This window comes from Richelia intracellularis HH01, from assembly GCF_000350105.1.
In the GTDB taxonomy this organism is placed as follows: Bacteria; Cyanobacteriota; Cyanobacteriia; order Cyanobacteriales; family Nostocaceae; genus Richelia; species Richelia intracellularis.
In genome coordinates this window covers 1-57,671 of record NZ_CAIY01000031.1, presented here as the reverse complement: position 1 = coordinate 57,671, position 57,671 = coordinate 1, and the positions used below count along the sequence as shown (strand labels likewise).

At 34.0% G+C, this 57,671-nt stretch carries 42 protein-coding genes, 2 tRNA genes and 1 pseudogene (1 of these 45 running past the window's edge); 22 read left to right on the top strand and 23 right to left on the bottom strand.

Annotated features, from left to right (window positions below; translation table 11 throughout):
* A protein-coding gene (locus RINTHH_RS03855; RefSeq protein ID WP_044304571.1) for a 5-formyltetrahydrofolate cyclo-ligase crosses the window boundary here: on the bottom strand, positions 1–105 show its 5' end (the start). 447 nt of this gene lie to the left of the window's left edge; the window shows 105 of its 552 coding nt (coding positions 1–105); its start codon is at positions 103–105; its stop codon lies beyond the left edge, outside the window.
* A 1,113-nt stretch (positions 106–1,218) separates the two neighbouring features.
* Between RINTHH_RS03855 and RINTHH_RS03850 the strand changes: the two genes are divergently transcribed.
* Positions 1,219–2,163, top strand: a complete 945-nt coding sequence (locus tag RINTHH_RS03850; protein ID WP_044304567.1) for an NAD-dependent epimerase/dehydratase family protein — start codon at positions 1,219–1,221, stop codon at positions 2,161–2,163.
* Positions 2,164–3,540: 1,377 nt separating this feature from the next.
* On the opposite strand, the gene miaE is transcribed toward RINTHH_RS03850, so the two are convergent.
* On the bottom strand, positions 3,541–4,143 hold the full coding sequence (gene miaE / locus RINTHH_RS03845) for a tRNA-(ms[2]io[6]A)-hydroxylase (RefSeq protein ID WP_008233122.1): 603 nt from the start codon (positions 4,141–4,143) through the stop codon (positions 3,541–3,543).
* A 280-nt stretch (positions 4,144–4,423) separates the two neighbouring features.
* On the opposite strand from miaE, the gene RINTHH_RS10975 reads away from it, so the two are divergent.
* The 7 genes from RINTHH_RS10975 to RINTHH_RS03810 all read left to right on the top strand — a co-directional run bounded on the left by RINTHH_RS10975 (position 4,424) and on the right by RINTHH_RS03810 (position 11,450).
* On the top strand, positions 4,424–4,561 hold the full coding sequence (locus RINTHH_RS10975; RefSeq protein WP_008229410.1) for a hypothetical protein: 138 nt from the start codon (positions 4,424–4,426) through the stop codon (positions 4,559–4,561).
* A 9-nt stretch (positions 4,562–4,570) separates the two neighbouring features.
* Positions 4,571–5,038, top strand: coding sequence for a type II 3-dehydroquinate dehydratase (aroQ, locus tag RINTHH_RS03835; protein WP_044304565.1), 468 nt, complete (start codon positions 4,571–4,573; stop codon positions 5,036–5,038).
* 166 nt (positions 5,039–5,204) lie between these two features.
* A complete protein-coding gene (locus tag RINTHH_RS03830) occupies positions 5,205–6,128 on the top strand; it encodes a hypothetical protein (RefSeq protein WP_008233120.1) in 924 nt (307 codons plus the stop codon).
* A 333-nt stretch (positions 6,129–6,461) separates the two neighbouring features.
* On the top strand, positions 6,462–8,831 hold the full coding sequence (locus tag RINTHH_RS03825) for an HD family phosphohydrolase (RefSeq protein WP_008233119.1): 2,370 nt from the start codon (positions 6,462–6,464) through the stop codon (positions 8,829–8,831).
* An 886-nt stretch (positions 8,832–9,717) separates the two neighbouring features.
* On the top strand, positions 9,718–10,620 hold the full coding sequence (locus RINTHH_RS03820; RefSeq protein ID WP_008233118.1) for a class I SAM-dependent methyltransferase: 903 nt from the start codon (positions 9,718–9,720) through the stop codon (positions 10,618–10,620).
* 5 nt (positions 10,621–10,625) lie between these two features.
* Entirely contained in the window at positions 10,626–11,318 is a 693-nt protein-coding gene (locus RINTHH_RS03815; RefSeq protein WP_008233117.1) for an HAD family hydrolase, read from the top strand.
* Between the two features lie 59 nt (positions 11,319–11,377).
* A tRNA-Ala gene (locus RINTHH_RS03810) sits at positions 11,378–11,450 on the top strand.
* 545 nt (positions 11,451–11,995) lie between these two features.
* Here RINTHH_RS03810 and RINTHH_RS03805 read toward each other — a convergent pair.
* Positions 11,996–12,856: a 3'(2'),5'-bisphosphate nucleotidase CysQ family protein gene (locus RINTHH_RS03805; protein ID WP_044304564.1), complete on the bottom strand. Its 861-nt coding sequence runs from the start codon at positions 12,854–12,856 to the stop codon at positions 11,996–11,998.
* A gap of 39 nt (positions 12,857–12,895) precedes the next feature.
* Between RINTHH_RS03805 and dusA the strand changes: the two genes are divergently transcribed.
* The 3 genes and pseudogenes from dusA (at position 12,896) to RINTHH_RS11175 (ending at position 15,549) form a co-directional block, all read left to right on the top strand.
* Positions 12,896–13,924: a tRNA dihydrouridine(20/20a) synthase DusA gene (gene dusA / locus RINTHH_RS03800; protein ID WP_044304563.1), complete on the top strand. Its 1,029-nt coding sequence runs from the start codon at positions 12,896–12,898 to the stop codon at positions 13,922–13,924.
* A gap of 406 nt (positions 13,925–14,330) precedes the next feature.
* On the top strand, positions 14,331–14,495 hold the full coding sequence (locus RINTHH_RS10365; protein ID WP_081606222.1) for a DUF2256 domain-containing protein: 165 nt from the start codon (positions 14,331–14,333) through the stop codon (positions 14,493–14,495).
* 101 nt (positions 14,496–14,596) lie between these two features.
* Positions 14,597–15,549 (top strand): annotated as a pseudogene (locus tag RINTHH_RS11175) (isoaspartyl peptidase/L-asparaginase).
* 85 nt (positions 15,550–15,634) lie between these two features.
* Here RINTHH_RS11175 and glmU read toward each other — a convergent pair.
* On the bottom strand, positions 15,635–16,987 hold the full coding sequence (glmU, locus tag RINTHH_RS03785) for a bifunctional UDP-N-acetylglucosamine diphosphorylase/glucosamine-1-phosphate N-acetyltransferase GlmU (protein ID WP_008233112.1): 1,353 nt from the start codon (positions 16,985–16,987) through the stop codon (positions 15,635–15,637).
* A gap of 1,384 nt (positions 16,988–18,371) precedes the next feature.
* Entirely contained in the window at positions 18,372–19,253 is an 882-nt protein-coding gene (locus RINTHH_RS03780; RefSeq protein WP_008233111.1) for a tRNA (5-methylaminomethyl-2-thiouridine)(34)-methyltransferase MnmD, read from the bottom strand.
* A gap of 70 nt (positions 19,254–19,323) precedes the next feature.
* On the opposite strand from RINTHH_RS03780, the gene RINTHH_RS03775 reads away from it, so the two are divergent.
* Complete coding sequence (locus tag RINTHH_RS03775) at positions 19,324–20,139, top strand: sulfurtransferase (protein WP_044304570.1); 816 nt, start codon at positions 19,324–19,326, stop codon at positions 20,137–20,139.
* Between the two features lie 968 nt (positions 20,140–21,107).
* Here the strand turns inward: RINTHH_RS03775 and RINTHH_RS03770 are convergent.
* From RINTHH_RS03770 to RINTHH_RS03750, 5 genes are all read right to left on the bottom strand, one after another.
* A complete protein-coding gene (locus RINTHH_RS03770) occupies positions 21,108–21,281 on the bottom strand; it encodes a hypothetical protein (protein ID WP_008233108.1) in 174 nt (57 codons plus the stop codon).
* A 396-nt stretch (positions 21,282–21,677) separates the two neighbouring features.
* Positions 21,678–22,349: a pentapeptide repeat-containing protein gene (locus RINTHH_RS03765; RefSeq protein ID WP_008233107.1), complete on the bottom strand. Its 672-nt coding sequence runs from the start codon at positions 22,347–22,349 to the stop codon at positions 21,678–21,680.
* Between the two features lie 5 nt (positions 22,350–22,354).
* The gene (locus tag RINTHH_RS03760; protein WP_008233106.1) at positions 22,355–22,996 is read right to left on the bottom strand and encodes a hypothetical protein; all 642 of its coding nucleotides are present in this window, start codon (positions 22,994–22,996) and stop codon (positions 22,355–22,357) included.
* A 355-nt stretch (positions 22,997–23,351) separates the two neighbouring features.
* On the bottom strand, positions 23,352–24,755 hold the full coding sequence (locus RINTHH_RS03755; protein WP_008233104.1) for a glycosyltransferase: 1,404 nt from the start codon (positions 24,753–24,755) through the stop codon (positions 23,352–23,354).
* The gene (locus RINTHH_RS03750) at positions 24,709–25,683 is read right to left on the bottom strand and encodes a radical SAM protein (protein ID WP_044304568.1); all 975 of its coding nucleotides are present in this window, start codon (positions 25,681–25,683) and stop codon (positions 24,709–24,711) included. Before RINTHH_RS03750 ends, RINTHH_RS03755 begins: the two co-directional genes overlap by 47 nt.
* Before the next feature lie 1,218 nt (positions 25,684–26,901).
* On the opposite strand from RINTHH_RS03750, the gene RINTHH_RS03745 reads away from it, so the two are divergent.
* From RINTHH_RS03745 to RINTHH_RS03735, 3 genes are all read left to right on the top strand, one after another.
* The gene (locus RINTHH_RS03745) at positions 26,902–27,408 is read left to right on the top strand and encodes a DNA-processing protein DprA (RefSeq protein ID WP_008227388.1); all 507 of its coding nucleotides are present in this window, start codon (positions 26,902–26,904) and stop codon (positions 27,406–27,408) included.
* Positions 27,409–27,552: 144 nt separating this feature from the next.
* Positions 27,553–27,963 carry an MAPEG family protein gene (locus RINTHH_RS03740; RefSeq protein ID WP_008233099.1) on the top strand — a complete coding sequence of 137 codons (411 nt, stop codon included), beginning with the start codon at positions 27,553–27,555 and terminating at the stop codon, positions 27,961–27,963.
* 169 nt (positions 27,964–28,132) lie between these two features.
* Positions 28,133–28,624: a YajQ family cyclic di-GMP-binding protein gene (locus RINTHH_RS03735; protein ID WP_008233098.1), complete on the top strand. Its 492-nt coding sequence runs from the start codon at positions 28,133–28,135 to the stop codon at positions 28,622–28,624.
* A 393-nt stretch (positions 28,625–29,017) separates the two neighbouring features.
* Here RINTHH_RS03735 and RINTHH_RS03730 read toward each other — a convergent pair whose 3' ends face one another.
* Positions 29,018–29,482: a hypothetical protein gene (locus tag RINTHH_RS03730; RefSeq protein ID WP_008233097.1), complete on the bottom strand. Its 465-nt coding sequence runs from the start codon at positions 29,480–29,482 to the stop codon at positions 29,018–29,020.
* 1,468 nt (positions 29,483–30,950) lie between these two features.
* Here RINTHH_RS03730 and RINTHH_RS03725 point away from each other — a divergent pair.
* Together RINTHH_RS03725 and recJ are read left to right on the top strand one after the other, a co-directional pair.
* On the top strand, positions 30,951–31,658 hold the full coding sequence (locus RINTHH_RS03725; protein WP_008233096.1) for a tetratricopeptide repeat protein: 708 nt from the start codon (positions 30,951–30,953) through the stop codon (positions 31,656–31,658).
* 3,349 nt (positions 31,659–35,007) lie between these two features.
* Entirely contained in the window at positions 35,008–37,098 is a 2,091-nt protein-coding gene (gene recJ, locus RINTHH_RS03715; RefSeq protein WP_081606221.1) for a single-stranded-DNA-specific exonuclease RecJ, read from the top strand.
* A gap of 32 nt (positions 37,099–37,130) precedes the next feature.
* Here recJ and psb30 read toward each other — a convergent pair whose 3' ends face one another.
* Complete coding sequence (gene psb30 / locus RINTHH_RS10360) at positions 37,131–37,253, bottom strand: photosystem II reaction center protein Ycf12/Psb30 (RefSeq protein WP_008233088.1); 123 nt, start codon at positions 37,251–37,253, stop codon at positions 37,131–37,133.
* A 158-nt stretch (positions 37,254–37,411) separates the two neighbouring features.
* Between psb30 and RINTHH_RS03710 the strand changes: the two genes are divergently transcribed.
* Positions 37,412–37,783, top strand: a complete 372-nt coding sequence (locus RINTHH_RS03710) for a YkgJ family cysteine cluster protein (protein ID WP_044304557.1) — start codon at positions 37,412–37,414, stop codon at positions 37,781–37,783.
* Positions 37,784–38,857: 1,074 nt separating this feature from the next.
* Here the strand turns inward: RINTHH_RS03710 and RINTHH_RS03705 are convergent.
* The gene (locus tag RINTHH_RS03705) at positions 38,858–39,796 is read right to left on the bottom strand and encodes a Ycf66 family protein (protein WP_008233086.1); all 939 of its coding nucleotides are present in this window, start codon (positions 39,794–39,796) and stop codon (positions 38,858–38,860) included.
* A 255-nt stretch (positions 39,797–40,051) separates the two neighbouring features.
* Positions 40,052–40,171, bottom strand: coding sequence for a photosystem II reaction center X protein (psbX, locus tag RINTHH_RS03700; protein WP_008227405.1), 120 nt, complete (start codon positions 40,169–40,171; stop codon positions 40,052–40,054).
* Between the two features lie 256 nt (positions 40,172–40,427).
* Between psbX and RINTHH_RS03695 the strand changes: the two genes are divergently transcribed.
* Entirely contained in the window at positions 40,428–40,721 is a 294-nt protein-coding gene (locus tag RINTHH_RS03695; RefSeq protein WP_008233085.1) for a YggT family protein, read from the top strand.
* A gap of 150 nt (positions 40,722–40,871) precedes the next feature.
* Here the strand turns inward: RINTHH_RS03695 and accC are convergent, their stop codons facing one another.
* Positions 40,872–42,215, bottom strand: coding sequence for an acetyl-CoA carboxylase biotin carboxylase subunit (gene accC / locus RINTHH_RS03690; protein ID WP_008233084.1), 1,344 nt, complete (start codon positions 42,213–42,215; stop codon positions 40,872–40,874).
* 429 nt (positions 42,216–42,644) lie between these two features.
* On the opposite strand from accC, the gene RINTHH_RS03685 reads away from it, so the two are divergent.
* Together RINTHH_RS03685 and RINTHH_RS03680 are read left to right on the top strand one after the other, a co-directional pair.
* Positions 42,645–42,725: transfer RNA gene (locus RINTHH_RS03685), tRNA-Leu, on the top strand.
* 169 nt (positions 42,726–42,894) lie between these two features.
* Positions 42,895–43,476: a chorismate lyase gene (locus RINTHH_RS03680; RefSeq protein WP_008233083.1), complete on the top strand. Its 582-nt coding sequence runs from the start codon at positions 42,895–42,897 to the stop codon at positions 43,474–43,476.
* Between the two features lie 177 nt (positions 43,477–43,653).
* Here the strand turns inward: RINTHH_RS03680 and RINTHH_RS03675 are convergent, their stop codons facing one another.
* Both RINTHH_RS03675 and lepA read right to left on the bottom strand, forming a co-directional pair.
* On the bottom strand, positions 43,654–44,265 hold the full coding sequence (locus RINTHH_RS03675) for a GerMN domain-containing protein (protein WP_008233082.1): 612 nt from the start codon (positions 44,263–44,265) through the stop codon (positions 43,654–43,656).
* Between the two features lie 1,199 nt (positions 44,266–45,464).
* A complete protein-coding gene (gene lepA, locus RINTHH_RS03670; RefSeq protein WP_008233081.1) occupies positions 45,465–47,276 on the bottom strand; it encodes a translation elongation factor 4 in 1,812 nt (603 codons plus the stop codon).
* A 400-nt stretch (positions 47,277–47,676) separates the two neighbouring features.
* Here lepA and RINTHH_RS03665 point away from each other — a divergent pair, with 400 nt between their 5' ends.
* Positions 47,677–47,931 (top strand): type II toxin-antitoxin system CcdA family antitoxin, encoded by a 255-nt coding sequence (locus RINTHH_RS03665; RefSeq protein WP_008233080.1) that lies wholly within the window; start codon positions 47,677–47,679, stop codon positions 47,929–47,931.
* Positions 47,932–49,715: 1,784 nt separating this feature from the next.
* Here RINTHH_RS03665 and RINTHH_RS11335 read toward each other — a convergent pair.
* From RINTHH_RS11335 to RINTHH_RS03635, 6 genes are all read right to left on the bottom strand, one after another.
* Complete coding sequence (locus tag RINTHH_RS11335; protein WP_008233078.1) at positions 49,716–49,850, bottom strand: hypothetical protein; 135 nt, start codon at positions 49,848–49,850, stop codon at positions 49,716–49,718.
* A gap of 981 nt (positions 49,851–50,831) precedes the next feature.
* The gene (gene lexA / locus RINTHH_RS03660) at positions 50,832–51,437 is read right to left on the bottom strand and encodes a transcriptional repressor LexA (RefSeq protein ID WP_008233077.1); all 606 of its coding nucleotides are present in this window, start codon (positions 51,435–51,437) and stop codon (positions 50,832–50,834) included.
* An 82-nt stretch (positions 51,438–51,519) separates the two neighbouring features.
* The gene (argF, locus tag RINTHH_RS03655) at positions 51,520–52,446 is read right to left on the bottom strand and encodes an ornithine carbamoyltransferase (RefSeq protein ID WP_008233076.1); all 927 of its coding nucleotides are present in this window, start codon (positions 52,444–52,446) and stop codon (positions 51,520–51,522) included.
* A gap of 209 nt (positions 52,447–52,655) precedes the next feature.
* Positions 52,656–54,188, bottom strand: a complete 1,533-nt coding sequence (locus RINTHH_RS03650; RefSeq protein WP_008233074.1) for a SagB/ThcOx family dehydrogenase — start codon at positions 54,186–54,188, stop codon at positions 52,656–52,658.
* Between the two features lie 1,683 nt (positions 54,189–55,871).
* Positions 55,872–56,159, bottom strand: a complete 288-nt coding sequence (locus RINTHH_RS11170; RefSeq protein WP_231291153.1) for a peroxiredoxin — start codon at positions 56,157–56,159, stop codon at positions 55,872–55,874.
* A 133-nt stretch (positions 56,160–56,292) separates the two neighbouring features.
* Entirely contained in the window at positions 56,293–57,132 is an 840-nt protein-coding gene (locus RINTHH_RS03635) for a tetratricopeptide repeat protein (RefSeq protein ID WP_044304549.1), read from the bottom strand.
* Positions 57,133–57,671 lie beyond the last annotated feature (539 nt).

Genomic DNA, 57,671 nt, shown 5'->3' with positions numbered 1-57,671 from the left:
AGACTGTATATGTTTAATAATACAATTATTATTTTGTTGCCACTGTGAAAATAACATTGATTCACGGTGCATTATTAATTTTCGACGTAGTTTGTACTTGTCCACAAGAGCAAAAAAAGTATATTCATAAATTCTAGGATGGTGCAATTATATGCTTATATTCAATAACTAATGGTAAAATCCCACCTTTTAAATTAAATAAAGTATTAAACAAAGTGTTAATAATAAATACTTAGCAATTATATTGGTAAATCCTCCAAGGTACTTTTTTATTTGGTTTGTTCGTTTCTTAAGAACTTTACCCCTAATTTTCCAAAATTTATTCGCAAAGTTAAATTAATCAAGCCATAAATTGATACTTTCCTATATTCTGGTACATCAAGTAAAAACTATACATGAGAACATCAGATTAAGCAAAAGTATTAGAAATTTTGGTTGTTTGAACTTCTTATTAAGATAGAATGCAGGGTTATTTTATCCCTTCTCATGGGTAATTTCATAATTAGATGATCGAATCTAGTCTATATTTAGGTATAACAATGTCACAAGATAATGTGAAGAAATAAACCTATGAGCCTTATAACCTTACTCTCATAAAACTTCACTGTAGATAACCAAACTACCTTCGCTTATTACTTTTGTTGATTCATACGCAAAATCTCTCATAATCCCTAATAATACATTCTAAAATGTGCTCAATCTGGGTACTTCCCAACAAGATAACAATGAACCCTCCCAACCAAATGTCAGCTTTCTGAATTGGCAGTGTACATATAGAAGAAATAAGTAAATCGATTAGAAAAGCTTAAATCATTATTTGGGATATACTCTTTTTACATAATTTATATTAAAAAATTTTAATATGGTGACAATTCCTTAACTAAATATATAAGCTTAACCAAAGTCTTAAGTATTAACTGCGATAAATTATTGACCTCTTTAAATAATAAATAATACCGCTGATTATAAATTTCCTGTAATATGACTTTTCATGTTTTGAAGACTATATATTTAGAAAACAGATTCTATTTGTATTCCCTAAATGATAAACTCGAAAATTGACTGTTGTAATTAAATTATCAACAAAAGTAGTAAATGATAATATGATAATTTAACCCAATTCTTATCCATGGATTTATTAGCATTATTTATTTAAGTGCATTTTTAATTTCTATTTTTGAACAGAATTGTAGTCATAAGTAAAAAAGTGGGAGATTTATGCAGATTCTAATTATGGGTGGTAATCGTTTTATAGGCGTACACTTAACACAAATGTTGCTAGAAAAAGGACATAATGTAGTGCTGTTTAACCGGGGCAATCGATCTGCTCCATTGAAACATGTAAAAACTATCATAGGTGATCGTACTAATATAGCTCAACTAAGGGAAAAATTATCTACGGAGAATTTTGATGTTATTTTCGACAACAGTGGTCGTAAACTTACTGATACCAAACCATTAACAATGATTTTTAAAAATCGCTTACGGCAATTTATTTATATGAGTTCAGCAGGAGTGTACCTAAATTCAGACCAAATGCCCTATATGGAAGGAGATGCTATTGATCCCAAAAGTCGTCATTTTGGCAAGTATGAAACGGAAATTTACCTGATGGATAAGAAATTTCCTTATACATCTATCCGTCCCACTTATATCTATGGTCCTGGAAACTATAATGATTTAGAGGCTTGGTTTTTTGATCGTATTATCCGTGATAGACCTATTCTAATACCTGGTGATGGACTACAATTTACCCAACTAGTTCATGTTAAAGATTTGGCTGGTGCCATGTGTCAAGTTTTAGACAATCCACAAGCTGTGGGCCAAATTTATAATGTTTCAGGTGATCGCTTTATCACTTTTGATGGTTTAGCACGTTCTTGTGCTGTAGCCGCGGGTAAATCTCCTGACAGTATTAGGATTATTCACTATGACCCAAAACAATTTAATTCCATAAAGGGAAAAGCATTTCCCCTGCGTGTACAACACTTTTTTGCCGGAGTAAACAAAGCCATGAAGGACTTAAAATGGAAACCTTTGTATGATTTGATTACTGGACTTGAAGATTCCTTTGAGAATGATTATCTCGCTTTTGGCAGAGACAAGGCTGATATTGATTTCTCTATAGATGAGGAAATTCTTCAGAGTTTACATCTAGCTTAATACCTAAAGTATAATCTCAAGTTTCAGAGACTTGGATTTACTTGTCCCCCTACTACCATTATTAATGGTGGTATTGTTTAATGGATAATATTAGCTGTAAGCATTTATTTTTACCTACACTGATACAAGCCTTTCAACGACCGCTGTGGTTGATACACTTATTTTAATTAAAACATAGTGAAGAAAGTTCTCATAATTAAACCCTTGGTATAGAAAAACAGCACTTGTAATTGGAATAAATAGTAGAAAAAGTAATGCTCAATATAGTTTTTATATGAGCAGATTCTGAATATTATTTGCTTAATTGGCACTATATCCTTAGGTTTTAACTGCAAACTGATTACTTTGTGGAGAATGTGTGCAGTTATTACTGTCCCCAGAGTGTTAACATTTTCTATGAAATAATTATTATGGCCACCCCATATTAAGTACTAGTAAGAGTTAAATTTAAACCAACAAAGTTGTCGAGCCGTATAAGCTAGTTTATTAAACAGTATAATTTTTTAATTATTGAAGTTGAATCACCAACAAATCAGTTTCCATCCTCCATAATGCCTTAAACTTGCTGCTAATAATTATATGTGGAAGTGTATAGCCTAATCACAAGATGTGTTAAGGCCCTAGCCTCTGCCTGAAAACTATTGTTTGAATGTATTCTAATAATTCCAGCTAGTAAAAAGCAGTCTCAACCTAGATTTGCTCAAACCCACAATTTGCAATTAAAACCTTCAAATACTGTAACAAATATTTTCCTAATATTCAGGTTTCTAAACTGGGCTATACTTACCTAAAACAAAGCTAAGAGTTTCAGTAAGAGAATTATAATTATTCTTTTGCTCGTTAAAAATAAAAAAACTTTGATAATGAATTCGATAATAAATTGGTATGGGTATATTTAATTTAAGATTGAATATAGAATATTTTCAATCTTAAACTTACTGGGAAATAAAGCATAATCAGTTTATTACCATGACTGTAACAATAATAAATGCTAAGAATACACTAAAGTTAAGAGTAAGTAATATTGGGTATAATCTAATCCAAGATTAAAACCCTTGATATTCTATACACCAACCCTAATAGGGCTTATGAATAAAAAACTAAGTGTATTATTATTTATATAATCGTGTCTTAGGAGAATGAAAAGCTTAATTATAAAATCCTCAAGTTTATGCAATTTGTGAAAATTTTCTTGTAAAATTTCTATGTTTAGAGTAAGGATTTTGTTTGACTATCATTTTTATGAAAATTTCTTTTTGATTTCGTTTTAAAATAAGCCTTATACACATTTGAGTCTAGGGAGTAATTTAATTTATACATCTGAATTATTCCCTAGTAAATTCATAATATATTCTTTTATCTATCTTATCCTTTCATCTAACTATGTACTCTTGGTTGAGGATATAAATTAGTTAATAACTCACTTTCCAGTAATGCTAATTCTTGCAACCGTGACATAAATATATCTCGCGCGAAATATGTATCAGCCAATCTCCAGTAAACCCCATAATGCCTAGCTTCGGAAGACATCAAACTACTATAAAAGGCTGCTAAATCTACTTCCAGACAATAAGTTGATAACAAACCCAACCGTTCATGACTTCGAGCCTCAATTAACCCACTGACCAACAAAGAATCCAGAAATCTTAGTGGTTCCTGATGTCGAATTTGGGCTTTTAAAGCTGCACCATAGGGGGGGGCGTTTAATGGGGCCATTGGTATGTTCCGTTTCTCCAACCAATTATTGACTTGGTCGAAATGCTCCAATTCTTCTTTGGCAATTTTTGTTAATTCCTGAACCATTTTAGTCTTGGAAGGATAACGAAACATCAAGTGAATAGCTGAACTTGCAGCCTTAAGCTCGCAATGGGCATGATCGAGCAAAATAGTATCTAAATTGGTGATTGCCTGTTCTACCCAAGCATAGCTCGTTGGTTGCTGGAGAACATTGATAGTTGCTGGATTCCCAATTACCTTCATTAAGGATAATTAATAATTTATTTACTACGATAATGATACAAGATGCAACTGCGATAAGGTCATTAGTATCTTAATGTATGACGGATGTGATATTGTAATAGGGTGAGGGAGAAAACAATACAAAAGTTAGTACGTATGCACCATATCATCTTCTGTATTTAAGTTATGATTGACCTTCAGTCATAATTAACAATGATGCAAAAATTAAGTTAACGTGCTACTTTCTCTAAAATGTGTGAAAACTATGAATTGAGGTAGTCTCTTAGGAGCGTTCAGTTTAATGGACTATATTGAAAAGGTACTAGAAAAATTAAGAGAATTAGCTGGAAAGCTAATTGAGTCCCTTTTAGGACCAGCAACTGAGCCGGAGCCGGAGTTAATTCCGATTCCCGTTGATAGTAGAATATTTAGGTGTTAAGCAATTAAAGTGTTTAATTCACAACCTTGCATCTCCAGTGTTTTGGTGGTACATGGACCTAACTTGAACCTGTTGGGTCTCAGGGAAACAGGGGTGTATGGCTTTGAAACCTTAGATAGTATTAATGATTCATTAAATAAAAGTGCTGCTAGAATGGGTGTTAAAATTGTCCCTATTCAATCAAATCATGAGGGCTTATTAGTAGATGCTATTCAAAATGCTCTAGGCCTACATCAGGGTATCTTGATTAATGCTGGAGCCTACACCCACACTAGCATAGCCCTAAGAGATGCAATTGTAGGGGTAAACTTGCCGGCTGTGGAAGTGCATTTGAGCAATATCTACAGTCGAGATGATTTCCGTAGCTTTTCGTACTTAGCCCCAGTTGTAATTGGTCAAATTAGTGGTTTTGGGAAGCAAAGTTATTTACTGGGGTTGCAGGCATTAGTACATTATTTACAAGAACCTAGTAAATAAAAATAGAGGTTTAGTAAGGTCTAGAGTGTATGATAAGTGTTAAACTATCCCCTACAGAAGTATAAACGTTTGATATTTTACAGACTTTCAGGGTGTACACAAATGCTCATAAGTAAAGTGTCTGCTTGTATTTGTAATTGTAGAGAAGTAATAATGAATTTATACTATGCGCCATGCCTTAGTTAGTCATTTTCGAGGTACTTTTGCGGGTGTATACCTAGGGGATTTGCTTGCCAATGGATATGGGTGTTCCTCAAATAGGAAATTTCCCCATTACCAATTATTACTTAAAGTAACTCAATTACTCATAGGGCAAGATCAATTCGACTTAAAACTTTGGCAGGAATCGCTTCAGGAAGAGTATCTCTGTTTGGATAATAGTTTGACTAGCTTATATCAAGTTATCCTAGGCACTTTGCCAATAGCTTTAACTTTCCATGATAATTTCATCAAATTACGCCGTAATGTGCTAGGTCTGCTAGAAGTATTAAGGGTAAAGATATTTTGGCGCGATGTGACCTTGGCATTTTCCTACATAGTTGCTCAAGCTGTCAGAGAAAATATTTGCCCTGAAACTGTTATAAGAGAAACTATATATTTCATTGATGACATCTCTAATAATCTATCGCAACAATTATTAAAACTTGATTTTCTTTTAAAGCAAGGGGCAGGATTAAACAGAATAAAAATAGAGCTGGATAAATTGGAACAATCAGATGCCATGATAGTAATGGTGTTTTATAGTTGCTTGGTTGCCCCAGAAGACTTTAGATTAGCAGTTTTACACTCCCTACAAACAGGAAATTCACCCCTCATAGTTACCCTTGTTAGTGCATTATCTGGAACTGCAAATGGCGTGTTAGGTATACCTACAACTTGGCGTGCTTCTTTACTATCCTCTACTTTTTCACGGCTACAACATAGTCAATACTTGCAAATGCTAACATTAGCAGATGGATTACTAGAACAATGGTCAGGGTTATATAAATTAAACTCATATCAAACCGAACTAATCTCAGACGGATTTATATTATTAAATGAAAATGCATTTAGCTCCCAGGTTGTTGCAGATCCTAATATTATCCGTTGAATCCTATATTAATAATTAATATGGAATTGAATTAATGCATCTTATGATAATAAGAAACACTTGTATTATTTCGATTTTTCTGTGTTGCAACCGCAGAATTTGAAGATCATATTATGATTGAACTATTGAATAAACGAATATGCAAATGTAATTCAAAATAGATATTAATATTTAATTGTACTACTAGTTTATTAGCCCCTGGTTATAATCTGTCAATGCAAAATGGCAACTTGAAATGACATATGTCAATGTTTACAGGACTTATGGAGGAAAATTAGTCATGATTAGGCTAGCAAGCTACACCAATCTGTATCTGGTTGCACAGTAACATCAGTGAAAACTAAGATTCCCATTATTAATTTGAATTTGGACTCAATCAGGTTGCACTATCATGTAATTTCTGTAATGTCTGTAGTTTGTCTTACAGGGGCAATGGGTCATAAGTTCTACAATCAGCCCAAGTTAAAAGTTGGAACTATTGCGCCACAGACTATTACTATACCCAGAACAGGTTTGATAGAAGATGAAGAGCAGACTAATGAAAAAAGACTGGCTGCAAGTCAGAATTTTCTTCCTGCATTGATGGTTGATGTCTCTGCAAATAAAAAGATCAGTCAACACTTACAAAAACTTTTAAGTCAGCTCAATGATTTTTATAGTTTAGCTAGTCCTCTCCCCTTCGTTAATATTTCTATTCTTTCTTCTGCTTCTCAAGCCTACTTACGTTCATGTGATGAGGAAAATTGGGAAATACTACGAATAGTACTAAAACAGAAACCAGGAAAAATTGTAGGGAAACACTCATATCTTCGTGAATTACCGGCCAAACTAAAAAATAATACTACTAATAATTCTCAGAAATTCAATCAAGCCTTTGCAGAAATAAAATCATATAGCCTGAATAAATCTGCCAGAAACTTATCATTACTACTATCAGAAATCTCTACTGCTCGTCAACGTTATGCTCTGGCTCAGGCCCAGATTTCCAAAATTGCCATAAAAAAACAACAACCCATCTTTTATGAAAAGAACTTTTTAGAAATAGCTAGTGATGATTGGAAAAAAACACAAGTAGCAATTAGGCAAATTAAAGAACGTATATTAGCTCAGGGTATTCCTCCAGGATTACCAGAAAAAATGTTACTAGACGTAATAAGACTAAATGTCCAGGCTTCTGTACCCAAAGAAGGGCAAAAAATAGCCGTAATTATCTTACAAGAAATACTACAACCAAATCTTTGTAAGGATGAAATTAAAACCAAAATACAAGCCCAACAGGCTGCTGCGGAAGTTGAGCCTGTTATTATAACTGTCAAAAAAGGGGATGTGATTGTTTATAAGGGACAAACTATTACCCAATGGCAATTCACAGTTCTAGAACATTATCGTCTCAGCCGTAGAGAAATTCATTGGCAAGGTTTAGGGTACTTAACATGTACTGTTATAGTCGGTGTTTGTATATTTATCCTTGTACAACGACAAGTCAAGCGGAAGTTAAGACAAAGAGATTGCCTACTATTTTTGCTTCTCACCCTTAGTATCCCTTTAGCACTAACATTTGATATTACACATGCTAGTTGGAGTGGTGTGGGTTTATTACTAGGTAGTTTTTATGGATCAACCTTAGGAATTACAGTTATGGGACTACTCTTACTAATATTACCTATTGGTTCAGAAGTAAGTTGGATTGCTTTGATTTCTGGCACAGCAGGGGGTACCTTGGGTAGTCTAGTATCAAAGCGATTGCACTCGCGTGAGGAACTAGCACTATTAGGAATTGCGATTGCTATTACCCAAGGTGGAGTTTATTTAATTATTCAGCTGCTGACCGGAAGTATGATTTTAAGTCCAAATTTCTATATGATATTACGTGAGGCATTGTTATTTGGTCTATCTGGTTTAGTCTGGAGTGTTGTGGCTTTAGGTTTAAGCCCTTATTTGGAAAAAATCTTCGACTTAGTTACACCCATTCGGTTGGCAGAGTTAGCCAACCCCAACCGCTCCTTATTACAGCAATTAGCAACAAAAACCCCCGGGACATTTCAACACACTCTATTTGTAGCAACCCTAGCCGAGGCAGCCGCAAAAAAATTGAAGTGTAATGTGGAGTTGGTTAGAGCTGGTACCTTATATCATGATGTTGGAAAAATGCATGATCCAGAAGCCTTTATTGAAAATCAGATAGGAAGACCAAATAAACATGATACGCAAATAAAAGATCCTTGGAAAAGTGCGGAAATTATTAAACAACATGTAAATAAGGGTTTAGCAATGGCCCGTAAACATAGTTTACCCACGGCAATTCAATCGTTTATTCCCGAACATCAAGGAACAATGCAAATTGCTTACTTTTACTATCAAGCTCAAGAAATTACCAAGGGGGATTCAAAGCGCACAGTACATGAAAATGACTTCCGTTATGATGGACCCATACCACAATCTAGGGAAACGGGTATCGTAATGCTAGCAGATTCATGTGAAGCAGCCTTGCGATCACTCAAGGATGCAACACCAGAGAAAGCTTTGGTGATGGTAAATAACATTCTTCTTGCTAGATGGAAAGATAAACAATTGGTAGATTCCGGACTAACCAGAGAAGAAATTGCGGAAATTGCCAATATTTTTGTAAAAGTTTGGCAGCAATTCCATCATAAAAGAATTGCCTATCCAAAACTCAAAGCTAGCATTCCCAGAAGTAAATAAGAGAATTTTTGATTTTTGACTTGGTATCAGTATCATTACATATTAGTATTTACTCCATTTATTTATTTGTTAATATGATTTTGAATGAACCTGAAAAAACATTATTTAAATTCCTCGATTCCTATTTTTCCAGGTAATTATTATTGAAGGTAGCATACTGCTTTATGACTCTTAGTTGTAGACTTATTGTTAGAAATGTAAGTATTATCTCCTCTATTTTTGGGATTCAAAACAATTTACAATATATTTCATTAAGGATTTAATTATTTATACTTACTCTATCTGCATCTCCATAACTGTGTATGATTTGAACTTTAACTTATACCAAAATATTCTTATATTTTGCATGCTACTATTTATAGGTCACTAATTAATAGTTTGACTCTTATTTAAATTGATTACAATTCCTTCATAAAATATCAAAAATAGTATATAGTTCAATACTATTTAATTGATTTCTGCTCTCAATATATCCCTGTTATAATAGACATTACATTTGCAGAATAAATTATTACCTATTTATCCATTTGGAAACCTTTATTAATATAACTTAAATTAGGTTAATTTTAAATCCAAATATATACGTTTTATTTATTCCTAATTCAATTACTAGATGATATCTAGAATTGTTCTTGTTTAATTACTCTCTATTACGATCTAACAAATCTTAGAAAAAGGTGCACCTCATAGTAACAAGTTTAAAACTATTATTAGAGTTACATCTAGAAATAAGTATAAGGTATGAATCTGAAAATTTGCAAGGAGTATGCTGTGCTGACAATAGATTAGGATGCATTTGATTCAAGATCGATAATTTTAATTGCAACAGCAAACTTTTATTAAATAACTTAAAATCCTGAAGGAAAATATTACTGGGAGAAATTCTATGCTCTTACAACAAAATACTATTTGGCAGACATTACTATCGCAAGTAATGAGTTTATTTATAGATCAGGAAGCATTAGAAAATTATGCAAAAAGTGTAGATTGGGAACAGGAAAGTTATTGCTTTCACCGGAATGATGTAATCATTCCGGAATACTACAGCAGTCAGAACCTTTATGGTATCAATCAAGAACATCTTCATTACAGTTCTGCTATTAGCTATGACACAATTGCACAATATATATTACTACCGAATGAAACCTTGATAAGACAAGCCTTAATTGATACTGTCAGGATAAGAAAACCTAGAAGAATTTTAGATTTAGGATGTGGTACTGGTTCTAATACTTTGATGCTTAAACAAACTTTCCCGAATGCAGAAGTAATCGGCTTGGACCTCTCACCATACATGTTAGTAAGGGCCTCCCATAAATCAAATAGTTCTGGTTTAGATATAAATTGGCAATATGGGAATGCCGAAAATACAATTTTTACTGATAGTTACTTTGATTTAATTACAATTTCCTTCTTATTTCATGAGATCCCATTATTAACGTCCCAGGCAATTATAAATGAAACTTTCAGACTATTAGTTAATGGGGGAGAGATTGTAATATTAGATGGAAATCAGAGAAATCTTCACCAATTAGAATGGCTGACTGATATGTTTGAAGAACCCTATATAAAACAATATGGCTCCGGATGTATGGAGACATGGATGGGTACAACTGGATTTGCAAAGGTAAAAACTCATAGTATATGGTGGGTATACCAGTTAACAAGTGGCATAAAACCAATGATTGCAAAAGATGACAAACTGTTAACATATAAGCATCATTATATTTCCACTTATACAGATTCAACAACAAATGATACTTTACAGGGATTTCCATCGCCAGCTTAATGAAAATGACTTTAAAGGCAGTTGTATTTGATTTTAATGGGGTAATTATTAATGATGAGGCTATTCATCAAAGACTTATAGAAGAGATTTTGCTGTCAGAAAATCTTTTTATTAAGAAGGGAGAATATCAGAAAGTATGTATAGGACGTAGCAGTCGCACTTGTTTATATGACTTGTTAAGTAATCATGGACGTGTTATTAACGAAGATACTTTAACTAAAATATTACTCAAAAAAGCCCAAAATTACATTTTAGAACTGGAAAAGTTAGATGGACTGCCCTTGTATCGGGGCTTAAATGATTTTATATTTCAAATTTACAATAGCAATGTGTGTCTAGGGATAGTTAGTGATGCAACCAGAAAAGAAATAGAATTTGTACTCGAACGTAGTCAGTTGAAACAATTCTTTTCAGTCATGATATCTAGCGAAGATACTACCAGCATTAAGCCAGAAACAGATGGGTACAAATTGGTAGTTCAGAGGCTAAATCAAAGATATCCCCAAATAAATTTACAACCAAAGGAATGTCTTGCCATAGAAAATACTCCTCAGGGTATAAGAGCTGCAAGAAGGGTGGGAATGCAAGTAGTTGGAATTGCAAATACTTACCCTTTTCATATGTTACAAAGACAGGCAAACTGGACAGTTGATTATTTTACTGACTTAGAGTGGGAGCGTATACAAGAATTTTTTTAGAAATTATTCCTGTAAGTAACTTCGAGACGATGTTAAAATCATATTGGAGTTTATACCCTGGGGAATTAGCTCATTTGGTAGAGTGCTGCGATCGCACCGCAGAGGTGAGGGGTTCAAATCCCCTATTCTCCATCTATCGATTAAATTGATACAGTTTCCCTTTTATGATTTTTTTAATTGCTAAAATTAGCATTAAAAGTTAGGATGGTAGACTCAAAGCCTTATTTAATTCTTAATGTAAATGGTATAGATGATAGCAGAATGGATGTTTTATTTCCTAAATAATTAGGGTATCGGGTTTAAAATGAGATTAGGAATGGTTTATAAATTTAAAGCAAATCAAGTTTAAGATCAATTCAGATAAAAATTATATAGTCTATATATCTAATACAAATTTTGTTTAAAAATTTATATGCTAATAGGGGCTTTTAGGAGTTTTAACTGATCTAGGTTATAGTTAACAACTTGTAACATCTAGAAAAACTTAAATTTTCTAGTAAAAAGCGGAGATATACTTGCCACATTGATATAGCAAATTTCAAGGGTCTTTTTATAGAAATCTTAGCGGTTTAGTTGACAATATGGATTAGGGCAAGAAATGATTTAAAGGAATAATAGTAATACACTTTGATTTTGAGTTTTTCTTAGCTATGCTTGCAAGCATATATCATCTAACACTATTCCAAATCTTGATACGTTTCTAATATAGCTTCTACTTTTCGAGATAGTAATTCGTGTAATTGCCCATTACTAGCTAATAAACCACCCCACTGATCAATATACCCAGTATTGTATTGAAATTCATCCCCAGAAAAATGGGTAAATTTGCCACCAGCTTCTGTCAAAATTAATTCTGGAGCGGCCATATCCCAATCTTTAGGAGCAGATTTACCACATGGAGAAATATAAATATCTGCTCCCTGTTCTACAATTGTTGCCACTTTAAAACCTACACTACCTAGAGATTTATGATTTTTACATGGTAAATTTTGCAGCAAATATTCTAGTTTTGGATTGCGATGGGAGCGACTAAAAACCAAAGTCACTTCTTCTAGGCTTTTTCGTGTTGATACTTTGATAGGTTGAGATTTGCCATCAGGAGTTTTAACAAAAGTCCCATTTCCTTTAACAGCATAATAGAGCTTCTGTAATTCTGGAATAACTACAACTGCTAGTATAGGGCGTTTTTTTCTTACCAGAGCTATCTGGATAGCATATTCTCCTGTTTTCTTAATAAAATCCCTTGTTCCATCTATAGGGTCAATAATCCATACGAATTCAGAAGTGAGTTTTTCTCTATTTCCTCTCTTATAAGTTTCTTCGCTTATATAACCAAAATTTAGGTTATTCAATTCAGCTTGTAATCTTTTTAGAATATAGTGATTAACAGCCAAATCAGCAGCCGTTACGGGTTCATTATATTTGTAATGTACATTTAAATTTTGGTTACTACCAGTCTTGCAGTAAGAACGCAGGAGATCTGCTGCACCCCAACCAATTGAGCAGGTAGTCGCTAATATTTCTTCTAAGTCCAACATTTTCTCAGAGGATTTTATAAACTTGCGTAAGAGTCAGATATGTCAATTATTTTAACTAAAAACAGATCGATAAGTGGCAGATGTAAACTTAGTATGGCACCAATGATGGATCGTACTGACCGTCATTTTCGTTACTTTATACGCCAAATCACTAAGCATACCCTATTGTATACGGAGATGCTAACAAGTGCAGCAATACTAAATGGAGATCGTAAAAATCTATTAGGTTTCTTCCCAGAAGAGAAACCTCTTTCTCTTCAATTAGGTGGTAGTAATCCTCAGCATTTAGCCGAGTGTGCCCATATTGCTGAAGATATGGGCTATGATGAAATAAACTTAAATGTTGGGTGTCCTAGCAGTCGGGTATACGATGGGGGTTTTGGTGTATCTTTAATGATGCATCCAGAAAGAGTGGCCAAGTGTATAGAAGAAATGATGTTGGCTACTAAGCTACCTGTTACTGTAAAACACCGCATTGGTGTTGATAATTATGACAGCTATGAGGACATGGTCAATTTTGTCCGTATTGTTGCTGAAGCAGGATGTGAGGTTTTTGTAGTTCATGCCCGGAAGGCCTGGTTACAAGGGTTAAGCCCCAAAGAAAATCGTGATATTCCCCCTCTGCGCTATTCGGAAGTGCATCATCTCAAGCAAGATTTTCCCCACGTGTTTATTGAAATTAATGGTGGACTAACTGATTTAGAACAGGTACAAGAACAATTACAATTTGTTGATGGTGTGATGATAGGGCGAGCAGCTTATGATAACCCTTATTTATTTGCGAATAGTGATAAACTCATTCATGGTAATAATGACACACCTCCTTCAAAGTATCAGGTGGTAGAGTCTATGTATCCGTATGTTGACTATTGGGTTTCACAAGGCTTGAAGTTAAATAGAATTACTAGACATATGCTAAATTTGTTTTCCGGACAACCTGGAAGTAGGGTTTGGAAACAAGTATTGATGGAAAACTCGCATTATGAGGGCGCAAACACCGAAATTCTGCGTACAGCTTTGGAGAAAGTAAAAGGCCTTGAGGAAATAACATCTAGAAAACAGGTCTGAGAAGAGATAGTGGAGAACTTTTTAGAATATTTAGCTTTATTACCTCTTGCTTATTAAGTAGAATTAACGCTTGTTTTGATAGAAATAGGAAAAGGTCATAAGTGTAAGAAATAAAAAGCAAACTTTTTGGGTTGCACAAATTACATATTAAAACATATCAAATAACTTTGGATAGCATTTAAAAGTGTTAATGCACTGCTGCATTAATCATTATAATTCAGTTCATTAGACATTAGAATGGAAAACAGGTTTCGGTTTTGAGACTAGACGTATGTATCATTCTGATAAGTATAAATAATTTAGTCAATGGAGTGTATAGTCTGATCTTAATTCTTTAGTTAAGTAGGTTATGATATCAACAGTTCCCTTACAATAATATTTTCCATTAAAACAATTCATCACAATTATGGGAAATAAATGCTCAAAATCAGACTTACCAAAGAAGATTTGTCCTGTGTGTAAACTTTATTTTACCTGGCGAAAAAAATGGCGTAATTGCTGGGATGAAGTTAAGTACTGCTCAGAACGTTGTCGTCGCTCTAAATTTAGTAACAAAACAAACATTACATGATATTCTTATGTAGAATATACTCTTGAAATAATAAATATAAGATTTATATTATCCTCTGTATGTCTATGTAACTTCTGCGCGGATTGGGGATATGGTTTCCTATGAACACTCGAATACAGCCGAAACTTGTTATCCATGGTGGGGCAGGTAGTTCTCTTCAGAGCAAGGGAGGTATTGCTATAGTTCGTCAGTTACTGCATGAAATTGTAGGGGAGGTTTACACTATGCTCTTGGCAGGGAGCCCTGCTAAGTCAGCAGTAGTCCGCGGTTGTCAACTATTGGAGGATGAGCCCTGTTTTAATGCGGGCAATGGTTCTGTTCTTCAATCAGATGGACAAATACGAATGAGTGCTTCTTTAATGGATGGGTGGCATCAACGTTTCAGTGGAATAATTAATGTTTCCAGGGTAAAAAATCCTATTGATTTAGCTCTCTTTTTACAGGATACTTCTGACAGAGTGCTGTCAGACTATGGTGCAGCCGAATTGGTCCGGGATTTACAAATTCCTATTTGCGATGTAATGACGGATATTCGTTTGCAAGAATGGATACAAGAACGCCAGGGTAAATTTAAAAAAACATGGCGGGAGTCATTGCTGAATCGGAGATACTAGAAACTAGTGCTCCTGGTCAGGGGACTATTGGTGTAGTAGCATTAGATACCTATGGTAAAATTGCTGCAGGTACTTCTACTGGTGGTAAAGGTTTTGAACGTATTGGCAGGGTAAGTGACTCTGCGATGCCGGCAGGTAATTATGCTACGTGTGATGCAGGTGCTAGTTGTACTGGGGTTGGAGAAGATATTATTGATGAGTGTCTAGCACCCAGGATTGTTATTCGTGTGGGTGATGGAATGTCTTTGAGAATAGCTATGGAAAAATCTTTAACAGAAGCTGGGGAAAATAAACGAGATCTAGGAGTGATTGCATTAAGTAGTGAAGGATCGATAGCTTGGGGAAAGACTAGTAATGTATTACTAGCTGCTTTTCATAACGGTAATAACATCGGTGATACCCTAGAACTGAAATCAGGTATACAAATAGACTGCATTTAGGAGATATAGGGAATAAAGTAGAGTAGGAATACCTTTACCATTGATGCATTTGCTTGGTACATCTTCCCAGACACGTTTCCCTATGTCACTCCTTCTTCATTCGCCATCCAGGTTTAACTATCTGGCGTGCGCGTGCAATGACTAAAGAATCATTAGGCACATCTCCCGTAACCGTGGAACCTGCTGCAACATAAACATCGTCACCGAGTCTAACAGGTGCAACCAAAACACTATTAGAACCAGTTTTTATACGATTACCAATTATAGTTTTGTGCTTGTTCACGCCATCATAATTAGCTGTAATTGTTCCTGCACCTATATTTATTTGATCTCCTGCTACTGTATCACCAAGGTAAGACAAATGAGCAACATTACTGTAATTACCCAGTTGAGTATTTTTCAACTCTACAAAGTTGCCAACACGGCAATTCTCTCCCACATTCACACAGCCCCGTAAATGTGCGTAAGGTCCAATTCGAGTGCAATCAGATACTGAGCTATCTGTAATTACTGAGTATTGTACAGTTACATTTTTACCAATCTGGCTATTTTCAATCAAACTTCCTGGACCAATCCGACAACCACTTTCAATGAGAGTATTTCCACGCAGATGAGTTTGGGGCTCAATAACTGAACCTATATGTAATTCCACTGTTTCATCAATAGTAATACTGCTTGGATCAATGAGGGTAACACCAGCCATCATCCATTTTTCCCTGATACGGTTTTGCAAGACTTTATAAGCACTAGCCAACTGTATCCTGTTATTCACACCCAAAATCTCCTGATAGTCCTCTATATCTACTGACATTGACGGGACAACCTGGGTAACAGCATCTGTTATATAATACTCATCTTGTGCATGATTTAACTGTAAATCGGGTAGTATTTTTGCTAATTTTCGCCAATGGAAACAGTAAACTCCTGCATTGACAAGACTATTTTGTCTTTGAATTGCATTACAGTCCCTATCTTCTACTATTTGTTCCACCAAATTATTGCTACCACAAAAAACCCGACCGTAGCCCTTGGGATTATTAAGTCGTGCAGTCAGAATAGTTGCTGCATTATGATTTTGTTGGTGAGTTTTAAGCAGTTTTAGTATAGAGTTAGAACTTATTAATGGTACATCTCCATTCAGGACCAAAACATCTCCCTGATAGTTTTGTAGATATGGTAATAACTGTTTAATAGCATGACCAGTACCTAATTGCTCAGTTTGTTCTACAAACTCTAATTCTGGACGAAATTGCATCGCAGACCGAATCGTTTGAGCCTGATGCCCCACAATTACCATATAACGTGAGGGTGATAGTGGTTTCAAACTGTCAATAACGTGTTCCAAGAGGGACTTTCCACCTAAAGAGTGTAAGACTTTAGGTATTTCTGAATTCATTCTTGTCCCACATCCGGCTGCGAGAATTGCTGCGACTACCATAATGAGCTGTTAATTGTAGATTAACTATAATAAGTGATCTGGCAATATATATTTAGGCTCATATAATAACAGTTAATCATTCATCTCCAACAAAATTATTAATCTCAGTTGATTTTGAAGTTCCTTTTACCAAGAAAAACTAACTTTAAGTCATATAAAGCTAAAAACGTTTTAAACAGATTAACTAAGCTCAGAGAATAACCCCACTTGTTGTAAATGCAGAAACTGATCAGAAATCATCAACTCAATTTCAACCATTTCCCTTTTCTTTTAGGTGAATTTATGTAAATTACTTTTTTCTTATTAAAAGTAGAAGCTTTATGTCCCTAAACTTAAATGAGTAATCAAATACCAATCTCCATTCTGAGAATTTAGTTTTAAGATATTCCTTATTATTGGATTGAGTTAGCATTCTTTATCTCACCGGAAAACTTATATTTGTAACAATCTATACATCAAAATACAGGATAACAGTAATTTAAAGTATTGGTGTCAGATACAAGGATACTTTAATCATAAATATTACTAGTAATAAACAGAATACACATCAAAATAATAGTGATTAATAGGAATTTAACCTTAAATGCTTACTATATATTTAGGAGCTTCATTACTATCAATATAAACATGCTATTATTAGCTTATATACTCTCAGGAAAAATGAACAAAATATTTCTTATTACTTCACTCTATTAAAAAGCTTGATTAAAAATCATATACTTGTATATTCTAGCTCTATACTTATCTATAAAATATTTTGCAGTCTATGCAATTAATAATTATTAGATTTTCCTGCATCAAGTAGAAATCTTTATAAATCAAAATTATGGTAATACTTAAGGTATTCTGAAAACAGAAGGACTCATAAAATATTACTTATTTATACTGATATTCTACTACATAAGAAACAATAGAATAGATAAAACTATCCTCTCTAATGAAATATTTTAAAATTAAATTAAGGATATTTTTATGAAGTTTACATTTTCATAGACATTAGTAATCACTATTTCAAAGCTTATAATCTTACATATTCATTCACTATCTTTATAGCCTCGCTTAATATTCTAAAAGTTCTAATAATTAATATAGTTAATTAATTACTTTAATAAATAATTTGCTAGCAAATTATTTATTATCCCTGGTAAATTCTCACCTCTTAGATAAAATATTTTGATCTCCAAAGTATGCTAAATAAATTATTAGCACTACACATAATATGTAACTATGATGTATTTCATACAGGTGTTTTCTATAGTTTAACCTCATTGAGATCGCTGTACTCTGATATACATTAACTATAAATCTAACTATTCTAGATATAGAGAAAATCCTAGTTGTATCTAAAATAATATGGTTTTAGATATAAATTACCATTCCGTCGTCAACTCTTGAATTGTGACCATCGTTTTCGCCAATGAGATGTGGGCTCTAGAGATAAGTATTTTTGTTCTTGAATTCGTCGCTTAATAATTGAATCTGCAGAATCATTTAATTGAGGATCGCGGTAAGGAACAGCTGCATTAGTAAGTAAATGTTCTTGTTCTTGTTGGGAAAGCGGCAAGTAAGCGTTTGACTTTAATGTCCACCCACCAATAGTACCAGGAGCAAGTCTACCCACAGGATGAGTAGAAGCAATTGATAAACCAGCAGTAATAAAAGCAGTACGTATGGCCGCAGCACAAGAATAAGTTGCCAATAACCCATTAAAATGCAGACACTGAGTTACATGTCTAATAAATTCAACAGTCCATAATTGGGGACACTTAGGTAGAGAGAAGGGATCAAGAAAAATAGCATCTGCGCAAAAGCCAGATTTACTTAGAGATTGAATTAAATTTCTTGCATCACCCATGAGTAATTTGGCTGTCAGGTGATCACTATTGATGTGTTGAGTAAAAGCAAGTTGTCTCAATACATCTGTGTATTTAGTACTCCAGTTAGCAGATAAACCCCATTCTACTGCGCTTTGCGGTACGCAGAGATTGATTTCTAAACCAATTAATTCTACATGACAATCAGGATTTATAGTCCAAATAGTTTCTAAAGCTGCAGCAGTGTTATATCCTAGACCATAGCAAATATCTAATATTCTTAGACTTTGTTGTTTTGCCTTAATTGCTAATTGTGTAGGAATGACAAATTTACCAAAACTTTCCTGGCGTGCACCATGACGGCTATGAAAATACTCACTAAACTCTGCTGAGAAGAATGTAAAAGAACTATCTGCTGTCATCTGGGGAATAAAACTTACCGCATTTTTCATCGTTTTAGTGTCAGTGTTTTTTATTGATCCTAATTATCAATTAAGTTTAATGAATAAGAAACTATGGCTTATGAATAATCATTTGGTAGTCAGTTGTGATTGGTTGAAGAAGAATTTGGCAGATCCACAAATTGTGATCGCAGATTGTCGCTTTTCTCTAGGAAAAGGAAATCTAGGGCGGCATAAATACCAACATGGACATATTCAGGGCTCTTATTATCTAGATTTAAATCATGATCTTTCAAGTCCTGTAAGGCAACATGGAGGTAGGCACCCATTACCAAAACCTGAATTGTTCTCTCAAAAACTATCGGCTATTGGAATAGAACGTCAAAAAACTTTGGTTGTAGCTTATGATGACTCCTTTCAGCCTTTTGCATCCCGTTTGTGGTGGTTACTAAAATACATGGGGCATGAACAAGTTAGAGTACTAGATGGTGGTTTTAATGCATGGCTAACAGCAGGATATGATTTAACAGATACAATACCTAACCTGTGTGAGGGCAATTTTATCCCTAATATTCAACCACAAATGGTTGCAGAGCGAGAATCAGTTGAGCAGTGTAAAGACCTGCCAGGAGTGGTTTTAGTAGATTCTAGAACGGTAGAACGTTATAAAGGTATTCAGGAACCAATTGATAAGGTTGCTGGTCATATTCCTGGTGCAGTGAATTTTCCTTGGCAACAAGCCATAGATTGCCAAGGTTATTTCTTTTCTTCCCTAGAGCAACGACAACGTTGGTTAGAAATTGAGAAAATAAAGGATATCATAGTTTACTGCGGCTCCGGAGTAACTGCTTGTGTTAACCTATTATCCCTGGAGTTAGCTGGGATACAAAATGCCAAATTATACACAGGTGGTTGGAGTGATTGGATTAGTTACTAAAATACACAAGAAATTATTATTTTGCAGATATAAAATTTTTTGCAGAAAAGGAATCTTATCTTATTAATTTAGCTTTAAGTGATGTAAGTTCTAACGCTTCAAATTATTGTAACCAAACAGAATTATATTCCTCCATTTTAATTCGGATATCATCAATCAATGCCATTGATGAAATAGTCCTATCTTAGAAATCAAGTTTGAAATTTAAATCATCCACTTTTGTATACAAGTTGATATATCGTTATGCTAACTTTTGACTATCAAATATAATTATTGAGTTAAGTATTTGTTAGTAGCAATAATTCTTGGAGATTACTATCACTAATTGTTATTTATCCTCGTGAATGGGAAATGATTTATTCATTAATCTCTTTACTGTACAAATTCCTTGATTTATTGCACCCATATTCCTAATATGGCGGATATCATTGGTAATAATAAGCATAATTAATACTTTCATAATTCACAACCTAATCATATAGAATACTTTGAATATTTAATATAAATACTGTTTGATAGTTATAATTTTCGACGAAGTCTCAGTGAGAATAATTATTATATTCTTATCTTTAATTATAGATAGTAAAATGTTGTAATTGGAAACTAGAATATCTATTCTCAATTATGCTCATTCTGACAATTGTACCCATAGCTATGCTTGATGACCGAAGTAAAATTAAGATGTAGTGAGAAAAAGACAATGCTTAGAAGTACCTGAAGCTTGAATTCCATACCTAAATAATAACTACCCTTGCAATAGACTATAATTACCATAAGTGCAATGGAAATCATCTTGATTTGAAAGTTTTTCTATTTGTCGTAATTCCAATTAGGACCCACAATTTTAGATTGTTATAGAGATAAAATGCTTCTATGCTATCAATATTAATTGCAGCAGTAAGTTGAATCAAGTTAAAATGAATGCTGTATAGCAGGGTGAAAAAGTACTATGGTTATAGTACTTCAATTCAAATATTGTCTGTAAGATTAAATAATTGATACGCCTCGCCAAAAGTGGGTTGTTGCAAATAAGGTTTCATCCGATAGTGCTTAATATCAAATGCATAGTCCAGAATATGAACTTCCACATCTAAAAGATTAGCATTAATTTTTATACCAATCCAAAACTTAGAAGTCTCCAAACCAGAATTAATTTAACAGTAATATACTTCAAGTAGAAGGATTTAGATGGTTAGGTGTTTATAACATTAACTTAACCTAAAGAGATATTATAGACGTTGAAAAAATACCTCTGCAACTTGATGGGAAAACATTAAAATATTTGGTATTCAGGTAATTGTTAGGGGCAATTCTTGAAAAAAGATAGTCTGGAATAGATTTAAAGTAGAGTAATAAGGCTATAGATAAAAGAGGTAAGCAGGCATTTAGCATATTAACATGTCAGAGACATTATTACCGGGAAAAATACAAAAATCAAGAAGAAAAAATAAGATATGTAGGAAAGTCAAAACTGGATTCGACTAATTAGATAGACTAAATACATATACAAATACATAACTATACATCAGAAATACTTATCATTCAGGCATAATTGCCCCTTGAAGGTTAGCACCACTCAAATTAGCACCACTTAGATTTGCCATACTTAAATTAGCACTGCTCAAATTAGCACCACTTAGATTTGCCATACTTAAATTAGTCCATCTCAAGTCAGCTTTACTTAAATCAGTTTCCTTTAAATTGGCTTTTAGAAGGAATGCACCACCACAATGTGCCTGAGTCAAATTAGCCTGGTATAAGTTTGTTTTGTAGAGATAAGCACCTATTAATTCTGCACCATATAAATTTACCCTGCTTAGATCAGCTGTAATCAAATTAGCAGCCATAAGATTTGCAAAACAGAGGTTGCTGCGGTGAAGTTTGGCTGAACCAAGATCTGCATGTCTTAAGTTTGCATTTTTTAAATCAGTACCAATTAGATTGGCATCACAAATAATAGCGTGGTTAAGATCTATATTACTCAGGTCAGCACCAATAAAATTGGCACCACTGAGATTTGTTTGACTCAGGTTAGCACCACTCAAATTGGAAACACTAAAATTAGCAGCACTTAAATCCACTTTTATTAAGTGAAATTGAGAAAGATTTGCACCACTGAAATCAGGCTTAATTTCAGGGTTTTGACTTTTCCAATTTATCCAAGAAACTTCACCAGCTTTGAGTACAGCTAGATGCTTCTTATTTGCCATAAACTTTACTCCTGACGATTACTATGGGAGGGTGTTCTACCAGCTGTATTAACGATTGCAGTTAATGCACTATCTGCACCAGCAAGAATATTCTGTTCTCGACCACCCAAGTAAAGTCTGCCAAAACTCCCTACTGCTTGTACTTGTAAAATGTTAATAGCTGCAGCTTTTTCTGCTTCATTTGCAGCAAGTGCAGCATATGCAGCAGGTTCAACTTCTAAGACATATAAGGTTTGCCCTGCTAATAGCATTTGTCCTTGTCGTGTGCGATTAATTAACTGGGTTTGATAAGGATCAATATTGCGGATAATTTGACTAGAAATTACACGGGGTTTTAGACATTCATTTTTCCCTAATCCTATGTGTGCCAAAATTGCTTGTCCTGCGGATATAGTTTCTCCTTGGGAGCTAGAATGAATTTCCAACAAACCATATAATCGCTCTACTACCTGTACACCAGGATGTACAGAAGCAGCTTTAAGTGCTACATCTGTAATCCGATTAATTTCCACCCCGGGAGAAACTTCAATCCATAGGGATGTATCTCCTGGCAGTGGTAAGAAACCTTGGGCTACTGTTCCCATGTATGCTGCATGTTGAGGTTGTAGACTATCAAGAAATACAAAGCTGCGTAGTTCTATGCCCAAGATTATGCTCTCTAGTAACTATCAGTTGCAATATAAGATTTTAACCTTATATTGGATTTGATTGAAGGGCTCAGGTAGATAATACAGGGAAATTATTACAAATAATATTTTTTATTACGCAGCTTGCTTTCAAAAGTAATTAAGTCAGTGTTCTACACTTAAAACGACATGAATATATACTTAGGTAGTTATGATTGTTGTGTGGGTATTCAACAAATTTATTTAAGTTATAGAACCCCAGCTCGTCTATTGCTACGACTGGGGTTGATTCTTTGAGATAAGTTAAGTGACCTTTGTTATAATCCTGACAAGATATTTGGGAATTCATTGTCAAGATTAGAATGAATAGCATTCGCTAACCTTGGTGAATAGTCTTCACCCATTTTAAGCTCTTTGGTCTAACTGACATTCTGACAGTAGTTGCACTTACTACTACAAACCAGTGAAGCATATATAGGGTTCCCTGCAGAGTTTGTAACAAAATTCTCAGGTAATCAGAAGCGCGAAAACTTTTGTCTTGATATATGCGCCTTAAACCATGAAACATACCATTTAAGGACATAATTACAGTCAAACTACTGATGGGAATAAATAAAGGCAAACGGTGTTTGATAATCGCCATAATTAAATCAGGTACTGCTGCCATGGGGAAAATATACATAGTAATAGCAAACATTAATAAATCCCAGGTCTTCCTAACTCCCATGCGGTTGCGGAGAATTAAATCCCAGTAGTCTAAATAGCGTTGGTATCCTCCCTCAGCCCAACGACTACGTTGATGCCAAAGAGAGATAAGCTGAGTCACCCCTTCTTCAAATACTGCTGGGAATAAGATAAAGTTAATATCCCAACGACTTAAGTGCAACCGTAAAGTTAAGTCCAAATCATCAGTAATTGTACCTTCATTCCAGCCACCACAGCTTAATAAGGCCTGGCGACGGACAAATTGACCATTACCTCGTAATTCCCCAATTCCACCAATAGCAGCACGTTGTTGCTGCATATAAGCATCTAGTGCCATTTCTGCCATTTGTCCTCTAGTCCAAAAATTCGTGTTAACATTGGCAATAGCTTTGCGGACTTGTACTGCACCGACTTTTTCTCGTCCGAATATGGGTATAACTTGTTGCAATATATCCGATCTAACTTGGGCATCTGCATCAAATACTGCTAAAATTTCTCCTTTTGTTAGTGGTAAAATCTGGTTCAACGCCCCTGACTTGCCCCCGCCAGCATCTGGGGAACGTCGAAAGACTTTCAAGTTGGCATATTGTTCTGCTAGTGTCGCTAGTAATTGGGGGGTGCGATCACTACTGTTGTCATCTACAATCCACACTTCATACTTACCAGATGGGTAATCTAAGTTGCATAAATTATAAGTAATATTGCTAATAACAGCTTCCTCATTTTTGGCTGCTACCATTAAGGAAACTTGGGGAAAACCACCCTGAATTTGAGATGTATTTTCCCTAGGTTTAGTAAAGACCGTCACCAAGGCATGAAGGCTTAGAATAGTAGTGAGCCCCAATACAAACAAAGAGCCCCAAGAGATTAAATTCAGAGCAACAGTACCACTCCAGACTAGTGTTAAAACCAGAGCAGCCTTGCACCTGCGACTTTGAAATCTCGATGGTAGAGATAGATCATTCATTTCCACCTCTGCTTGCAAATCCTCTGCTATGGAAATATCAGATAGCAGAGAATTGAGCGGATCAAGCTCGTTGTAAGAATCGTTTTCGGGCCAGGAATTCGCTGGCATAGGTTACTTGATTTAACCACCAATATTTGTCCACACCCATAAAGAAACTGGGAATCAGGTAACACCAAACTGTGCAACCTTTGCAAACATCCAGCTTACCTTGGGATTGGCGGTACTCTTCGACCTTTTCTGACTCCCGATATAACTCGTGGAGTTTCCCATTAATTGGAATCCCAGTTTGAGCAAAATGGTAACAAGGCAACAACAGTTCGTCATTGGGAGATATGGCAACGACTGCATCCACTGCTTTACAGCGGGGATTGGTCGTTTGATTGCCCCCAGCTTCAATAAATGCTAGTGCAGCCTTATTGTAACCGACATTATTATATTTCTTAGCAACTGCTTTAATTGCAGCTATCATCTCAGGAGTAGGATTCTTCTTTGAGTTATAATTTTCATGCGCTGTAAAAGCTGGATTTAACCAAATCCTCACACCTAATTTTTTGCCTAAATCTCCCACTTCTGATAGATGTTCATAATTCTGAGCTGTAACCGTGTGATTTAATACTGGATACTCTTTCAAAGACTTAGCAATTTGTACTGATTCTAACAAAGTATCAAAGATTTTTACACCTCTAGATTGATCATGTGTTTCCGCATCTGCACCATCTAAGGAAAAATTCAAAAAGTCAACCGAACCCTGAATTTCTTTTGCTTTTCTTGGGTAAAGAATAGTGTTGGTTGTCATACTAGTATAAAAACCCTGGTGTTTAGCCTCAGCATATATTTGCCCAACATCATCTCTTAGTAAGGGTTCACCACCGGTAAAATCAATGTATTTGACTCCTAAAATTCGTAAATCTTGAAGATTATGCTTAATAGTTTTAAATTCAGCCTCTTTTCCCGGTTTTAATGCCCATATGTTACAAAAGTGACAGCGAGCATTGCAGCGATATGTTAAATAGTAATTTGCAATTAGTGGAGCCATAATATTAACTAATCCACCCAAGTATTTTCTTAAAATATCTTTCAACTTAGTTAACAAAGAGTCAATCAATTTTGCCTTTCAAGCCTCATAATTTGGGAAATAATTTGACTTTATACTTTAGCTTTAACTTCTAAAATTACAATTAGTCAAAAACTTTTATAAGCAATTTTTCTTATCATACTTTCTCAATAAATGTGAGCAAACTGAAACTTTATGAAATAAAAGTTTTATCGATTTAAAGCATTAATTTCTAGGTCAAACAAGATGGAAAATACTGAAAAATAAAAGCAGAGATTATTTTTTGAGGCATTGTTATCAATGAAACAGAGCAGTGACATAAAAGTGTACATTTGCCATATGGAATATAGGGTATTCATATTTTGCATTTATCTGTAATATTTACTCCATAGGCGTTTAATCTGAATTCAACCATCATCGAGAGTTTCATAGACTCGGTATAGTTTATAACAATACTTTTATAATGATAAAATCATATATTAATATGTTCATGCTAATCTAGTAGCTATGTTGAGAATATCAATAGTATTCTTGTATTTTGTAGTATTGCAATACACCAGTTTTATTTGATGCTGCCATCAAAATAACCACCATAGATAAGTAAGTTAAAGAATATAAATTAGACCCTGAGTTATTATGTAATGATTTTAGTAGGGCAGTAGATTATCAAATCTAAGTTTAATGATTAATAGAAAATTACCCTCTCCCCAATTTATTCTTAGTCATTCGTAAGAGTTAACAAGTCCCTTTTTAACAGTAGATTTAGGAACTTTAAGAACAGTAGAATTTGTGGATTATAGTTTGGTCAATTTAGGTTGTGTAAACCAGTAAAAGTAAACTATTTTCATCATCGTTATGTCTAAACATTTTGATGTTGAACGATTAACCAAATTTTTGGGTTTCATCCCAGTAGTAACTTTGTCATAAATCACAGCCATTTAAATTCAAATTATATTGATAATACCAGAAATAAGGTATTAAATACTACCTTATTATTTTCTATGTAGTCGCTATTCTTGCTAATTAACTAACAAGTGACTGCGTATGTATTTCATGTTTGTGTAAGAATTAACTCTTGATCAACAGGCTATTTTTTAGTTGGGTAAAGAAGAGAAGAAATTTTTATTTATACATAACTATCTTTTTAGCTGCCCTGATTCTGCTAGAATGTCTTGGTTGTTCATATGATTTCAACTATCTTTGAGTCAATCACTAGATCTCATCAACAATATTGATACCCTAGAGCAAGAACTGGCAACAATTCAGCACACAGGTTCCAAGAGAATCGCTATGCTGGGGTCACGTCATGTTCCTATAACTCACCAAAACCTAATTGAGATGATGACCTACGCCTTAGTGCTGTTAGGAAATCGCATCATCACTTCAGGTGCTATTGGTACTAATTCTGCTGCTATTAAAGGGGCAATGCGCGGCGACCCAAATATGCTGACCGTGATTTTACCTCAAAGCTTAAGATGCCAGCCTAATGAATCTCGTCAGCAACTTGAACAGGTTATGCACTTGGTGGAAAATCCCGGCAATGATAATCTGGCACTAGCAGAAGCAAGTTACATATGTAACAAGGAGATCATATCTCGTTGCCAACAATTAATTTGTTTTGCCTTTCATGACAGCCGCACACTGCTGCAAACCTGCCAGAATGCAGAAGATCAGAGGAAAGTAGTTACTCTGTTCTATTTTGACTAGCTCTTATCAAATACTAAACTGGGAATATCACTAATGATGCCGTTCAAAAGTTTATGTATCTACAATGACCAAGCAATTTGGTAGTTGTAATATTTATTAATAAGTAGCCATGAACATTTTACTCTTTGGTGTTTCTATTTCTCTATGTTACTATCTTCACCTGTGATTCTAATTTATTCAGTTGTTGCTGCTGCCGCACTTATTTATGCACCTTTTTTGATAGTAGTATATGCCCGTTTTCTAATTGGGTATAATATTTCAGCTCCTCGTGCTATGTTTGACAAACTACCAGCTTATGCTCAAAGAGCAACTTGGGCGCATGAAAACTCTCTAGAGGTCTTCATGGTGTTTACTGCATCTGCATTGACAGCATATATAACGGCAGTAGATAATCCATTGACAGGATTGGCTGCAATTACTTTTGTAATCACTCGTTTTTTATACTCAGCTTTTTATATTTTGAATCTACCAATGTTGCGTTCTTTAATGTTTGGTATTGGCTCTTTGGGCACGGTAACCTTATTTGCCTTAAGTATAATGAAAATTACCCATTAATCATTTAGAGTGTAATACTATTCACACTTGCTTTTGATTGTTCTAGTTTCACGATGGTGCAATTCCTATAATTACTAGAAAAGATTATTTGATGTGTTTAACACTGTTGGCATATCACAACATAAAAACACTATGAGACTCAGATGACACATACAATTCGGAGTTTATTATGGCTTCAACCTATTCATTTGATGTTGTCAGTGATTTTGATAGACAGGAATTGGTAAATACAATTGACCAAACTGTGAGAGATATCAAGAATCGTTACGATCTAAAAGATACTAAAACTAGTTTAGAGCTAGGGGAGGAGACCATTACTATTAGCACCAATAGTGATTTCACCCTAGATGCTATACAAAAACTGCTTCGAGAGAAGGCAGCGAAGCGCAACTTGTCTCAGAAAATTTTTGAGTTTGGGGAAATAGAGACAGCTAGTGGTAATCGGGTACGTCAAGAAGTTCTCCTGAAAAGAGGAATTAGCAAAGATAATGCCAAAAAAATTTCTAAGTTGATACGCGATGAATTCAAAAACGTGCAAACTTCCATTCAGGGAGATATTGTGCGCGTTACTGCGAAAAACAAGGATGAGCTACAGGGGGTAATCCAACGATTGAAACAAGAAGAACTACCTATTGTTTTACAATTTACCAACTACCGCTAATTTTGAATAAATTATGTCAACTAATTATTTGCGGTTCATGATTAGGTATAGACATTTTATAGTCTGATAACTGCTATTTTACTGATGGTAAATAGTCTTTTGGAAAAAAGGAAGTCTTCTAATTCTTTTGTATATAGCATGCATCTAAAATAAAATCTGGACTTAGTATGAGGGAAATGACATTGACAGAGGGATCAAAGTACAATGCCTAATAAACTAGAGCAGTTTTTCAAAAAAGGCTTGATTAACGGAAATGTTATCTAGTGGTTTCACAAGTTTGAGAATTTTGTGTTTGCCCATATACATACCCCGGGACTAAAATTTAAATAATAAATTACCAGCTATGAGTACCATCATAAGACGTTCATACTTTATGGGTCATAGTCTTGTGTATTAAAGTGTCTTATGGGTGTTAGGGTGCTGTTTGATATTATCGTCTCTAGTAACAAGCCTGGACTGATTCAGTAGCCGTTTTCGCTCAATTGAGTAGTTGAGCTCAGTATATTTTGTTCCTATAGGAATAAGTTTTGCGACTGATCCCTTTCGTTTGTAGGTACGAGTAGCTGCAAGTGCTCTTTGTTGAAATTTCTCCCCCAACTTAGCATTATTTGGAAGTTCGAGGGAAGACAGTTGAGCGTTTGTGCTGAGGACTTCACCTATAGTCGTAGCATAAGCAAGTTTATAGGAGGTTGGTATACCTCTCAAAATAACTTCTAAAGCTGCAGATGGTATAGGTTCTATTACTTCTACTTGGTGAATTTCTCCATCCTCTTTAATAAAACAAGTTGCCAAACCAATTACAAGGTAATCACTGGTAGTTAAGTCATTATTTTCATTAGAAAGAATTTTTGTGGTCATGGGATTTCGTATTTTATATTTCAGATTATTTGACTATTCTGCAGGACAAGACTGTTAAAAGTTTTTACCAACATCCATCGGCAATAGTTCAGACTAAGGTAAGTCTTGTGAATTTGCTCAGTTCTCAGTGAGTACAAGGATTCTTTCCAGTTTGTTTTTGATATTCTTAGCTGTTTTCTCTTCAAATACGACTTACAAATAACAGATTAATTCTGACAAAAATTTCTGTAAAAGTAAATGATTTAAGCTATATGTAAATTCTAGTGAGGATTTTTTCCTCTTGACTTTTTCTGTGAACCTTAAGCAAGATGTTTCCTTATATGCCTATGTATTTATACTTGATCATTATATATTAGGGAACATGTTTTAGCTTATGAGTTGATACTATTATGTAATTCTATTCATTCTGCAAAGCTAACTTTGTATTGATTTTGAAAAAAATTCTATTACTTAGTACTAGTGGGAAGTACAACAAACATCGAAATTGCAACCCATACCTTAATGAACTCAGTTCTCATTTTTGATTCTTTTATTCTTTGGGTAAATACTATCAGTAATATTTTACTGGGATTACGATATTATTCTTCTATTTATTAGCTTGAAGAAAACACAAATAAATTTTGATCGGCATATAATACAAATATACTTGCTGCTAGATTCTCATAATTATGAAATTTTCTATAACGAGCTTTTCTTAATTTTACCTATTCTGAAAACTAATACCCCTCTATTTTTATCTATTATTCCTAAGTATTTGTGAGTAAGTGTTGGGTGCATAAAAATGAGAATTTTCGATTTACAAATAATCAATATATCAGTCTCGTCAAAACTTTTAATGATTTCTTACATAATCCTTAATTTATTTTTCTATTAATACTATTGTATTAGCAAAAAATGTTTTAAAATCTCTTGCTATCTATGCATATATTATCTGCTCTAGCAATAGCCATAAAAAGACATATAAGGACTATATATATGAAAAATAGAGTAAAAATAACTTATCTCTGGGATTGATTAATTTAGCTTTTGATAATTTTCCAAAACTATATTGAGGTAGAAGAAAATTTAATATTTTTTAAATAGATAGTACTGAGAAGCACTAATGTGGTAATCAAAATTATTTTCTGCGCAATTAAGTAATTTCACTTATGAGTGATTTTTAATTCAATACTTGTTCAATGTTTAGAATTTTTCTATCTGGATACTATAATCTTCATCCCCTGAACAACTCTAACATTTTCCCATTTTTCCAATATATGGTAGGAGTTAAAATCTATCCATAGGTTCTAATATCAGCAGTGTAAAACTCTAAAATTCTCTTAATTGTATTGGGTAATATCAACAGTAGCCACTCTTTTACAAGCATGAAATAATACGGGTATGACGCAATCAATATTAGGGTGCTACCAAAACGACGATCAAAATAGTTGGTTTCAAACAGAGAGCAATGAGCTCAGGGTAGGAAGATATGAAGAGTCAATCATTTTTTGTATTTGGAGAACCACAGGAATACCGATGCAAGTCTGTACTCAAAACCACTAGTATCATCCAGAAATTCTATCCCTGTACTGAGGATGAAGTCATAATTGCTGATCAAGACTTGCGAACTTGCGCGCTAGAATCTGCTCAAAAAGGAGACTATACTAATGCGATTGCGCTTTTAAGTCTTTTGATTAACCGCCATCCCCAAAATGCGGTTGATTATAATAACCGAGGACTTATTTATTTTCAAAGTGGTGATCCTCAAAGGGCTTTGTGTGACTATAATATGGCTCTAAAGTTAGATCCAAAACTTGCATCGGCATATAATAACCGGGCTAATTATTATGCTGCTTGCGGGGAATTAGCCATTGCAATTAATAATTATAATCATGCCTTGGACCTAAATCCAAGCTATGTTCGTGGTTGGATTAATAGGGCGATTACTTTGCGTGAACTTGGAAACTATGCAGAAGCAATTGAGGATTTAGAAGTAGCATTATTATTTGGTCAATTAGAAAGTCGTATTTTTGCGGAAAGAGGGCGAACTTACGAAATTTGGGGAGATTGGAATTGTGCAATTGCTGATTATCAGCGTGCTATAGCTACTATTGATACTGGAAACCAGAGAAGTCAATGTTCTAATTCTAGTCTTCGTCTACAGGTAGAAACTTGGTTAGATAAACTAATAAATTAATTAGATGAAGTGAAAAAGAAGAAAATATAAATATTACTTACGTAGGTGCTATAGTTTAAAAAATTAGTGGCGAATAGATGGTAATTAAATGACTGTTTATATATAAGGTCATTTAATTACCATCTATTCGCCACTAATTTTCTTATTTTTTATCGGAAGGTACAGACGTTATTTGAATAGCTACCTTATATCTTGATCCTATTAAATATTTCTCTTGTGATTATTTATCATAGACTTCTACCCAAAAGAATTTCTAAGTTGAAAGTAACAACTTAAATTAGGATTATACTCATATTATAAATAGATTCGTTTATATAAAAAATACCCATTCTTACTTAGTTATGTTTTTTCCTAATCTACCTATATCAGAAACCTAAATATTCTCAGCATATTTGCTAGGAAAGGAATTACACTATTTTTAAAAGCCAAATAATGCTCTTAGATGACGACTAAATTTTTCCTGATATAGCATTAATAATCAATCTAATTGCTTAGATAGATATATAATTAATTAACGCAAGAATTAAGGAGTGATTATTTCAGGGCGAGAAATAAAAAATTACCATAGTATTATTAAGACTATGGTCTCATAACCTGTCAATAGTTTGAAACAACTTAGGTGTAGGCAAAAGTAATTATACTGGTATTTGTATGCCTATGATACATATTACTGTTACAATCACTAACATATGTAAATCCTATATTGTCATATTTTGTTGTTTTATTATATAAATATTATGTAAGTGCTTAATTAGTGCAAAAGCCAAGATAGTTATTGCTGATGATATCAGCGTAAGGTTTTCATTTAACCACTCACATTCGATAGATCCTTAGTAAATAATGCTATCTGAACAATATAAAGTCTCATGATAATAAAATTTATAGGCCAGTATGTTCCGATATTAGAGAGGTAGTATATTTAGCAGTATGAAATTCAAAGAAAAACCCTCTCCTACATTTCAAATAGCCAATAAGCAGTAGGAATAAAATATTTATCTTTTGTAATTATGGCAGCAAGAGTAAACTCAGATTTCCTATCTATACTACTAGGGGACAATAATCCTATAATAACATAATAGTCAAGTAAATGTTTGATAAATAATATACTGGTATATACTAGTGCAGTATCGATATATTTTAGGTTAAGGAACATGGCTATATTATTGATGTTACCTATTATAGTAGGTTAATTACCCTCACAAATGAATTTGCTCTCCGGAAGTAGAATCTTCTATTTTCTAGGATTTGGTAGGAAATTATAGTATAGCTTTTTGATACTTTTCCAATAGCAACTCGCAGATCTATCAAATTTGAACGGTAATTCCGTAAGAAGTAATGATAGGGTTATTTAATATTTTCCTTTCTATCAGTGGCCTAGTATGTTGCAGTTAATAAATGGTATTTATGGATAATGAGACGGGTAGATTGTGTGTTAAATCTATAAATATACAATCTAAAAATAGAATTGACTTTAAGTCCTAATATTTCCGTTTATAGATGCAACATATAGTTATCAAGATATATAATTCAAATTTAAATATGCCTTTGCTCTTATAAGCTTATAAGGTAACTGCAAACTTAGCAGAGAATCTAGTCAAGAGCTGAATGATGTAATAGCCACTTCAGGCATTATTCAGTTTAGTGAAATCATGAGTAAAAACCTATCTGGCATAGTTATGCACTTTTTTTAAGGAGTTTAGCCTTTGAGCAAGAGGAACCTGGAGACGCAGATTATAATTTATCCTTACTTGAGGATTTGTTAACAACATAACCAAATAAAAGCAATAGAAGGCAATGAAATTATATAATTATTCATACAATCATGATATTGTACGGTTAAGTTGCACTGACTTTATAAATTACAGATGTAATACTATAAATGATAGTGGTTGCTTATTTTTTTATGTTGCAAATAGTACCTATGGAAACTTAATAATTTTCGTATAATACATATGAAAAATCACTACGGACCAATAATCAGATTTATTTATGAATGCTTAGTATGTGCTTTTATTGGAGTTACACTATGGTACTGGATTTTTGTATAAGATAATTTAATTTATTCAGCAATTTATTTAGAATTACTAGCCAATCTACATTTTACTAGGTAATAGGTACTGGTAAACCGATATTCATTTTAGATAAAAGCCCACATTCATAAACATTATGACCTGAAATTATTGATGTATGAATAGAACTAATTACTATATATCTATTTTATCTTGGTCTAGCAAATTAATCAGACAAAAGTAGTAGGCAATTACTTGTAATTAACCCTTAGAATAAAACATCTGAAAGCTTTTTCTATTCTTCATTCCATATAATGTAAATTTGTATTCTTCTCTCTTACTTTTAAGCCTTGATTTAACATTAAATTTGTCCTGTTTTACCAAGATATAATATATGCGATTTTATGCATATATTATATCTCTATTTTTTATCACATTTCTTATAAAATACTCAATATTGATAGTTGCACTTTAATGAGAATTCTTATAAAGATATAAACTATGGTCTTGGCTGTGATCGTATTGAGAGTCTGACTCTAAGTAACTAGAATATCCAATTGTAAGTTATTACCGTGAAATTATTGTATAATAGTGGAAACTACAATATAAAAAAGTTTGTAATTATTGGATGATAGTACAGTTACAAATCAGGTGGAGAATATGCTTGTTATTATTAGCACTATGAGTTTATGAAATCAATATTCACTCATACAGTTGATAATCTAAGAAAGATTACTAGTTTTTAGATTAAGTAGATATGGAAATATTGTGTACTAAGAATTATCATGACTATTTACGAGGAGTAGCAGGTGGTGCACTTGATGGTATTACGAATTCAATAAAAATATATAATACCTGGTAACTGTTGTTATAGTTGTGCTTACTGTGATTTCAACTAAATTTTCATCCAGGCTGATTGAATTCATATCAGGTTAACTTACGTACATACAGATCATTAATCATTAAAAAAATAAATTGCATAAATAATTCATTTCATTTTCAGCACTATTTTTACAAATACAAAAGTAACAATGCTATTGTGACATACTAATTGGAACTAGAATAATAGTAAATATCTCTCTGCTATTATTTTGGTATAAAAGTTTTTAACTCATCAAACAAAATCCTTAAATATTAAATTGTATGTAAACCCCGGCCCTGAATGTTTGCAACAAATTAACTATACTATGTAAGTGCTGATTGAATAATATGGAAAATTTATTATTCTAGATACTAATACTCTTAGGTATTAACTTTCATTTTAAAATATAATAGTTTGCCGTAAGTTTATAATATTTTTTGAAGATGAAGCCATCACCCCAATTGATATAACTGTACAAGTGAAAACCCAGAAAAATTTTCCTAACCAGCGTTGGCAAATATATCCTCAAAAAGAAAAATTGGCACAAGAACTAGCAGAAGTAGTCAATTTATCTCCTATGGTCTGTCAATTACTGATTAATCGCGGAATAGAAACCCAAAAACAAGCAACGTCATTCTTAAACCCAGAGTCTATACTTTTACCTTTACCCCTAAATGAATTTCCTGATCTAGCTACCAGTTTAGACATATTACAAGAAGCAATCACTTACCAAGATAAAATTGCCATCTGTGGTGACTATGATGCTGATGGAATGACAAGTACTGCACTATTATTACGTTGTTTGCGCTGGTTGGGTGCAGAAGTAGATTACGCTATTCCTAGTCGTATGCATGAAGGCTATGGTATCAATAATAGAATTGTAGAAGAATTTGCACAAGAAGGAGTAAAACTAATCATCACGGTAGACAATGGGATTTCTGCATTTGAATCTGTTACTAGGGCGAAAGAACTGGGTCTAAAAGTAATTGTCACCGACCATCATGACCTTCCTGAAGAATTACCACCCGCAAATGCTATTCTCAATCCAAAATTAATTAGCAAATCTTCACCTTATTATGGAATTGCTGGTGTTGGGGTTGCTTATATTTTGGCAGTGTCGTTGACACAAAAAATGGGGGATGATTACAAAAGTTTATTAGAGCCTATGCTGGAATTATTTACTTTGGGGACAATAGCAGATTTAGCACCTTTAACAGGAGTAAATCGTCGTTGGGTAAAACGTGGCTTACAAGGATTACCCAAATCTAAGCTACCTGGAGTTCAGGCTTTAATTCAGCTTACAGGAGTAACTAATCATGTAAATAATAAAATAGGGGAGCAAGGAAGAATAAAAGCTGAAAATAATTATTTATCCCTCAAGCCTGATGATATTGGCTTTAGATTAGGACCAAGGATAAATGCTATTGGGAGAATCAGCGACCCGCAAATTGTCATTGACTTATTAACTACTGATGATACAAGAATAGCCTTAGAAAAGGCACTTCAATGCGATAATACTAACCGTCAGCGTCAGGAAATGTGCGGGGAAATCGAAAGAGAAGCAATCGCAATTATAGATACTGAATATCTACAATCTTTACAAGAAGATAAAGTAATAGTTGTTACTTCACAAAACTGGCATCATGGTGTAATTGGCATTGTTGCCTCTCGATTAGTAGAACGTTATGGTATTCCCGTGTTTATCGGTACCCATGAAGATGAATATCATATTCGTGGCTCTGCAAGGGGAATAACTGAGTTTAATGTTTTTGATGGATTAGAGTATTGCAAGGATCTATTAGTTAAATATGGAGGGCACAAAGCTGCTGGAGGGTTTTCCCTATCTGTAGAGAACTTGACAAAATTACGATTACGTCTAAGCGACTTTGCAAATCAATGTCTAAATACAGACGACTTGAAACCACTTCTAAAAATTGACACGCAAATACATCTGCATCAAATTACCCGGGGTTTTTATGAACAGCTCTATTCTCTTGAACCTTGTGGAATTGGAAACCCCAACCCCATATTCTGGACAGCAAATGTTAAAGTCCTAGAGCAGCAAACTGTGGGCAAAGAGCATATTAGATTAACAGTGGTAGAAACTATTGGCAAGCACCAATGTCAATTAAAGGCCATTGCTTGGCGTTGGCGCAATTATTTGCCCTTAGCACCTTATCTTAATATTGCATATAAACTAAGGGAAAATACCTTCAATGGAGATCATAGTATTGAGCTGGAACTTTTAGGGATAAACATACCTGAAACATCAGTCTCGCATGATAATCCCAATAGAAAAAACACCATATACTTCAATTATCAACAGCGCTTTTACACTTGTGGGGTGTACAAGCATGGTGATATATCCGAATTAAGGATAAAAAATACTGGGGGCAAGATATTAGCAGTTCAGCTGGACTCACCACTGTTAAACAACCCTCGGAATTCCATCGGCTTATTGGGGAGTAACCGACAAGAAGCGCAAGAAGTTGATATTTCTCAACCCCCATATAAAAGTATTATCAGAGCTGCACTGATGGCCTTATCAAACTTGACTTCTAAGGACTAACTTTATATTTATTTGCCTAGAGCCCATAAGTCTTACATGTCACCATTGCGAAATGCCAACACGAAAATAACCACAGGACCAGCTAACATTATCAATGATACAAACAGCAGTTGGAAAATAACTTCAAAGTTGATGTTAACTAGAGCTTCAAACATTTCTTTTCCTCATACTCCTATAAACATTTATTTACTCGGTAATTAACCCCAAAGACAATAATATCTGTCTGTAGGAGGTGTATTTTAATTTACTTAATAAAAGTATAAAAGAATGAAGCATAATAGTAAAATCCTGAATATTAGCAAAGGTTAGTAATATGGCAACTTGGCAATGTGTAAAGTGCTGTGGAGCCTGCTGTAATCTAAGTCTAGAGGAACGTCCAGATATTTGTGATTACTTGTCTCCGAAAGAGTTGGAGTTATATCTGAGTATGATAGGGGAAGGAGGATGGTGCATTAATTTTGATCATAATACTAGAGAATGCAATATTTATTCTAACCGTCCCCGTTTTTGTTGTGTTGAACCAGGAATATTTCAGGAAATGTATTCTATTAAATTGGAAGAATTCAATGATTTTGCCATTGAATGCTGTCATCAACAAATTGAAGGAGTTTATGGTTGGCAGAGTATGGAAATGTTACATTTTGATAATAATGTGAGAATTAGAAAAGCTATATCTTCTTCATGAATACGTTTCCATACAGGTAAATATTTATATTTCAATGTGATTGTGAGAATGACTAACTCAGATCTGGCTAATTATGTTGTAGGTTGCTCCCTACACTATTAGTTATTTCAGTCAAGTTTTCCTAATTTTTTTACCGAAGATTTAATTAACTTGATTTTGCATTGTATGATTTGCAATAATTATTAGACTTAATTTTATATTTCCAAGAAACTTTTCTAGAAGCACTCAGTAGTTGAAACTCAGATGTTAAATACTATAGCTTCATTGAAGTATTTCTTAAATACTTAATTTTTATATTTTTTTAAGTTTGAGTAACTTAGTACTGACGGGATTTTAGCTTGATTAATTAAGCTGAAAACTTCTCGACCAATAATTGCAATGTTAGCTTAATTAGTTGAAATTTTCTATGTATAATTGCTGCAAACTCTATGCAAGAAACTTTTCTCGATTTATGACTACAGATTATTTAATAATCATAAAGATTTTCAAATAATTGTGTTTATCAGTAATTTACCCACAATTGATGTAAGCATAGCTTGGTATCTTTATTCAGTCATAAGAAATTTAACAGAGACAAAAAACACCATGGAGGAATCATCGCTTTCAGTCATAGTCTTGAAACTTTACCCTGAAATAATAAGTTTTGAATTAGTTTAAATAATTTATTTGTGTAAAGATTCATGAGTTAAGTGAAGATTTGACAATTCTGAGAAGAATTTTCCTATACATTTCCAATCGCTAAGTACGAGAGCTACTCTTAACAAAGAAAACAACTTGATGTATCTTTAGGGGAGAAGAATCTCAATTGTTAAAACCTTATGAAGTAAATGACGAATAAGAATAATTTGTTATTATTTTGTTGGGGAGTATAAGCAAACAATTGCATGTCTATATTATTTAATGTAATCTTTTTTCAATACATTAAAATTGCTCTTATTAAATATTTAGACCCCAATTATTTTGCCTTTGGGGTCTAGTTTTAGGTATAATCTAATCGCTCGTTTTTACATCCACTATTTAACATTTTCAGCTAGATGAATTCTAAATTACTAGAGCTACATGACCAAAGATGATTTACAAATCATCATCTATATTAGTTGAATTGTCGGATTCATTCTCTGAAGTTTTAATTGATTTATACTCTACTGGCACAGCATAATCATCTGCCATTGTCGGAGTTGGGTATTCTTCTGCAGGTAGACGGTAACGTTTTCTGGACTTGTTAGCTATCTCTTCCCCACTAGGGTAGTATTCCGAATGCTGGGATGGATTGCTGCTATTGCGTCTATAAGATTTTTTTCCTTCTCTTCCTCTTCTTTCGTCTTTGATGGAATTATCTAAGTCATCATCAAATCTATAAACAGAGCTGCTCCAATCACTATTATCCGACCTTTCTGAATACCTTTTATTGGAGCTGACAGGATTCCTTCTTTTTGATTTAGAAGGCCTCTTGCCCCAAATACTTTCAGAATAAACAGAGGCTTCGCCATCATAATAGTCCTTATCAACACGAGATAAACGACCATCCTGACTACCAGGAATTCGAGCACGAGGGCGTTCATCCTCATGATAATAATCCTCATCATATGGAAGAGATTCTAATTCTGCTTCTACCTCTGCACGATAACCAGACTTTCTGCTATATCTATAATTACTGCTAACAGGTCTTTCATCATCCACTATTTTGGTATTGCGTTTAGCCTGTTCTGTAGCTATTCCCCGCAAACGAATACTTTCAAATGCGAAGTATACGGTAGTCCCGACTAACAGTAGCTGTCCAAACTGTAAAATTGGGTCTAGACGCCAACCTTGAAATATTAGAATAAAACCACATAGCAACCCCACCGCAGCAAAAAAGATATCCTGATCACGTGATAGCTCTGGACGAACAGAACGCAAAAAGTACAGAGATGCCCCAGCTACGGCCAGGAATATACCTAGAATGCTGGCCGAGTTAGTCCCAAAATTTACCTGAGCCAAAATATTGGCTGAGTTCAGCCCGAAAATTATCATTTTTCTTCCCTAATATACAGTCTATACTAACTACCCAAAATTAAAATTACTACTATCGCTATTAAATAATATTAAAGCTTCAAAGCATTAAGCATGCCTTGAAGCCATTGACTAGAGATAATTTAGTTCTCAATTCAGCAAAAAATAAATAAGACACATATGTTCTTAATACAGATGTATAAAGCATTTTGCAGTTGACTAAATTTTCTAGCTATGAATTTGACTGTAAAATTTATAATCCCAATATTTCAAGTATTATAAGCGTCTTATCTTATCCTTTTGGCTAATAAAAATCAATGCCACTGTTGCAGGAATTACAACAATTGCCGCTCCCCAAACAAGACTCCAGAGAAAGTTTGCTAAAGAAGGTGTCATGATAACTCAACCTTTTTTTACATCTTCCATCTTATTCTAATTGTCTATTACATCCTTGGGAAGCGGAAAACAAAGATATTAAAATTAATAACTGGGGTATTAACTTTGTAAGGCTAACTTATACCAACATGGGAAAAAATGGGATATAAGAAGAGTTTTGGTTAGAATAGAAAATATTGGGCTTTACAAAGCTTAATTTTATATGGACTAACAACAATTTTAATTTCAGAACAAAGAAAACAAAGCTAGATACATTATGAATGCGACCACTATTACTACTTGGACACTTGGCCCCATTTTAGCTTTGATGACCTTACTATTTATTTTACGGATAGTTTTAACTTGGTATTCCCAAGTAAATTTAAAACAGTTGCCTTTTATTATTGTAGCCTGGCCTACTGAACCATTCTTAATTCCCTTGCGTAAATTAGTACCACCTTTAGGTGGCGTGGACATTACCCCAGTCATTTGGGTGGGGATTTTTAGTTTGCTACGAGAAATACTCCTGGGTCAACAGGGATTAATCACTATGCTTACCCGCTTACAATGAAGTAGTAAATAGCATTTACACTTGGTTATCAATAGATAAAAAGTTAAAGGCTCAGAATTTATAACCTAGGTACCAAAATTATAGATAGATTTTGGGAATTTCTGCTATTTTGACTTTTATCCAAAATCCAATCTCTAATCTAACTTCTAATTAATTCATCATTTCTTGCACAAAGTTAGTATAAACTTGCCCTGTGAGGAAATGGGGATTTTCCATGATTTTCTGGTGGAATCCAATGGTTGTTGGTAATCCGGTAATAGCACATTCTCTTAAGGCTCGTTTCATCCGATTAACAGCTGTAGAGCGGTCAGGGCCCCAGACCACCAGTTTACCAATCAAAGAGTCATAGTATGGAGGAATCTGGTAATCAGTATACACATGTGAATCGATCCGTACTCCTGGACCACCAGGTGGCAAATAACCACTGATCCGTCCTGGTGCTGGACGAAAATTATGCTCTGGGTCTTCAGCATTAATCCGGCATTCAATGGCATGACCAGTTAAGTTAACTTGGTCTTGTTTCAATTTCAGCTTTTCTCCTTGAGCAATTCTAATTTGTTCTGCAACTAAATCAACCCCAGTAATCATTTCTGTAATTGGATGTTCTACTTGAATCCGGGTATTCATTTCCATGAAATAAAATTGACCATGAACATCTAGTAAAAACTCAATAGTCCCGGCTCCGGTATAGTTAATAAATTTAGTAGCTTTGACTGCTGCCTCTCCCATTATTTGACGTAGTTCTGGAGTAAGGGCAGCACTAGGTGCCTCTTCTAAAAGTTTCTGGTTACGACGTTGGATTGAACAATCCCGTTCTCCTAAGTGGATAACACTACCATAACTGTCTGCCAAAATTTGAAATTCAATGTGCCGTGGACATTCAATAAATTTTTCCATATAAATATTGGAATTGCCAAAAGCTGCATCTGCTTCCCCTTGTGCAGCTTGTAGGGATGGTAATAAATTCTTTTCCTCGAGTACTAAACGCATTCCTCGCCCACCACCACCAGCGGTAGCTTTGATCATTACTGGATAACCAATTTCTTTGGCAACACTAATTGCCTCGGCCTCCGATTCCACCAACCCATTACTACCTGGAACCGTAGGAACCCCTGCTCTTTGCATCGTTTCTTTGGCGGTGGATTTATCCCCCATTAAATAAATTGCCTCTGGAGTTGGACCAATAAAGGCAATATCATGATCTGCACAGATTTCGGCAAACTTTGCATTTTCTGACAGAAAGCCATAACCTGGATGAATTGCACTAGCATTACGAGTTAAGGCAGCAGCAATAATATTGGGAATGTTTAAATAACTTTTACCGCTGGGAGGTTCCCCAATACATACAGCCTCATCTGCTAACTGCACATGGAGAGCATCCCGGTCAACAGTCGAGTGGACAGCAACAGTTGCAATTCCCATCTCTTCACAAGAACGGATAATGCGTAAAGCAATTTCTCCTCTATTAGCAATTAATATTTTATCAAACTTCATTGTTTCGTATTCTAATGTCTAACCTGTTAAATTTACGTCCTCTCTTCATTTCACAGACTATTATGAAATGAGACTAGCAAGTCTGAATTGCCATAAATTAAATTACTTTGTTGATTCTATAAACTTTGTTTGCTTTTAAGTCAAAAATGAAATTCCTCACTTCTACTCACTTTCCAAAACAGATCACTAACATTCTAATTATCTTGACTTATTTTATGAGCTATTTATTTTGATAATTTACTCATAAGGACTATGTTAAAAATTAAATAGCCATATATACAATCACCCATTTTTCTCAGTTTGATGGGAGGACTCCATAAATTTTGTATATTCAAGCATACTTAGGTTTAAATATTTGCAAATATTTAAACCTAAGTATGCTTGAATATACATTTGTCGTGGTACATGCTATAATTAAACAGCTACTAGGCGGATGTGGCGGAATTGGTATACGCGCACGTTTGAGGGGCGTGTGGCTTTGCCTTGCGAGTTCGAGTCTCGCCATCCGCATTGTTAGAAATTTCATTAGTTATCTTATGGCATTGATACTTTTCGTAAGAAGTATTCTGTTTTTCCAAGAATTATGTGTTAACTTGAATTTAATACTTCTCCTATGTAGAAAATGGGAAGTCTAATTTTTTGGAGAAAATCAACTGTAATTTATACAGCAACATATTAATTGGAAACACCAACAAAGTGGCATCGTTTGACTTCAGTCTGGCAAGGGGGAGAGGAAGTAGTTCAACAAGGATTACCCCATTCTCAATTGTCACCTTCTTGGCAATTACTCCTTTTGGGTGATGGTTCGCCGACAAGACACTTACAGTTGTTAACTAGGGAAACTACAGAAGTAGATGTGGTTGATATGTCTTTAATTGGTATGGATTTGGATGGTGCTCCAGAATTAATAGAAGCCCTCCCAGCCCCAAGATTAAGGAGACAAGTATGGCTATGTACTTCTTCAGGTCAAAGACTAGGTTATGCTAGCTCCTGGTGGGAAGCTTCTCATGTAGATGAATATTTACAAAATCGTTCATTACCAATTTGGGCTAGTCTGGCTAGAATCCGTACTGAACTATATAGAGATATACAGGGAATTTATTGTGGTTACTCTCATGCCTTAGAAATGGGTTTTGGAGAAACGGGGCCTTTTTGGGGTCGTCATTACTTGTTTTGGCATTATGGAAAGCCATTAACATTAATCTATGAGGTGTTTTCCCCTTATTTAACTAACTATCTGGGCCCTACAAGTTTAGGGTGAGGTCAATAATAATATATTCACTGTATATATATTTGTTATTGTCATTAAGTATATTACCATTTAGAAGTTTCCCAAATTATCATAAGGCATTCAAATAAAATATTAGGTATTGGAGTGAAAATGAAGTTAGTTGTTAGTAAACTCCTAACTTCTAAACTCTCAACTCGCTGGTTTCAACTAGGGCTGGTATTCTTGTTTAAAATCTGTACGAGTCATAGGCTGTTGTAGTTCTACACCTTCACCACCCAAAATATTCAGCGGTTTGCCATCAACCTGAATATAAACATTGGCATTCTTATTTAAGCTGGTTGCTGTGTAAAGCACCTGACCTAAACGACCTTGCATGGAAGCACTGCCACCACCAGATATAAATTCTGATGATAAGTTCAGATAAACACTATTATTTTCTTGTTTAATGCTTAAAAGCTTAGTGCCAAGGGGAATAGTGGTAGAGCCTTTACCTTCTGTTGGTCCTGCAAATAAGATTTGGAAAGCTTTGGTTAGAATTTGATTGGGTTCTCCAGTAATAGAAACTTTTAAAGATTGGGCAACCAATTTCAAATTTTTTCCACTATCTTGAAGCCAATAAATTCTAGGACCTTTCTCTTGAGATGTTCGATTGTTTAGAGCAGAAGATACTGGCTGAGTTGTTTGTACTCCAGGATCTAATAGTAAATTTTTGCCGGAGTTCCAGGCCACAAAAGCTACAATTCCACTGGCAGTAACAACGGCGGCGGAAACTGCTGCAATTACCCCTGGAGAAATACAATTGGATCTTTGTTCGCTCATATAAAAACCTACTAATATGGTAGAAATAGCAGTGTGGTGTGAGTAAAAAAAACACCAGAAAGCAAGATAGTTGCAAGTATTAGTTCTTCCAGAGTTTGGGAAATGGATAGATTCTAAGAAATGCTGCGATTTCTATTTGTTTGTTTTCATATCCCATTTTATTAAGTCTCGCTCATAGTGCTCTACCTTCTAGTCAAGAGCAATTTAATTGTTGATTGAAATTACTTATAATTTGGTTAACAAACTTTGGTGGAACTTACTCTCCCTTTACAAAAATTATTATTTAAATCAGTTTGATTTTTTCAGTCAATATATTTACACCTAATTCTACTTGGATAAGTAATAGTTTTTATTGTTTGTGCTTATCTAATTTTACCTGTAAAGCCAGGTATTTTTTTGTGAGAAATTTTACTTGCGCATAAGATAATTCTTATTTGCTAAGCTTATGCTTCTCATCATAATTAATAGATTTATGGCTTAATTTCCATAAAAATTAATTAAATTAGGACAATTGCAAGAGCCAATTTACATTCTGCAAACCTACGATTACTAGATGCTAATCAACTCGAAGAGGCTAACTTAAAAATATGCATTTCTCACTAAATAGATTATCTAATGGTTATTGTGTTTATAAGAAATATACCTGAGAATAGTTATATTGTAAGAACTATACATCGAAAATAACAGAGTATTTAACCTGTTAAAAGAACACCTGAGTTTTTAAATTAGTTGTATGCAAGTAATTCATAACTAAACCAAAATATAAGCAATGCATAATTACTTTGCGGCAATCACTTCAATAATAATTATCTTGCAGATTTTTATAACATCTATATGAAAAATACTGCGAATTGTGGAGAAATTATGGGAATATTACAATGAGGGGTTGTGATAGAACATACAAAGTATTCCTTTAACAGGTTAAATACTCTGTTATTTTCGATGTATAGTTCTTACAATATAACTATTCTCAGGTATATTTCTTATAAACCCAGAATCAATTATGAACTTTAGAAAATAGGTTTTATAGAGGATTGAAGAAGGTAAATGAAATATATTTCCCCCTACTATATAATAGTAACTCTAGATTGACTAAGAAAAAACGCCTCTATGATACCACGGCATTTTCTACAGAATAAACAATACAGGAAGTGTAAAGTAGGAAATAAAAATATCTTCCATACTATACTTAATAATTTTTACTGTTGGTCTAAACGTAAAACAGCCATAAATGCCTCTTGAGGTACATCAACAGTACCAACAGCCTTCATCCGCTTTTTACCTTTTGCCTGTTTTTGTAACAGTTTTTTCTTTCGGCTAATGTCACCACCATAACACTTTGCAAGTACATCTTTCCTCAAGGCTGGAATATGTTCGCTTGCGATAACCTTGCTACCGATTGCTGCTTGAATAGGAACTTTAAACTGGTGACGAGGTATAAGTTCCTTGAGTTTCTCAGCCATAGATCTACCCACACTATAAGCTTTATCTTGATGGACAATCATGGTTAACGAGTCTACAGGATCGCCATTAATCATTAAATCCAACTTTACCAAGGGATTTTCTCGGTAATCAATCAGATTATATTCCATACTGGCATAACCCCGTGTTCGCGATTTTATTTGATCAAAAAAGTCAGTAACTACTTCTGCCAATGGCAATTCATAAGTTAGAGTGGTACGACCACGAATAAGATACTTCATATCCTTAAATATACCTCGACGACTTTGTGACAGTTCCATTAAGGTTCCCACAAAGTCTTCTGGAGTAATCATTTCTACACGGACATAGGGCTCCTCAATTTTTTCTAGTTTATTAGGAGTTGGCAAATGGCTGGGATTATCAATATATATTTTTTCTCCCTTCACTGTTGTTATTCGGTAAACTACAGAAGGTGCAGTGATGATTAGATTCAGGTTGTATTCCCGTTCCAATCTTTCCTGGACAATTTCCATGTGTAGCAAACCTAAGAAACCACAACGAAAACCAAACCCCATGGCACTAGAAGTTTCCGGCTCAAACTTTAAGGCTGCATCATTAAGCTCGAGTTTATTCAAAGCCTCTCGTAAATCCTCAAAGTGGTCAGCGTCAATAGGAAACATACCGCAGAATACCATAGGATTTGCTTCTGCATAACCTGGTAATGCTTTTGAAGCCTTGGCTTTAGCCAGAGTGATCGTATCTCCTACTCGTGCATCACCAACAGCTTTAATTGCTGCCGAGAGATAACCCACTTCCCCTGCATGAAGCTCTTCAACTGGTTTCTGATTGGGAGAAAGTACACCCAACTCACCTATTTCATATTCTTTGTTTGATGCCATCAAGTAAACACGATCACCTTTTCTTACAGTCCCATCGATAACCCGGAAATAGACAATTACACCCCGATAGCTATCATAGTAGCTATCAAAAATCAGTGCCCTTAACGGCTTTTCTATAGTATTGTGGGGAGATGGTATATGCTGAACAATTGACTCTAAAATCCCATCAATGCCAATACCTTCTTTTGCAGAAGTATGAATTACATTACTGCAATCTAAACCAATCATTTCTTCTATTTCCCCAACCACTCGATCTGGTTCGGCACCAGGCAAGTCAATTTTATTTAAAACAGGAATGATTTCCAGATTGTGTTCCAGAGCCAAATAAACATTAGCTAGGGTTTGTGCTTCCACACCTTGCGAAGCATCCACAACAAGCAAAGCTCCTTCGCAAGCTGCTAAAGAACGGGATACCTCATAAGAAAAATCCACGTGTCCAGGAGTATCAATCAGATTTAGTACATACTTCTGTCCATTCTCTGCTTGATAATCCATCCGAGCAGCTTGCAACTTAATTGTAATGCCGCGCTCTCTTTCCAAATCCATATTGTCAAGGAACTGTTCTTTCATTTGCCTGTTTTCCACGGTACCAGTAGCTTGTAACAGGCGATCAGCAAGGGTTGATTTCCCGTGGTCTATATGGGCAATAATACAGAAATTACGAATGTGATTTACGGGAACATCAGTCATATACTTTAATTTGCCCCACCAGCAACTTGAAAGAAAAACGTAGTTACTTTAAGTATATTAATTCCTTATGAACAAAGATGCCCCCCATTTATGGGAAAACAGAAAATTCAGACACTCTTAAGCCTATGTTTTATTAACTGTAATCTACAGTACAAGAATAGAAACTTATGGTTTAAACCTAGATATGGGGAGTTGGAAAGGGAGCTAGCATATACAAATAGTATGAGGGTTTAAGTATAGGTAATGGCATTTGTCAAACATCAACGTACAATATACATGAAGCATTTTACAATGCAAACTCAATAGATAAAATCCATGTAGTAATAATAATCCTGGATGATAAGAGCACTAAAATTTTTATAAAGTCTTGAGAAGAATACTATCAGAGCATCCTAGCCCAATGAATATGAAAGACACAAAAGAGACAGCTAGTACAGCTACCCAGGCCAATCAAAAATTTGCCAATAAGGTCGAAATTACTATTCATTTGGATTCTGAACTCCTAGAACAAATTCAACACTTGACGAACGACCCCAGTAAAGTTATCGAGGTAGCAATTAGACAGTGGCTAAGGGGTGAAAATAGTCGAGATGATGAGCTGACTCGTACTCCCAGAAGGATACGCATACCACCTAGGGGTGACTGGAATGATTAAAAAATACTCAATTGCATCGTCTTGAACAGTATCAAACAGCATGAAATTGTTATTTTGGATTTTGATGAACAAGTGAACAGCTCAAGGACATATTAAGTGAAGCTTAGCATTTTAATAATAGGAGTAGCTATGCCAATATTCTAAGTGTAAATAGCTTAAAATATTTTGAGTATCTAATGTCTAACAAGTGTTAATACTGATTTCCAAATACCCTATGCATCAACAACTGACAGTCATAACTATCGCTGTTAAACTTAAACATTTCAGATGCATTCTTTAAGAGTAATAGGAACATCTCTATTACTATATTGGGTTTATGGTAAGCACGAAATAAACTGTACTATGGATTATGGGGATAGGTTATTTATTGAGATAAGTTACAAGATAGACAAACTAGTTTAGAGTTAGAGAAGATTAACTTGTGACTTATTATTTAGCAACAACACAAAAATAGCAATGTGTATAAATGTCTAGTATGAAAATGTGCTCCTGCAGCATAATAAGGTTTTGGGGCTCATTATTTCTTGGGCTATTTACCTATTCAGGAACATTATCTGTTCATGGGCTCACCTAGTATGTATTCGGTTATTTTTAATTATTTATAGTTTTCAACTTATATTGGTAACAGGCTAATGGGTTGATTGTACAATGTGGGCAAATATTGTTTATCTCTAGTTCAATTCAAAATATTCCTGGCTAAGGAAATTACCAAACAGTTAGTAACTGTAATTAATCAAACCAAGGTTTATAAATAATTAATAAATATCCATAACAATTTTCATGATAACTAAACTATTAAACAACGAAATTTTTATCCGATTTATCCGTAATTTATATACGGTATTTCAAAGATAAGGGATGATTAACTTATTAATAAATCTTGAGAATTAAAATTTTAGATATGGAAATTCTTCTTCCCAATGCGAAGAATATACAACTCCAGTTATGCACTCAAGTAGATAGCATAAGAAATAATTTGAATTATTTGTATGAAGAACGGATTTGGTTTACACTAAAATATCTGCTGTTCGATTGTATGAAGGGAGAGTTTTGCTTTTCAATTTAAATCATTAGGGGAAACTAATCATAATAATAACATAGATATAGAAATTGGTATTTTAGTGGAGTGTTATTAGCTGAAACTCGAAGAATAATCACCCATAATTATGTCATATTTTCGTATCTTTTCCTAATTTACTATTGAATTTTATTGGTAATCATTAAGTTATGAACAATAAATACTTTAGTTCACCTTAATAAAAAAATACCTAAAAATAATGAAGAGATAGATAAAGATATATACTATAGCTAAGAATATATTATATTCTATTTATCATCTACGATGATAAAATTATTTATGGGAACTGGTACAAACTAAAATAAAACTATATTTTTACAAATATTGATATATAAGTGAACTTCATTCTTAACCTATTTTTACATTAATTTAAATTAATTTTAGGTTACGAAAATATCAAGATACAGAAAAGCTACTACGCATAATTTCATACCAATATATTTCAGAAAAATAGAATGCTTTTAGAAATATTTTTGTATTAGGAAATCTATTTACTAATATTATGCATTTACATATAGTACCAGTAATTACTAGCACTAAAATTTGATAATACAGGTAGTAATTAATTATCAGATAAAGCATGTTTTGGCTAGTATCGTAGATACTATATGTAATAGTAAATCAAATCGTAAAATTTTGAAACCCCTGAATATAAATTGAATGATAAATAAATAATAAATTAATAATTAGGCCAATGAAACTGATATTAATAATGACTAATTACAGCAGCTTCAAGAAATAGCAGATTTTTAATCCCTATACGATTTGTTGCTACTGGCACAGTTACATGCTCAGGGTTTTTGACGAATATTTCAATTTGATAAACTGTATAGTTACTCACTTAAATTGCTTATATTTAGTTTTAAATATATAGAATAAGATAAATTTATATATCATCATTTATGATGGGCCCTTATTCCTTGACATCATTGTGCTTGCGATAATATTTAAACATCTATTTTTGATAGTTATCTATAAACTTTTATTGTATGGTTATCCATTATAAAATCAGTACCTCTATCTATAGAGGTATTATAAATAACATTAAAAATATTATATTTATAAAAGTTAATACTACTGAGATTATATTTACTTACACCTAAGAAAATTGCATTGGGGAAAATGTATTAGTCAGCCAGTTTATGCATTTTTCCCCAATACCATAATACCCTACTTGTCTTAATATATACAATTTACGTAAAAAAATAATGAGCCTTGAGCTAAATAGGATTAATTAGTAGTGAATTTTATCAACCATTTGATTTTCTACTGCTCTTAGAGATAAAAACATATCTAGCATATAGATAAAGAATGCTTAATAGTTAGAACATAATTTCTAGGCCAAATTTTCACAGATAAATCAACAATTATTTGAATATATATTATCTATAACTATCTTTAACTCACCTATTGTCAGATTTTAAGTCTGTATTTTTCTAATATGGAATATCCACGGACTGAAGAATTTGGATGGATGTAGGCAAATCTAGACTAGGGATACTAGTATTTATAGTAGTTTCCACTTTGCTCTTATTGATAAGAGAGGATAAAATATTTACATGTGAATATTACTAATATGCCAGTCCATACTTGTTTACACTAAGGAGCTCCAAAAAAAATTAGCGTTTTAAACTTTAAACTAATGTATTTATATAAGTAAATCAATTAGCATGAAAAAATTTCTATGTTTATATCTAGAATCATAATTACCTTACCCAATCCCATTACATTAACAATAACTATGTTTTAAACATTTGATATGCTGTACTGCAAAACCATATTGTATGGCCTTTATTTAGTTTATCTTTCCCTATACCTAAAATCACTGGTAATGTCTCCAGATACCCACAAGAGAACCCTGTACTTCCACTTGTACAATAGAAACTTCTATAGATTGGTATTGAGGATTTGCCAGCTTAAGGGTGATATTATCCCCCTGGCGATAAAATTGTTTTAAACTAGTACCATGCCCTTCTACCTTAGCTGCTACGATTGTGCCATTTTTAATTAGGCTTGTTTCTAGTACAGGTGATAAAAATACTAAATCACCATCTAGGATGGAGTCTTCGATCATGCTATTACCATTGATCCGTAGGGCATAGGTATGAGCAGGCAAGTTTAGATTTGTGAAATCAATCTGTTCTAAGGTATCTGTGGATGGTTCTAACAAACCACTAGCTGCAATTACTCCTAATACTGGAATAGATGACTTACAAGATTTTAATATTCGAATAGTCCTAGCTTTACCCTCACTCCACTCAATATATCCTTTATTACGTAAGTGTTCCAAGCGGCTCTGAATTGGTGCTGGGGATTTTAATTTCATGGCCTGCATCATTTGTCTAATTGAAGGTGAATGCTGACAAACGCGAATGTAGTTCTTTAACCAATCATACAATTCCTGTTGTGCTTCTGTTAGTTTTTCCATTACTTTGAGGGAGATACAAGATAAATACTCTTAAGAACATTGGTACTATAAAAGTGCACTCCCTGCATTATAAATTTGGGATTTAAGAGTTTTCCAAACCTAAAATACTTGCTAATAAGGCTTTTTGTACGTGCATTCGATTTTCTGCTTGTTCCCACACCAGGGATTGAGAACCTTCAATAACTTCGTCAGTAATTTCTTCACCGCGGTGAGCAGGGAGGCAGTGTAAAACAATAGCATCCTTGTCCGCAAGGGTTAATAGTTGAGTATTGATTTGATAGGGTTGGAAAACGGAGTTACGCTCCTTAGCTTGATTTTCTTGTCCCATACTTGTCCAAACATCAGTGTAAATTATATTTGCTCCTTGTATTGCGACTGTAGGATCTTGAATAATAGAAATTTGAGCTTTATCATTGGCAATTACTTTTGCTTTCTCTACAACCACTTCATCAGGTTCATAACCACGGGGGGTTGTAATTCGTATATTCATTCCCACTAAAGAACAACCCAACATCAAGGAGTTTGCAATGTTGTTTCCATCACCCACATAAGTCAAAGTCAAATCAGTAAATTTGCCAAAGTGCTCTTGGATAGTCATTAAGTCTGCCAAAATCTGACAAGGGTGTTCTTTATCAGTTAATGCATTAATAACAGGAATTTGGGCATATTTGGCAAATGTCTCTAACTCATCTTGAGCAAAGGTGCGAATTGCTAAAATATCTAAGTACCTATCCAGTACACGTGCTGTATCTTGTACGAGTTCACCACGACTCACCTGAGTTACATTAGGGTTAAGGTCGATTACCTGTCCACCCAATTGATACATTGCCACTGTAAAACTGACTCTGGTGCGTGTGGAAGCCTTAGAAAACAATAAGCCTAATATTTTATTACACCGTAAATCCAAATCTTGGGATTTTAGTTTAGTGGCCAGTTGCAATATTTCTTGAACTTCAGTGGAACTAAGTTCTGTCAGACTTAATAAATCTCTTTTGATCAACGCTGCCATATTGCCAATATTTAAATTGCTATGAGTTAGATTTTCCCAGTTTTATGAACAAAAATTAACCTTAACCAAAACTTTACCAAAATTATTGAGTCATATTGAATGGGAAGCAGAAACAGCAGAAAAACAAGGAGAATTTAAAATTGAAACAAGTTATGCTTAAGCAACTAAACTTATTACGCTTAATTGCCAACCCAAAATCTTAACTCAAACTATCTGGGGCGACCAAGAGTAGTAACGTAAAGTGCTGCTTCGTCTTCAGGAATACCCAAGACTTCATTCACCTGGTCATCAAAAAAACCACCAATTCCACTTACCCCCAAATGTAGTCTTATAGCTGCTAAATTTAGCCTTTGACCTAGATGTCCTGCATCCATATGTAGGTAACGATAAACACGATCACCATATTGGTTAACAGCAGATTTTAAGTCTGCTGTATGGAATAATACTGCTGCTGCATCCCTCCCTAGTTCTTGTCCCAGGCAGAGAAAGTGAAGTTCTCGGCGAAAATTCTTAAATCGAATTTGTCTTAGTTCCTGGGCTTTAGGAGCATAATAATAACAACCTGTTTCTAAGCCTTCTACTCCTGAGCAAACAATAAAGGTCTCAATTAAACTTAAATCGAAATAGTCAGGACAGTTATCTAAATTTTGGTTTATATAATCTTGGGGTTGGTAAGTGAAGTTGAGTAGAGCTTTGAGCTCATCTAGAGTTAGATCCTCTCCACTGTAGGCTCTAGTAGAACGTCGTTGATGTATATTTAGTTCTAAATCTTCCAGGTTTTCTCCCCAGTAAATTGGATTAGTGACCGTAGAAATTTTTTGGCAAAAAGGGAAATTGTATTTGTCTTCTAGAGATTTTTCTGCCTGTACAACTGGCAAATTCACATTGCCAGTTGTACCCAGTTGAATTCTGGTCGATTGATGAAAATAGTTTAGGAGTTCGCCATCAGAGATTTGAGGATAGTCAGTATCTGTTCTAGAAGGTAAGGCTGTATTCCATGCAGGCAAATTTTGTTGAATGTCCAACAAATCTGCCAGGGGTAATACTGCAATCACACCTTCTTGCTGAGGATTAATATACAATAGCTCATTGGCCGCATCATCAGCGAAACCACCGATTAAATGGGGACGATAGTCGGTAATGCTACCAGCCAACTCAATATTACCCAATAAATGCCCTGTATCTAGGCAAATACGACGATAAGCTCTATCTTCATAACGCCATTGAGAACGGTAGAAAATAGCAGTTACAATAATTGCTAACTGGGTGCCTTCCAGAGCTGGATGCCATAAACAAGCTTCTTGTAAATCCCGCCATATATCACTTTCCCAAAAATGCATGAGCGAATGGCTACGACATTGGTAGTTATATAATCCGGAAGGTAGTATGGACGTACCACGAGAAACCAAGTAAACTTCCGCAGGGTATAAGCCACCTGCACTAGGTGCTGAACGCAGATAGACTGCACTACCTAAAGAGGGCATTTTTGCTGTTAACCCATAGCTGGAAAATAGCAGTCGGGAAAGTCTTTGCCATTGTCTTATTTTAGAATCACTTGTATAAGACTCAGGTTTGTTCTGTAGATAAGGTTTAAGATCGAAAGCAGAACCAATCTTATACTCTTTAAATGGAACAGGTTGTTTAGACCAATCTAAACCCTGACTTTTTTTAGTGATGGTTTCAGGATCATACTTTGTTCGTTTGTGGTAGTGCTGGGCAATAGATTGACGTATTTCTGGCATAAAATTTTCAGTCGATTTCTGCTATGGTGATAGCCAAATTAAAAAAATATAAGAGTAAATTATTTTAAGAGAAGGAGAAAATGAAATTAAATTATTTCAGGTTTCCTCAGATAAATAAGTATTGTGAACAACCTGAATTATTGAAATTTACAGTTATTGCTGATAGGTTTTTCTGCACAATAGAAATTGTATCAAGCGGTATAGGAGTTATAGCACTACTGAGAACAAGCATTATATTCATGAATGTAATATTTGCAGCAATTCTACCAATACCCCAAAGTATAGAATGGCATTCATGAGCTCAGACTTTTGACTACAAATACCTTGACATTGCTGCGTACATTCTACTTGTTTAACCTAATACAAAATAGTAACAGTTATTATTTCCTTTTAGGCTTTGTAATTAGACAATATCCTTCTACATCTAGAATAATTTTGTTTTAATTGAGCCTGTGTTGCAAGGCTCTTGGCTAATCCTTTATTAGGATAGCAATTATCATCACCCTAGGTAATTAATATTTACTAATATAGAAGAATCCAGAGGAATCATTAATCTACTGTCAAGTTGAGATAACAAACATTGGGGATATATTTTTCTGTTCCTTCTCCACACTTACCATCAATCTCCACAAGGCCATTTGAAAAATTACCACTAGTTATAATTGAGCTTAAGCAATTTTCCAATTTGATGTTACAAGATAGCTATTAGGTAACACCACCTGATGAGAAAATAATGAAAAGTACTTCGTAGGGAAAATTATTATAAAGTACTACACTAGCAAACTCTAATCCTCAGCTAGTTTTTGTGACTATAACAACATTCTTAGTGAATATTCTATATTCTCCTCCTGCCAGATCAAAAGGATTGATGCTTTCATTAAGTAATTATAGGAAATCATTACAGCTGTTTTGTATAATTATTTTTCTAAGCTTACTCTCAGTTTTCCGTCAAGTAGCCATTAATTTTTATATTCCTCATAATAATTCTCATTTATTTTTTCCTGTTTTATCGTATATCTATCTGTAGACTCTTATACATGTAAACGCATAGTATGTAAAACAACATGTGGAAAATATTTCCAACACTTTATCAACAAAGGCTTAATCGGAGAATTCCGAATAGGATTTACTAGTTTTCCATTCTTAACTACAGGATTAACATGGTAATCATAACTTTGAGGTGTTTATCTACTAGTAGGTTTAATGTTTCTGTTTGAATTATAGTTGGTGCTCTTTCTCTAAAGCTTAAGTCTTGCTTTGTGCTAAAATATCTTCAGATATTACAACTATGAATATTCATAAGCCATAACATACAGTTACCCAAACAATATCACTACTTGGAAATGGTATGATTTTCAAGTCTAATTTATAGCTTCCAACCAAAGATAAAGTATCATAGTTAATGAGCTTTGAATCCAATATTCAGTATATATCAATCCTATTTAGCCATTATTAATCAATAACAATAAATACTCTTTAAGAAACAAAATTTTCAGTGCAATTTGGCAAAAGTAATTTTTTTGGATAAAAACCAAAAACTCTAAATTAGATAATTGAAATATACGTATAGCCATCCATACGTTAATACCCAAGCATGATAGTTCTTGAATTTTTGCTAAAGCATTTTCAGCATAACCTTTTACTTTTATACTTGGCCATATATTAACTATTATCCCACTAGTATTAATTAGTACCAATTAAAAAAGTCAAACGAACTATACTTATATATTCTTTTCCCATGAATTTCTTCAATTGCCAAAGACCATATGCTTCTGTGATATGGTGCTTGGCATCGCTCAACAAAACCAGTGATAGTTTTTTTCTACCGATAAATACACGATGAGATTCAGCAGAATCAGTGCTGATGCCTACAATAATAGCTTCTAATAGAGAAAAATATATGTTTAGAAATGCAAACTCTTTAGCCTCAGCTGTACAAGCAGGGTTATTATTTTTAGGGTGAAAATAAATTACTAGCCAATTACCTGCAAAGGTTGCTAAATCAACTTAATTACCATTCTGAGAAAAAGCAGAAAAATTAGGGGCTAACTTTCCTAATTGGGGAATATTACTCATACAATCAGATGGGTATAGACTTACAGTATTATCTCAGTTCTCTGATGTTATCCATTACTTTTTGATACAAGGGTTGATTGTTTTGCTGTTTAAAAAAATTGGCTGCCATTTTTAAATCTGCAATGGCCCCCTGTTTATCACTTTGAGCAGCACGAGCATTGCCTCTATTATTATAGGCTGCTGCAAACTTAGGGTTAATCAGGATTGCTTGATTATAATCTGCAATAGCACTTTGGTAGTTTCTCTCCCCATAGTAGGCATTACCACGATTACTATAGGCAACAGCATATCTAGGATTTATAGCAATAGCTTGATTAAAATCTAGGATTGACCCTTTTAGATCTCCTTTAGCTGAAAGAGCATTACCACGATTGTTATAAGCTCGAGCATATCTGGGTCGAATCTTAATGGCCTGATTGTAATCTTTAATTGCTCCACTTTGGTCACCTCCCGCTGCACGAGCGTTCCCACGGTTATTATAAGCTTCTGCATCATTTGGATTAATTATAATAGCCTGATTATAGTCTGATACAGCAGCTTCCCTATTACCTGTATCAAAATGTACTAACCCCCGACTATTATAAGCCGCACCAAATTTAGGATTAAGTCGAATTGCCCTAGTATAGTCTGCAACTGCCCCTTGTGCATCACCTCTTAGATGTTTATATTGTCCTTGTATGTGAAAGTCACTAGCTTCTAATGGTTGTGATGAAGGACGACGAAGGGGATTTACTCCAATTTCTGTGATTAAAACATTACTGTTCTTACCACAAGAAACAGTGATAGTGGCAGACAATGCGATCAGCACTGTCAAACTCAGTCCTCTATTTATATAAGACCACTCCTTATCTATTAACCATAGTTCCATAACTTATATTAATTAATATACTCAGCTATATTAAATTACTCATTTTTAGCAAATGTTCGGGATAAACAATCATCAATCATTGACACCAGATCATTTTTTGGGTTTTAGTAAACTAACTCCAAATTAATTAGGCTTTAAATTTAAAATAAAAAGTTTTCCTTGAATTTCGATGATTCATTATCAAAAAAGTCTTGAGATGACAAAAATACTAATAAAGTTTAATGAAGATAATCATAAATATATATATGCAATATGCATGTAGGAATAATGTAAACTTATACAAGTAAATTTAACAATTGATTCCTAATAAATTTCTATTAATATTTAATTTATCCAAGAGTGTACTTGAAAATTATTTTCTTTATATAAAGAGAACCTAGACACAAGTAAATATGTGTAGATAGCATTAATCCTTATGAAATCAATAAGTTTCATCAGGATAATATGAAATACTTATAGCATAATTATATAAATCATAGTAGTAATTGTAACATGAATATTTAGCAAGGAGAAAAATATAGAAAGTATTTTTCTCGAAA

What these genes read in the sequence shown, in the direction of transcription:
- RINTHH_RS03850 (WP_044304567.1), top strand. Translation starts at nt 1,219, where the DNA reads ATGCAGATTCTAATTATGGGTGGTAATCGTTTTATAGGCGTACACTTA.
- miaE (WP_008233122.1), bottom strand. Translation starts at nt 4,143, where the DNA reads ATGAAGGTAATTGGGAATCCAGCAACTATCAATGTTCTCCAGCAACCA.
- RINTHH_RS10975 (WP_008229410.1), top strand. Translation starts at nt 4,424, where the DNA reads ATGGACTATATTGAAAAGGTACTAGAAAAATTAAGAGAATTAGCTGGA.
- RINTHH_RS03830 (WP_008233120.1), top strand. Translation starts at nt 5,205, where the DNA reads ATGCGCCATGCCTTAGTTAGTCATTTTCGAGGTACTTTTGCGGGTGTA.
- RINTHH_RS03820 (WP_008233118.1), top strand. Translation starts at nt 9,718, where the DNA reads ATGCTCTTACAACAAAATACTATTTGGCAGACATTACTATCGCAAGTA.
- RINTHH_RS03815 (WP_008233117.1), top strand. Translation starts at nt 10,626, where the DNA reads ATGACTTTAAAGGCAGTTGTATTTGATTTTAATGGGGTAATTATTAAT.
- RINTHH_RS03805 (WP_044304564.1), bottom strand. Translation starts at nt 12,856, where the DNA reads ATGTTGGACTTAGAAGAAATATTAGCGACTACCTGCTCAATTGGTTGG.
- dusA (WP_044304563.1), top strand. Translation starts at nt 12,896, where the DNA reads ATGTCAATTATTTTAACTAAAAACAGATCGATAAGTGGCAGATGTAAA.
- RINTHH_RS10365 (WP_081606222.1), top strand. Translation starts at nt 14,331, where the DNA reads ATGGGAAATAAATGCTCAAAATCAGACTTACCAAAGAAGATTTGTCCT.
- glmU (WP_008233112.1), bottom strand. Translation starts at nt 16,987, where the DNA reads ATGGTAGTCGCAGCAATTCTCGCAGCCGGATGTGGGACAAGAATGAAT.
- RINTHH_RS03780 (WP_008233111.1), bottom strand. Translation starts at nt 19,253, where the DNA reads ATGAAAAATGCGGTAAGTTTTATTCCCCAGATGACAGCAGATAGTTCT.
- RINTHH_RS03775 (WP_044304570.1), top strand. Translation starts at nt 19,324, where the DNA reads ATGAATAATCATTTGGTAGTCAGTTGTGATTGGTTGAAGAAGAATTTG.
- RINTHH_RS03765 (WP_008233107.1), bottom strand. Translation starts at nt 22,349, where the DNA reads ATGGCAAATAAGAAGCATCTAGCTGTACTCAAAGCTGGTGAAGTTTCT.
- RINTHH_RS03755 (WP_008233104.1), bottom strand. Translation starts at nt 24,755, where the DNA reads ATGCCAGCGAATTCCTGGCCCGAAAACGATTCTTACAACGAGCTTGAT.
- RINTHH_RS03750 (WP_044304568.1), bottom strand. Translation starts at nt 25,683, where the DNA reads ATGGCTCCACTAATTGCAAATTACTATTTAACATATCGCTGCAATGCT.
- RINTHH_RS03740 (WP_008233099.1), top strand. Translation starts at nt 27,553, where the DNA reads ATGTTACTATCTTCACCTGTGATTCTAATTTATTCAGTTGTTGCTGCT.
- RINTHH_RS03735 (WP_008233098.1), top strand. Translation starts at nt 28,133, where the DNA reads ATGGCTTCAACCTATTCATTTGATGTTGTCAGTGATTTTGATAGACAG.
- RINTHH_RS03730 (WP_008233097.1), bottom strand. Translation starts at nt 29,482, where the DNA reads ATGACCACAAAAATTCTTTCTAATGAAAATAATGACTTAACTACCAGT.
- RINTHH_RS03725 (WP_008233096.1), top strand. Translation starts at nt 30,951, where the DNA reads ATGAAGAGTCAATCATTTTTTGTATTTGGAGAACCACAGGAATACCGA.
- psb30 (WP_008233088.1), bottom strand. Translation starts at nt 37,253, where the DNA reads ATGTTTGAAGCTCTAGTTAACATCAACTTTGAAGTTATTTTCCAACTG.
- RINTHH_RS03710 (WP_044304557.1), top strand. Translation starts at nt 37,412, where the DNA reads ATGGCAACTTGGCAATGTGTAAAGTGCTGTGGAGCCTGCTGTAATCTA.
- RINTHH_RS03705 (WP_008233086.1), bottom strand. Translation starts at nt 39,796, where the DNA reads ATGATAATTTTCGGGCTGAACTCAGCCAATATTTTGGCTCAGGTAAAT.
- psbX (WP_008227405.1), bottom strand. Translation starts at nt 40,171, where the DNA reads ATGACACCTTCTTTAGCAAACTTTCTCTGGAGTCTTGTTTGGGGAGCG.
- RINTHH_RS03695 (WP_008233085.1), top strand. Translation starts at nt 40,428, where the DNA reads ATGAATGCGACCACTATTACTACTTGGACACTTGGCCCCATTTTAGCT.
- accC (WP_008233084.1), bottom strand. Translation starts at nt 42,215, where the DNA reads ATGAAGTTTGATAAAATATTAATTGCTAATAGAGGAGAAATTGCTTTA.
- RINTHH_RS03675 (WP_008233082.1), bottom strand. Translation starts at nt 44,265, where the DNA reads ATGAGCGAACAAAGATCCAATTGTATTTCTCCAGGGGTAATTGCAGCA.
- lepA (WP_008233081.1), bottom strand. Translation starts at nt 47,276, where the DNA reads ATGACTGATGTTCCCGTAAATCACATTCGTAATTTCTGTATTATTGCC.
- RINTHH_RS03665 (WP_008233080.1), top strand. Translation starts at nt 47,677, where the DNA reads ATGAATATGAAAGACACAAAAGAGACAGCTAGTACAGCTACCCAGGCC.
- lexA (WP_008233077.1), bottom strand. Translation starts at nt 51,437, where the DNA reads ATGGAAAAACTAACAGAAGCACAACAGGAATTGTATGATTGGTTAAAG.
- argF (WP_008233076.1), bottom strand. Translation starts at nt 52,446, where the DNA reads ATGGCAGCGTTGATCAAAAGAGATTTATTAAGTCTGACAGAACTTAGT.
- RINTHH_RS03650 (WP_008233074.1), bottom strand. Translation starts at nt 54,188, where the DNA reads ATGCCAGAAATACGTCAATCTATTGCCCAGCACTACCACAAACGAACA.
- RINTHH_RS03635 (WP_044304549.1), bottom strand. Translation starts at nt 57,132, where the DNA reads ATGGAACTATGGTTAATAGATAAGGAGTGGTCTTATATAAATAGAGGA.